The 57,671-nt window shown below is 69.5% G+C and carries 48 protein-coding genes and 1 pseudogene (1 of these 49 running past the window's edge); 28 read left to right on the top strand and 21 right to left on the bottom strand.

Going from position 1 to position 57,671, the window contains the following annotated elements; all coding sequences use genetic code 11:
• The 9 genes from ccrA to ACSSVZ_RS23335 form a co-directional block, all read left to right on the top strand.
• Positions 1–1,095 carry the 3' portion of a crotonyl-CoA carboxylase/reductase gene (ccrA, locus tag ACSSVZ_RS23375; protein ID WP_453973232.1) on the top strand. Its footprint begins 180 nt before the window's first position, so only the last 1,095 of its 1,275 coding nucleotides appear in the window; the start codon falls outside the window, past its left edge; it ends in the stop codon at positions 1,093–1,095.
• Between the two features lie 203 nt (positions 1,096–1,298).
• Positions 1,299–2,324: an ABC transporter substrate-binding protein gene (locus tag ACSSVZ_RS23370; RefSeq protein ID WP_453973231.1), complete on the top strand. Its 1,026-nt coding sequence runs from the start codon at positions 1,299–1,301 to the stop codon at positions 2,322–2,324.
• Between the two features lie 266 nt (positions 2,325–2,590).
• Positions 2,591–3,634, top strand: coding sequence for an ABC transporter substrate-binding protein (locus ACSSVZ_RS23365; RefSeq protein ID WP_453973230.1), 1,044 nt, complete (start codon positions 2,591–2,593; stop codon positions 3,632–3,634).
• A 69-nt stretch (positions 3,635–3,703) separates the two neighbouring features.
• The gene (locus tag ACSSVZ_RS23360) at positions 3,704–4,585 is read left to right on the top strand and encodes an ABC transporter permease (RefSeq protein ID WP_453973229.1); all 882 of its coding nucleotides are present in this window, start codon (positions 3,704–3,706) and stop codon (positions 4,583–4,585) included.
• A gap of 37 nt (positions 4,586–4,622) precedes the next feature.
• On the top strand, positions 4,623–5,840 hold the full coding sequence (locus ACSSVZ_RS23355; RefSeq protein WP_453973228.1) for a quaternary amine ABC transporter ATP-binding protein: 1,218 nt from the start codon (positions 4,623–4,625) through the stop codon (positions 5,838–5,840).
• Positions 5,841–5,994: 154 nt separating this feature from the next.
• Entirely contained in the window at positions 5,995–8,565 is a 2,571-nt protein-coding gene (locus ACSSVZ_RS23350) for a DUF3772 domain-containing protein (protein WP_453973227.1), read from the top strand.
• A 25-nt stretch (positions 8,566–8,590) separates the two neighbouring features.
• On the top strand, positions 8,591–9,103 hold the full coding sequence (locus tag ACSSVZ_RS23345; RefSeq protein WP_453973225.1) for a CAP domain-containing protein: 513 nt from the start codon (positions 8,591–8,593) through the stop codon (positions 9,101–9,103).
• 85 nt (positions 9,104–9,188) lie between these two features.
• Positions 9,189–10,847 carry an AMP-binding protein gene (locus tag ACSSVZ_RS23340; protein ID WP_453973224.1) on the top strand — a complete coding sequence of 553 codons (1,659 nt, stop codon included), beginning with the start codon at positions 9,189–9,191 and terminating at the stop codon, positions 10,845–10,847.
• Complete coding sequence (locus ACSSVZ_RS23335) at positions 10,844–11,824, top strand: endonuclease/exonuclease/phosphatase family protein (RefSeq protein ID WP_453973223.1); 981 nt, start codon at positions 10,844–10,846, stop codon at positions 11,822–11,824. The genes ACSSVZ_RS23340 and ACSSVZ_RS23335 overlap by 4 nt, the downstream gene beginning before the upstream one ends.
• A gap of 11 nt (positions 11,825–11,835) precedes the next feature.
• Here ACSSVZ_RS23335 and ACSSVZ_RS23330 read toward each other — a convergent pair whose 3' ends face one another.
• Together ACSSVZ_RS23330 and phaZ are read right to left on the bottom strand one after the other, a co-directional pair.
• The gene (locus ACSSVZ_RS23330; protein ID WP_453973222.1) at positions 11,836–12,153 is read right to left on the bottom strand and encodes a c-type cytochrome; all 318 of its coding nucleotides are present in this window, start codon (positions 12,151–12,153) and stop codon (positions 11,836–11,838) included.
• A gap of 183 nt (positions 12,154–12,336) precedes the next feature.
• The gene (phaZ, locus tag ACSSVZ_RS23325) at positions 12,337–14,238 is read right to left on the bottom strand and encodes a polyhydroxyalkanoate depolymerase (protein ID WP_453973221.1); all 1,902 of its coding nucleotides are present in this window, start codon (positions 14,236–14,238) and stop codon (positions 12,337–12,339) included.
• A 403-nt stretch (positions 14,239–14,641) separates the two neighbouring features.
• On the opposite strand from phaZ, the gene ACSSVZ_RS23320 reads away from it, so the two are divergent.
• The 5 genes from ACSSVZ_RS23320 (at position 14,642) to ACSSVZ_RS23300 (ending at position 22,821) form a co-directional block, all read left to right on the top strand.
• Complete coding sequence (locus ACSSVZ_RS23320; RefSeq protein WP_453973220.1) at positions 14,642–16,021, top strand: ActS/PrrB/RegB family redox-sensitive histidine kinase; 1,380 nt, start codon at positions 14,642–14,644, stop codon at positions 16,019–16,021.
• A gap of 85 nt (positions 16,022–16,106) precedes the next feature.
• Complete coding sequence (locus ACSSVZ_RS23315; protein WP_453973219.1) at positions 16,107–16,655, top strand: ActR/PrrA/RegA family redox response regulator transcription factor; 549 nt, start codon at positions 16,107–16,109, stop codon at positions 16,653–16,655.
• Positions 16,656–16,960: 305 nt separating this feature from the next.
• Entirely contained in the window at positions 16,961–20,515 is a 3,555-nt protein-coding gene (locus ACSSVZ_RS23310; protein WP_453973217.1) for an AsmA family protein, read from the top strand.
• Positions 20,516–20,844: 329 nt separating this feature from the next.
• Positions 20,845–22,059 carry a chromate efflux transporter gene (chrA, locus tag ACSSVZ_RS23305; protein WP_453973215.1) on the top strand — a complete coding sequence of 405 codons (1,215 nt, stop codon included), beginning with the start codon at positions 20,845–20,847 and terminating at the stop codon, positions 22,057–22,059.
• Positions 22,060–22,320: 261 nt separating this feature from the next.
• Positions 22,321–22,821, top strand: coding sequence for an MmcB family DNA repair protein (locus ACSSVZ_RS23300; RefSeq protein ID WP_453973213.1), 501 nt, complete (start codon positions 22,321–22,323; stop codon positions 22,819–22,821).
• A 146-nt stretch (positions 22,822–22,967) separates the two neighbouring features.
• Here ACSSVZ_RS23300 and ACSSVZ_RS23295 read toward each other — a convergent pair whose 3' ends face one another.
• The 6 genes from ACSSVZ_RS23295 to ACSSVZ_RS23270 all read right to left on the bottom strand — a co-directional run bounded on the left by ACSSVZ_RS23295 (position 22,968) and on the right by ACSSVZ_RS23270 (position 29,511).
• The gene (locus ACSSVZ_RS23295; RefSeq protein WP_453973211.1) at positions 22,968–23,954 is read right to left on the bottom strand and encodes an FUSC family protein; all 987 of its coding nucleotides are present in this window, start codon (positions 23,952–23,954) and stop codon (positions 22,968–22,970) included.
• A 109-nt stretch (positions 23,955–24,063) separates the two neighbouring features.
• On the bottom strand, positions 24,064–24,690 hold the full coding sequence (locus ACSSVZ_RS23290; protein WP_453973209.1) for a trimeric intracellular cation channel family protein: 627 nt from the start codon (positions 24,688–24,690) through the stop codon (positions 24,064–24,066).
• Positions 24,691–25,900: 1,210 nt separating this feature from the next.
• Positions 25,901–26,818: an oxygen-dependent coproporphyrinogen oxidase gene (hemF, locus tag ACSSVZ_RS23285; RefSeq protein ID WP_453973206.1), complete on the bottom strand. Its 918-nt coding sequence runs from the start codon at positions 26,816–26,818 to the stop codon at positions 25,901–25,903.
• Positions 26,819–27,006: 188 nt separating this feature from the next.
• Entirely contained in the window at positions 27,007–27,792 is a 786-nt protein-coding gene (locus ACSSVZ_RS23280) for a Crp/Fnr family transcriptional regulator (RefSeq protein ID WP_453973204.1), read from the bottom strand.
• A gap of 328 nt (positions 27,793–28,120) precedes the next feature.
• A complete protein-coding gene (locus tag ACSSVZ_RS23275) occupies positions 28,121–28,474 on the bottom strand; it encodes a VOC family protein (RefSeq protein WP_453973202.1) in 354 nt (117 codons plus the stop codon).
• Positions 28,471–29,511 (bottom strand): sensor domain-containing diguanylate cyclase, encoded by a 1,041-nt coding sequence (locus tag ACSSVZ_RS23270; RefSeq protein ID WP_453973200.1) that lies wholly within the window; start codon positions 29,509–29,511, stop codon positions 28,471–28,473. Before ACSSVZ_RS23270 ends, ACSSVZ_RS23275 begins: the two co-directional genes overlap by 4 nt.
• A 469-nt stretch (positions 29,512–29,980) precedes the next feature.
• Between ACSSVZ_RS23270 and ACSSVZ_RS23265 the strand changes: the two genes are divergently transcribed.
• Positions 29,981–31,825 carry an ABC transporter ATP-binding protein gene (locus ACSSVZ_RS23265; RefSeq protein ID WP_453973198.1) on the top strand — a complete coding sequence of 615 codons (1,845 nt, stop codon included), beginning with the start codon at positions 29,981–29,983 and terminating at the stop codon, positions 31,823–31,825.
• Between the two features lie 57 nt (positions 31,826–31,882).
• On the opposite strand, the gene ACSSVZ_RS23260 is transcribed toward ACSSVZ_RS23265, so the two are convergent.
• Positions 31,883–32,344 (bottom strand): tRNA (cytidine(34)-2'-O)-methyltransferase, encoded by a 462-nt coding sequence (locus ACSSVZ_RS23260; protein ID WP_453973196.1) that lies wholly within the window; start codon positions 32,342–32,344, stop codon positions 31,883–31,885.
• A 295-nt stretch (positions 32,345–32,639) separates the two neighbouring features.
• Between ACSSVZ_RS23260 and petA the strand changes: the two genes are divergently transcribed.
• The 6 genes from petA to ACSSVZ_RS23230 all read left to right on the top strand — a co-directional run bounded on the left by petA (position 32,640) and on the right by ACSSVZ_RS23230 (position 38,387).
• Positions 32,640–33,191 (top strand): ubiquinol-cytochrome c reductase iron-sulfur subunit, encoded by a 552-nt coding sequence (petA, locus tag ACSSVZ_RS23255; protein WP_453973194.1) that lies wholly within the window; start codon positions 32,640–32,642, stop codon positions 33,189–33,191.
• Positions 33,192–33,213: 22 nt separating this feature from the next.
• Positions 33,214–34,491, top strand: coding sequence for a cytochrome b (locus ACSSVZ_RS23250; protein WP_453973193.1), 1,278 nt, complete (start codon positions 33,214–33,216; stop codon positions 34,489–34,491).
• Between the two features lie 31 nt (positions 34,492–34,522).
• The gene (locus ACSSVZ_RS23245; RefSeq protein ID WP_453973192.1) at positions 34,523–35,371 is read left to right on the top strand and encodes a cytochrome c1; all 849 of its coding nucleotides are present in this window, start codon (positions 34,523–34,525) and stop codon (positions 35,369–35,371) included.
• A 228-nt stretch (positions 35,372–35,599) separates the two neighbouring features.
• Entirely contained in the window at positions 35,600–36,556 is a 957-nt protein-coding gene (gene dctP / locus ACSSVZ_RS23240) for a TRAP transporter substrate-binding protein DctP (RefSeq protein WP_453973191.1), read from the top strand.
• A gap of 7 nt (positions 36,557–36,563) precedes the next feature.
• Positions 36,564–37,067: a TRAP transporter small permease gene (locus ACSSVZ_RS23235; protein ID WP_453973190.1), complete on the top strand. Its 504-nt coding sequence runs from the start codon at positions 36,564–36,566 to the stop codon at positions 37,065–37,067.
• A 3-nt stretch (positions 37,068–37,070) separates the two neighbouring features.
• Positions 37,071–38,387, top strand: a complete 1,317-nt coding sequence (locus tag ACSSVZ_RS23230) for a TRAP transporter large permease (RefSeq protein ID WP_453973189.1) — start codon at positions 37,071–37,073, stop codon at positions 38,385–38,387.
• A gap of 75 nt (positions 38,388–38,462) precedes the next feature.
• Here the strand turns inward: ACSSVZ_RS23230 and ACSSVZ_RS23225 are convergent, their stop codons facing one another.
• The 11 genes from ACSSVZ_RS23225 to rpmH all read right to left on the bottom strand — a co-directional run bounded on the left by ACSSVZ_RS23225 (position 38,463) and on the right by rpmH (position 47,414).
• Positions 38,463–39,053: a hypothetical protein gene (locus ACSSVZ_RS23225; protein ID WP_453973188.1), complete on the bottom strand. Its 591-nt coding sequence runs from the start codon at positions 39,051–39,053 to the stop codon at positions 38,463–38,465.
• Positions 39,053–40,261, bottom strand: coding sequence for a succinyl-diaminopimelate desuccinylase (gene dapE, locus ACSSVZ_RS23220; protein WP_453973187.1), 1,209 nt, complete (start codon positions 40,259–40,261; stop codon positions 39,053–39,055). The genes ACSSVZ_RS23225 and dapE overlap by 1 nt, the downstream gene beginning before the upstream one ends.
• 9 nt (positions 40,262–40,270) lie before the next feature.
• Positions 40,271–40,657: a DUF805 domain-containing protein gene (locus tag ACSSVZ_RS23215; protein WP_453973186.1), complete on the bottom strand. Its 387-nt coding sequence runs from the start codon at positions 40,655–40,657 to the stop codon at positions 40,271–40,273.
• Positions 40,658–40,923: 266 nt separating this feature from the next.
• On the bottom strand, positions 40,924–41,412 hold the full coding sequence (locus tag ACSSVZ_RS23210; RefSeq protein WP_453973185.1) for a DUF805 domain-containing protein: 489 nt from the start codon (positions 41,410–41,412) through the stop codon (positions 40,924–40,926).
• A 30-nt stretch (positions 41,413–41,442) separates the two neighbouring features.
• Complete coding sequence (gene dapD, locus ACSSVZ_RS23205) at positions 41,443–42,297, bottom strand: 2,3,4,5-tetrahydropyridine-2,6-dicarboxylate N-succinyltransferase (protein ID WP_453973183.1); 855 nt, start codon at positions 42,295–42,297, stop codon at positions 41,443–41,445.
• A 208-nt stretch (positions 42,298–42,505) separates the two neighbouring features.
• Positions 42,506–43,258, bottom strand: a complete 753-nt coding sequence (locus tag ACSSVZ_RS23200; RefSeq protein ID WP_453973182.1) for a pyrimidine 5'-nucleotidase — start codon at positions 43,256–43,258, stop codon at positions 42,506–42,508.
• A 91-nt stretch (positions 43,259–43,349) separates the two neighbouring features.
• Positions 43,350–44,249 (bottom strand): acetylglutamate kinase, encoded by a 900-nt coding sequence (gene argB / locus ACSSVZ_RS23195; RefSeq protein WP_453973246.1) that lies wholly within the window; start codon positions 44,247–44,249, stop codon positions 43,350–43,352.
• Between the two features lie 90 nt (positions 44,250–44,339).
• Entirely contained in the window at positions 44,340–44,960 is a 621-nt protein-coding gene (gene yihA / locus ACSSVZ_RS23190) for a ribosome biogenesis GTP-binding protein YihA/YsxC (protein WP_453973245.1), read from the bottom strand.
• A gap of 34 nt (positions 44,961–44,994) precedes the next feature.
• The gene (gene yidC / locus ACSSVZ_RS23185; protein ID WP_453973181.1) at positions 44,995–46,857 is read right to left on the bottom strand and encodes a membrane protein insertase YidC; all 1,863 of its coding nucleotides are present in this window, start codon (positions 46,855–46,857) and stop codon (positions 44,995–44,997) included.
• Positions 46,858–46,869: 12 nt separating this feature from the next.
• The gene (rnpA, locus tag ACSSVZ_RS23180) at positions 46,870–47,235 is read right to left on the bottom strand and encodes a ribonuclease P protein component (protein WP_453973180.1); all 366 of its coding nucleotides are present in this window, start codon (positions 47,233–47,235) and stop codon (positions 46,870–46,872) included.
• Between the two features lie 44 nt (positions 47,236–47,279).
• On the bottom strand, positions 47,280–47,414 hold the full coding sequence (gene rpmH / locus ACSSVZ_RS23175) for a 50S ribosomal protein L34 (protein ID WP_453973179.1): 135 nt from the start codon (positions 47,412–47,414) through the stop codon (positions 47,280–47,282).
• Between the two features lie 500 nt (positions 47,415–47,914).
• On the opposite strand from rpmH, the gene ACSSVZ_RS23170 reads away from it, so the two are divergent.
• From ACSSVZ_RS23170 to pth, 5 genes are all read left to right on the top strand, one after another.
• Complete coding sequence (locus tag ACSSVZ_RS23170) at positions 47,915–48,712, top strand: TVP38/TMEM64 family protein (protein WP_453973178.1); 798 nt, start codon at positions 47,915–47,917, stop codon at positions 48,710–48,712.
• Entirely contained in the window at positions 48,709–50,139 is a 1,431-nt protein-coding gene (locus ACSSVZ_RS23165) for a dihydrolipoyl dehydrogenase family protein (protein WP_453973177.1), read from the top strand. The genes ACSSVZ_RS23170 and ACSSVZ_RS23165 overlap by 4 nt, the downstream gene beginning before the upstream one ends.
• Positions 50,140–50,230: 91 nt before the next feature.
• A complete protein-coding gene (locus ACSSVZ_RS23160) occupies positions 50,231–51,769 on the top strand; it encodes a sensor histidine kinase (protein WP_453973176.1) in 1,539 nt (512 codons plus the stop codon).
• Between the two features lie 181 nt (positions 51,770–51,950).
• Complete coding sequence (locus tag ACSSVZ_RS23155) at positions 51,951–52,643, top strand: 50S ribosomal protein L25/general stress protein Ctc (RefSeq protein WP_453973175.1); 693 nt, start codon at positions 51,951–51,953, stop codon at positions 52,641–52,643.
• Between the two features lie 179 nt (positions 52,644–52,822).
• Positions 52,823–53,566, top strand: a complete 744-nt coding sequence (gene pth / locus ACSSVZ_RS23150; RefSeq protein WP_453973174.1) for an aminoacyl-tRNA hydrolase — start codon at positions 52,823–52,825, stop codon at positions 53,564–53,566.
• A gap of 226 nt (positions 53,567–53,792) precedes the next feature.
• Here pth and ACSSVZ_RS23145 read toward each other — a convergent pair whose 3' ends face one another.
• Positions 53,793–54,587 (bottom strand): PRC-barrel domain-containing protein, encoded by a 795-nt coding sequence (locus ACSSVZ_RS23145; RefSeq protein WP_453973173.1) that lies wholly within the window; start codon positions 54,585–54,587, stop codon positions 53,793–53,795.
• Positions 54,588–54,850: 263 nt separating this feature from the next.
• Between ACSSVZ_RS23145 and ychF the strand changes: the two genes are divergently transcribed.
• Entirely contained in the window at positions 54,851–55,951 is a 1,101-nt protein-coding gene (gene ychF, locus ACSSVZ_RS23140) for a redox-regulated ATPase YchF (RefSeq protein ID WP_453973172.1), read from the top strand.
• Between the two features lie 718 nt (positions 55,952–56,669).
• A pseudogene (locus ACSSVZ_RS23135) lies at positions 56,670–57,549 on the top strand (IS481 family transposase); the annotation flags it as partial.
• Positions 57,550–57,671 lie beyond the last annotated feature (122 nt).

Below are 57,671 nucleotides of genomic sequence, written 5' to 3'. Positions count from 1 at the left end.
CTGATCCTGGTGATGGCCGCGGGGGTCAACTACAACGGGATCTGGGCCGCGCTGGGCGAGCCGATCTCACCCTTCGACGGCCACAAGCAGCCCTACCACATCGCCGGATCCGACGCGGTGGGCATCGTCTGGGCCGTCGGCTCGAAGGTGAACCGCTGGAAGGTGGGCGACGAGGTCGTGGTCCACTGCAACCAGGACGACGGCGACGACGAGGAGTGCAACGGCGGCGACCCGATGTTCTCGCCGTCCCAGCGGATCTGGGGCTACGAGACGCCGGACGGCGGTTTCGCCCAGTTCGCCCGCGTCCAGGCGCGCCAGCTGATGGAGCGGCCGAAGCACCTCACCTGGGAGGAATCGGCCTGCTACACGCTGACGCTGGCCACCGCCTACCGGATGCTCTACGGCCACGCGCCGCACACCCTGAAGCCGGGCGACAACGTGCTCGTCTGGGGCGCGTCGGGCGGGCTCGGGGTGTTCGGCATCCAGCTCTGCGCGGCATCAGGCGCCAACGCCATCGGCGTCATCTCCGACGAGACCAAGCGCGACTTCGTGCTGTCGCTCGGCGCCCGCGGCGTCATCAACCGCAAGGAATTCGACTGCTGGGGCCAGCTGCCCAAGGTGAACAGCCCCGAATACGACACGTGGGCCAAGGAGGCGCGGCGCTTCGGCAAGGCGATCTGGGACATCACCGGCAAGGGCAAGAACGTCGACATCGTCTTCGAGCATCCCGGCGAGGCGACCTTTCCGGTCTCCACCTTCGTTGCCCGGCGCGGCGGCATGATCGTCTTCTGCGCCGGCACCACCGGGTTCAACCTCACCATGGACGCCCGCTACGTCTGGATGCACCAGAAGCGCGTGCAGGGATCGCACTTCGCCCATCTGAAACAGGCGACCGAGGCGAACCGCTTCGTGCTGAACCAGCGCGTCGACCCGTGCATGAGCGAAGTCTTCCCGTGGACGCAGATCCCGCGCGCCCACAGCAAGATGTGGAAAAACGAGCACGCCCCCGGCAACATGGCGGTGCTGGTCTCCGCTCCCACCACCGGGCTGCGCACCCTCGACGACGTGATCGAAGCCGGCCGCAGCGGCAGCTGAGGCGCTGCGGCCGCATCGACACCGGCCCGGCGCTCGCGGTTTGCGCCGGGTCACTCCGCGCCACGTCCCGCAATGCACCAAATCGCCTGCTTGCGTCGCCGACCGGCTTGGCTAGGCTTGCAGCCGAGATCCATCGGACGCCGCGCGGCGCCGGTGCACCGGACCCGACCGTCCATCGCCCACGCCCGACAGGACCCTGGACCATGCCCTCCTCCGCTTCCTCTCGCCTGCTCGCCCTTGCCGCCGCCGCGCTCGTCACCGGCGCCCTCGCGTCCGCACCCGCGCGGGCCGCCGACGACACCTGCGACGTCGACCGCCCGGTGATGTTCGCCGGCTTCGACTACGAATCGGGGGCGTTCCACACCGCGGTGGCCAAGTTCATCGCCAAGAACGGCTACGGCTGCGCCGTCGACGACCTGCCCGGCTCGACGATCCCGCTGATCAACGGCGTGGCGCGGGGCGACCTCGACGTGATCATGGAGATCTGGACCGCCAACCCGGCCCAGGCCTGGGTCGACGCGGAGAAGGCCGGACAGGTCGTCGCGCTCGGCACCACCTTTCCCGACGCGATCGAGGGCTGGTTCGTGCCGAAATATCTGGTCGACGGCGACAGCGCCGCGGCACCCAGCCTGAAGCAGGTGTCCGACCTGCCGGAATACGCGGAGATGTTCACCGATCCGGAGGAGCCCAGCAAAGGGCGCTTCTACAACTGCCCGGCCGGCTGGCAGTGCGAGATCGTCAACTCCAAGAAGCTCGTCGCCTACGGGCTCGCGGACTCCTACACCAACTTCCGCCCGGGCACGGGGGCGGCGCTCGCCGCCGCCGTCAATTCGGCCTATCTGCGCGAGAAGCCGATCCTGTTCTACTACTGGGCGCCGACCGCGCTGATGGGCCAGCACGACTTCGTGCAGCTGCAGGAGCCGGCCTTCAACCGCGAGATCTGGGACCAGATGATGGCGAGCGACGATCCGCAGTCGGCGACCGCCTATCCGGTCAGCAAGGTCATCATCGGCGCCAACAAGACGTTCTCCGAAAGCGCCCCCAACCTCACCGCCTTCCTGACCGCCTACACCACCACCAGCGACCTCACCAGCAAGGCGCTGGCCGACATGGAAGCCAACGGCGGCGACGCCGACATGGCCGCCAAGACCTTCCTGAAGGCGCACGAGGACGTGTGGACCAAATGGGTGCCGGCATCGGTGGCGGAGAAGGTGAAGGCCGCGCTCTGAGGCGCGGGCGCGTCATCGGAAGCGCTGGCGGTCGCTGCACGGCAGCCCTGCGCTGACCCGGCAGACGGAGCCAGGGCAGAGGGCGCTGGGCCGGAGGCGCGCGATATCGTGACGTCCGGGGCGGCGCGCGGCGTTTTGCCATCTGCGACTTTTGAGGCAGGATGGCAGCGGTGACCCGCGCGCAAGCGACGGCCGAGAACAAGACAGGGATGTCGATGCCACCCGGATTGCCGTCCGATGACCGAGTTCGGCGCACGCGGCCTGCGGTGCTGACACTCGCCCTTTCGATTGCCGTTCTGAGCCTGACGGCGGCGACGCGCCCTGCCGCAGCCGCCGATGAGGTATCTGCCGTCCCCGTCTGCGAAGTCGACCGGCCGATCGTTCTTGCCGCCCTCGAGTGGGACTCCAGCGCGTTCCACAACGCGGTCACCAGCTTCATCCTCGAGCATGGCTACGGCTGCCGGACCACGCTGGAGGCCGGCTCGACGATCCCGCTGCTGAGCCGCATGGCGCGGGGCCAGATCGACGTCACGATGGAGATGTGGAGCTCCAACGTCGAGGAGGCCTGGAAGCAGGCGGTGGCCAGGGGCGCCGTCCGATCGCTCGGCGTCAACTTTCCGGACGCCACCCAGGCCTGGTTCGTGCCGAAATACCTGGTGGAGGGCGACGACGCCCCGGCCAGGGGCCTGAAGTCGGTCTTCGACCTGCCGAAGTACAAGGACCTGTTCGCCGACCCCGAGGCGCCCGGCAAGGGCCGCTTCACCAACTGCATCCTCGGCTGGGGCTGCGAGGTCATCAACACCAAGAAGCTGCACGCCTACGACCTCACCGACAGCTACACCAACTTCCGCCCCGGCACCGGCGCGGCGCTGTCGTCGGACATCGAGAGCGCCATCCAGGCCCGCAAGCCGATCGTCTTCTACTACTGGGGGCCGACCTGGCTGCTCGGCAAGGTCGGCGACCAGATCGTCGAGCTGGAGGAGCCGCCGTACGACGAGGCGATCTGGACGAAGCTCACCCAGGCCTCCAATCCGGGTGACGTGACGCAAGCGACCGCCTATCCGCCCGTCGCCGTCTACAAGGCGGTCAACACCGGCTTCGCCGAGACGGCCCCGGGCATCGTGGAATTCCTGTCCCGGTACGAGACGACCAACGCCATGGTCTCGAAGGCGCTCGCCTACATGCAGGACAACAACGCGACCGCCGACGAGGCCGCCGTGCATTTCCTGCGGGAAAACCCCGACATCTGGTCGACCTGGGTTCCGGCGGAAGTGGCCGAAACCGTCAAGTCTGCGCTCGCCGGGAGCTGAGCCGGCACCGTCCGGTCCAACCAACACAGGCGTGCGGCAAGCCGTCGGATCAGCCAGCCAGAGGCAGGAATGAACCAGGAAGCCTTCTTTCTCGGCGGGACGGTCGGGCGCTCCATCCGCGACGCCACCAACGAGGCCGTCACCTACCTGGTGGTCAACTACGGCAACGTCTTCGAAGGCGTCTCGCACGGGCTGCTGACCGTCCTCGTGGCGCTGGAGCAGGTGCTGCGCGGCGCGCCGGCCTGGCTGGTCATCGCCGTGGTCGGGATGATCGCCTACGCGGCCAGCCGCCGCGTCGGGCTGACCGTCGCGATGATGGTCGCCATGTGGTTCCTCGGCACGCTCGGGCTGTGGGAACAGGCGATGCAGACGGTGGCCATCATGCTCGTCTCGGTCGGCCTGTCCATCGTCATCGGCGTGCCGCTGGGCGTGCTGTCGGCCCGGTCCAACCTGACCCGAACCGTCATCAACCCGATCCTCGACCTGATGCAGACGATCCCGAGCTTCGTCTACCTGATCCCGGCGGCGATGCTGTTCGGCCTCGGCAAGGTTCCGGCGATCCTGGCGACCGTGATCTACGCCACGCCGCCGCTCATCCGCCTGACCGACCTCGGCATCCGGCTGGTCGACACCGAGGTGATCGAGGCGAGCCGCGCGTTCGGCGCCACCCGCTGGCAGATGCTGAAGGGGGTCCAGATCCCGCTCGCCCTGCCCTCCATCATGCAGGGCATCAACCAGACCACGATGATGGCGCTGGCCATGGTGGTGATCGCCTCGATGATCGGCGCGCGCGGCGTCGGCGAGACCGTGCTTCTCGGGCTGCAGCGCAACGATTCCGGCCAGGGCCTCGTCGGCGGCATCGCCATCGTCATCCTCGCCGTCGTCTTCGACCGCATCAGCCAGTCCATCGGCGCGCGCGCCCAGGCCTACCGCAACGTGGCCAACTCCTGACCGCGGCGGACGCGTCAGACGAACAGCAGGAAACGAGATGGCGCTGATCGAAGTCCAGCACATCACCAAGATCTTCGGCCCGAACCCGAAAGCGGCGCTCGCCCGGGTGAAGGAAGGCATGAGCAAGGAGGACCTCCTTGCCCAGACCGGCCATACCCTCGGCCTCGACGACATCTCGCTGTCGATCGAAAAGGGCGAGATCTTCGTGGTGATGGGCCTGTCCGGCTCCGGCAAGTCGACGCTGATCCGCCATTTCAACCGGCTGATCGACCCGACCGACGGCCACCTCCTCGTCGACGGCACCGACATCCTCGGCCTCTCCATGCGCGAGCTCGGCGCGTTCCGCCGCCAGCGGATGAGCATGGTGTTCCAGCGCTTCGGCCTGATGCCCCACCGCACGGTGGTCGAGAACGTCGCCTACGGGCTCGAGGTGCGCGGCCTCGGCCGCAGGGACCAGGACGCCCGCGCCCGCCGGTGGATCGACACCGTCGGTCTCTCCGGCTTCGAGCACCAGTACCCGAGCCAGCTGTCGGGCGGCATGCAGCAGCGGGTCGGGCTCGCCCGGGCGCTGGCGACCGATGCCGACATCCTGCTGATGGACGAGGCGTTCTCGGCCCTCGACCCGCTGATCCGCAGCCAGATGCAGGACCAGCTGATCGCCCTGCAGGCCGAGCTCAACAAGACCATCGTCTTCATCACCCACGACCTCGACGAGGCGCTCCGGCTCGGCGACCGCATCGCCATCCTGAAGGACGGCCGGCTGTCGCAGGTCGGACGGCCGCCGGAAATCCTGCTCAACCCCGCCGACGACTATGTCCGCGCCTTCGTGCGCGACGTGAATCGGGCGCGGGTGCTGACGGTGGACGTCATCATGAAGCCGCCCCAGCACCGGATCACCCAGGAGAATCTCGAGCGCGCCCTGGCCGACATGCGCCGGAAGGGCGCCGCCTACGGGTATGCCGTGGACGGCGAGAGCTACCGTGGCGTCGTCACTCAGGATGCCGTCCAGGCCGCCATCGAGCACCCGAACGGTGCCAGGACCACCTGGGACCTGGCCGAGGAATACCCGGTCGTGCATCAGACCGATGCGCTCGAGATCGCCCTTCCCACGACGCTCGCCTCCGACTATCCCGTCGCCGTCGTCGACCGGGAAGGCCGGCTGCAGGGCGTCATCACCCCCGAACGGATGTCCGACGCGCTGACGCCGCCGAGCCAGGAGGACCGGGCCGGCGACCCCGCCCGGACGCAACGCTGACAATGCGGCCCGGCGCCGGGGGCCAATCGTCGGCGCGCCTTATCCGCGCCGCCTTCTGCTGCACGGGTGCGCCGGCAACCGCCCCGGCACGACGGGTACCATTCGTGACCATGCCCCGACCCGCCCACCGCGCCTTGGTTGAACGGTACGCCCGATGCTCCGTCCGCTCCTGATCAGTCTGCTCCTGTCCGCGGCTTTCCTGGCTGCGGCGCCGCACGGCCGCGCCGAGGCGCAGGGCATCCGGCAGATGCTGGAACAGGCGGTTTCGCCCGATCAGCCCGCCCCGGCGGAGCCCCCCGAGACCGCGCCCGACACCGACCCGCCGGCACGCCCCGTCTCCATCGCGCCGGCCACCGTGGACCCGGCGGATCAGGCCCTGCTCGACGGCTGGAAGATCAAGCTCGACCAGATCGCGAGCACCCTGGAGCACGAAGACCTTCCGGACACCCGCCTGGTCGAGCTGCGCCGGACGGCCATCGAGATCCGCGACCAGATCAAGCCGCTGATCGACCGGCTGAAGCCGCGCGCCGACACGCTCAAGGCGCGCCTCGACGAATTGAGCCTGCCGGAGGAGCAGAGCGCGCTGGAGCCCGCGACGCTGAAGCTGGAACGCGAGTCCCAGACCCGCAGCCTGGTGGCGCTCGAGGCCGTCCTGAAGCAGGCCCAGTCGATCCGCCTGCGCGCCGACGAACTGATCTCGACGATCGAGGAACGGCGCCGGCAGCTGTTCGCCGCCGAGATTGGCGAGCGCCGCAGCAGCATCCTCGATCCGTCCCTCTGGCGCGACATCGTCTCCGAACTGCCGCGCGCCGTCCGCAGCCTCAACCTGCTGGTGGAGGACTGGACCGCGCTGCTGCGCCAGCGGGCGGGCGGCGCCTCGGCGGCCGGCGGCCTGCTGGTGTTCCTGCTCGTCATCATCATCGTGGGCCCGGTGCGGCGCTATCTCGACCGGCGAACCAACCGCGACCCGACCGCGACCAACGTCGCCCCCCTGCCCAAGGTGACGCATGCGGTGGCGATCGCCTCGGTCAACGTGGGCATCGTCCTGGTCCTGCTGGGCGGCCTGATCATCCTGCTCGACGCCTTCGACCTGTCGCCGCCGCGGATCGACGAGACGCTGTCGGCGCTCCTCCAGTCGCTCGGCCTGTTTGCCCTGGTCCGCGGCCTGAGCCAGGCGATCATCGCGCCTGTCCGGCCAACCTGGCGCTACCTCACGGTCGCCGACGGAGCCGCGGTCTCCATCAACAAGTGGGTCGTCCTCTACGCAGGAGTCTTCTGCGCAGGCCTCTTCATCGTGCGCATGTCGGACGTGCTCGCCCTGCCGCTGCCGGTGATCGAGGGCCTGCAGGGCATCTTCGCGCTCGCCACCGCGGCGGCGTCGATGGGAACGCTGCATGCGATCGCCCGCGGCCTCAACGAGGATTCCGACAGCCCCGGCGGCGGCACCATCGCGATCTGGCGCTGGCTGCTGCCGCCCGCCTGGCTGACCGCGATCGTCGCGGCGCTCGCTCCGCTGGCCGGCTATCTCACGCTGGGCTGGTTCCTCGTCGGCCAGTCCGCCTGGGTCGGCGTCGTGCTCAGCATCCTGTTCGTCGCGCTGATCCTGGCCGACGAGCTTATTTCGGCCGCGTTCCGGGCCGGCACCCCGGTCGGCGACCTGCTCTTGCGCAACCTGCGCCTGCGGCCGGCGACGATCGAACAGCTCGGCGCGATCCTGTCCGGCGTCGGCCGGATCTTCCTGGTGATCATCGCCGGAAGTCTCGTCCTCGCACCATTCGGGCTGAACAAGGACGACCTCTCCGGAGCCATCACCCGCACCGTCAGCGGGCTCAGCATCGGCTCGGTGACGATCTCCCCGGGGGCGATCGTCGCGGCGCTCATCGTCTTCGCGGTCGGCATGCTCGCCACCCGCACCTTCCAGCGCTGGCTCGACACCCGGTTCCTGCCGCACACCCGCATGGACGTGGGCCTGAAGACCTCGGTGCGGACGGGGCTCGGCTATCTCGGCGTGATCGTCGCCGGCATGCTCGCGTTCTCCGTCGCCGGCTTCAACCTGCAGAACGTCGCCATCATCGCCGGCGCGCTCTCGGTCGGTGTCGGTTTCGGCCTGCAGTCGATCGTCAACAACTTCGTCTCGGGGCTGATCCTGCTGGCCGAACGCCCGATCAAGGCGGGCGACTGGATCGTCGTCGGCGCCGACCAGGGCTACGTCAAGCGCATCAACGTGCGCTCGACCGAGATCGAGACCTTCGACCGCTCCACGGTGATCGTGCCGAACTCCGACCTCATCTCCGGCGTCGTGAAGAACTGGATGCACAACGACAACTCCGGCCGCATCATCGTCGACGTGCGGGTGCCGTTCCAGTCGGATCCGGACCAGGTGCACGACCTGCTGCTGGAGGTGGCCCAGTCGCATCCGAACGTTCTCGCCTATCCGGAGGCGAAGGTGTATCTGTCGAACTTCGGCGAATCGGCGCTCGAGTTTCAGCTGTTCTGCTATCTCGGCAACGTCGACTACATGCTGAGCGCGAAATCGGAGCTGCGCTTCGCCGTGTTCCGGGCGCTGCGCGAGAACGGCATCGAGATCCCGTACACCCGCCGCGACGTCCACCTTGCCGACAGGGCCGCCGACCGGCCCGGCCCCGCGGGCGCGCCGCACCAACCCGACCCGCCTTCCCCTGAAGCCATCTCGGATGCCCCGGACGGGGATGGCGCCGAGATCTGATCCCATCCCCGCAAGGACACATCGCATGACCTTTGGACGCGCTTGCCGCCTCCTGGCCCTGGTGGCGCTCGCCGGCGTTGCCGCCTGCGCCAAACCGCCCGAGAAGCCGAGTTTCTACCAGGACCTCGCCTCGCCCAGTGCGACGATCGACACGGCGGCTGCCGTCAACCTGATCAACAACTATCGCCAGAACAACGGCCTGCCGCCGCTCACCGTCGATCCCGCCCTCAACCGGATCGCCCAGGAGCAGGCCGACGTACTCGCCGCCCGCGACAGCATCCAGGTGTCGCTCGGGGGCGAGCGCGCCATCGAGGCGCGCCTCAAGGCGGCCGGCTATCCGGCTTCCTCGGCCGTGGAAAACGTCAGCGCCGGCTACCGCACGATGGCCGAGACCTTCTCCGGCTGGCGCGAGCTGAAGACCCACAACGCCCACATGCTCGACCCGAAGGCAACCCGCTTCGGCATCGCCACGTCCTATGCGCCGGGGTCGAAATACAAGGTCTTCTGGGCCGGCATCTTCGCCGCCCCGGCGGAGTAGCGACCCCGCCATTTGCGATCGGGGCCGTCGGTTTCCATAGTGCGCCCGACGGTCCCACCGACCGAACGAGAAGAAGGGCGGCCCCGTGACGAACCTTTCCAAGGCGCCGGATTACGACAGCCTCGTTACCGGCTTCCGCTGGCAGGTGCCGGACCGCTACAACATCGCGGCCGACGCCAACGACCGCTGGGCGGCGGCCGAACCCGACCGGACGGCGATCATCGAGATCGACGAGGACGGCGGCCAGCGCACCATCAGCCATGGCGCCCTCCACCGCCAGGTGGCCCGCCTCGCCAACGTGCTCGCCGCCCATGGCCTCGCCCGCGGCGACCGCATCGCGGTGTTCCTGCCGCAGGTCACCGAGACCGCCGTCGCCCACCTCGCCATCTACCGGATGGGCGCCGTGGCGCTGCCGCTGGCGGCCGTGTTCGGCCCCGACGCGCTGCGCTTCCGGCTCGCCGATGCGGGGGTGCGCGCCATCGTCACCAACCGGATCGGCGCCGGCAAGCTCGCCGGCATCCGCACCGAGCTCCCCGGCCTCTCGCTCGTGCTCTCCATCGACGGGGCCGAGGAGGGTGCCGCCGACTACGCCGCCCTCCTCGACAGGGCATCGGACCGGTTCGAGACCGCCGATACCGGCGCCGACGAGCCGTCGATGATGATCTACACCTCCGGCACCACCGGCCCGCCGAAGGGCGCGCTGCACGGCCACAGGGTGCTGCTCGGCCACGTCCCCGGCGTGCAGATGCACCACGATTTCCTGCCGCAGCCGGGCGACCGGATCTGGACGCCCGCCGACTGGGCCTGGGCCGGCGGGCTCCTCAACGTGCTGCTGCCGGCGCTGAAGCTGGGCGTGCCCGTCGTCGCCCGCCGTTTCGACCGCTTCGATCCCGAGGAGGCCTGGCGGCTGATGGTCGATGCGGGCGTGCGCAACGCGTTCATCCCGCCGACGGCGCTCAGGATGCTGAAGGCCGCGCCGCCCCCCGCCGGGCTCACCCTCCGGTCGGTCGGCTCGGGCGGCGAGAGCCTGGGACGCGGTACCTTCGACTGGGGCCATTCCGCCCTCGGGCTGACCATCAACGAATTCTACGGCCAGACCGAATGCAACCTGGTGCTGTCGTCGTGCGCCGCCATCGGGGTCAACAAGGGCGGCGCCATCGGCAAGGCCGTCCCCGGCCACACCGTCGCCGTCGTCGACGACGGGGGCCGCGAGGTCCCGCGCGGCACCCAGGGCACCATCGCCGTCAGGGCGCCGGACCCGGTGATGTTCCTCGCCTACTGGAACAACCCCGCCGCCACCCGCGACAAGTTCCGCGGCGACTGGCTGATGACCGGCGACCAGGGCACCATGGACGACGACGGCTACGTCACCTTCGTCGGCCGCGACGACGACGTCATCACTTCGTCGGGCTACCGGATCGGCCCCACCGAGATCGAGGACTGCCTGGTGGCCCATCCGGCGGTGCAGCTGGCCGCGGTCGTCGGCAAGCCGGACGCCATGCGCACGGAGATCGTCAAGGCGTTCGTCCAGCTCAGGCCGGAGATCGCGCCGAGCGAAGCGCTGGCCGGCGACATCCAGGCCCATGTGCGCGAACGGCTGTCGGCGCACGAATATCCGCGCGAGATCACCTTCGTGGAGGAGATGCCGCTGACCACCACCGGCAAGGTCATCCGCCGGGTGTTCCGCGACCGGGTGCGCGACGAGGCCGCGACGGACGGGGCCGACACCGACGGACACGCATGATGGAGACGGCAGGCCGGCTGCGGCTCGCCACCTTCAACGTGGAGTCCTTCGGCGGCGACCGGGCGGGCAGCGCCGCGACGGCGGCGCGCCTCGACGCGCTGCGCGCCGTCATCGTTCCGCTCGCGGCCGACGTCCTCTGCCTGCAGGAGGTGAACGGCCAGCGGCCCCAGGGCGGTGGCGACCGGACGCTCGCCGATCTCGACCAGCTTCTGGACGGCACCGCGTTCGCGGGCTGCCAGCGCGTCTCGGCCGGGCTGGCCGGGCCGGTCGGCGACCGCCACAACCTGGTCGTGGTGTCGCGCCTGCCGATCGTCGCGCACCGGCGGCTGTGGCACGATCTCGTGCCACCGGCCTCGCTGCGGCTGCCGACGGCCGCCGATGATCCGATCGACGTGGCCTTCGACCGGCCGGTTCTCCAGGCAACGATCGCGCTCGCGCCCGGTCGGCACCTCGACGTCTTCAACGCCCATCTGCGCGCACCGCTCGCCGCCCCCGTGCCGGGCGAAAAGCTCGACGCCCACACGTGGCGCAGCGCCAGCGGCTGGGCGGAAGGCTACTATCTGGCGGCGATGAAGCGGATGGGGCAGGCGCTGGAGATCCGGCGGGCGATCGATCTGCTGCTGGACGGCGATCCCGACCGGTTGATCGCGGTGGCGGGCGACCTCAACGCCGATCTCCTGGAGACGCCGCTGCGCCTGCTGCTGGCCGCCCCCGGCGACACCGGCACCCCGGCGCTGGCGCACCACGCGCTGATCGCGGCGGAGGCCCGGGTGGCGGCGGCGCTGCGCTTCACCACGCTGCACGACGGGCGGCCGCAGCTTCTCGACCACATCCTGATGAGCCGGGCGCTGGCCGAGCACCTCACCGACGTGCGCATCGACAACGCGCACGTGATCGACGACACGGCGGTTCCGGAGGACTTTCCCGGATCGCTGCACGCGCCGCTGTCGGCGGATTTCGCGTTCGGCGCGCCCTGACCGGAGCAGGCTCAGTCGCGCTTCAGCGCCTCGATGTAGGCGACGATGTCGGCGATCTCGGCGCGCGAGAGCGACAGGTTCGGCATCACGGGGTGCGGATTGGCGAGGAACGCCGCGAGCCCGTCCGCCGTCAGGCTCTCCGACCTCGCGATCGCCGCGAACGGCGGCACGTCGGCGCTCCCCGTCGTCTGCTCCTCGTCGACGATGTGGCATGCGGAGCACCACTGCCGGGCGAGCGCGTGGCCTTCGTCGGCGTCTCCGGCGGCGAAGGCCGGGACGACCTGTCCGGCGACGAGGGCGAGAATGCTGAGGTAGCGGAGTCCAGTCACGGGAACGATCGCTCCGGAAGCAGTCTCCGGCCGGACAGGAACGGGCCCGGCGGCGACGGTGACGTGGGTGGCGACGGCCACCAGATCACGACCGGCCGGCGGGCTCCGTGATTTCGATCAATTCCGGAAAGAAGTGGCCGGACGGCGCCAAGCGCCGTCCGGCTGCACGGAAACGCGGCGGGGTCAGCTGCCGGCGGTCTCGGCCGGAGCCAGCGCCTTCGCCTGGCCGATCCAGTCGTCGCGGCGGATGCGGCCGGGGAACGACAGCGCGCCGTCGATCTCGTCGATGGCCGAGGCGCTCAGCCGGGCGACCTGCTCGAAATGGAAGATACCCATATCGTTCAGGCGCTTGGCGAGACCGGGTCCGATGCCGCGGATGCGGGTCAGGTCATCGGCGGTGCCGTTCGGCGCGGCGAGCGCGACATCGGCCAGCGACCCGCGCTTCGGCTTCGCCTTACGGGCCGACCTGGGAGTCGCGGCCTTCGCGGGAGCCTTGGCGGCGGTCTTTGCGGGCGCGGTCCGTGATGCGGGCGTGGCCTTCGCCTTGGGAGCAGCAGCGGCCTTCGGCGCCGCTTTCGCCTTGGGGGCGGCCGCCTTGGGGGTCGGCGTGGCCTTCGGAGCCGTCGCGGCCTTGGCGGGCGCCCTGGTCTCGGGCTTCGCGGCGGCCGGGGCTTTCGCCTGGGCGTCCGGCGCCTTCGCCTCGACCGGCTTCGGAGCCGCCGCCTTCGCCTCGGCGGGCGTCGCATCGGCGGCGGCCTTCGGCGCAGGCGCCTTGGTCTCAGCCGGCTTCGCGTCCACGGCCTTCGGCTCGGCCGCCTTGGCCGCGGCCGGAGCCGGGCTCGCCTTCGGCGCGGCGCGCGGCTCGTGGGTGAGGATGAAATCGGCGATGCGCGGGCAGATTTCCGAGCGATAGCGCGAACCGTTGAAGACGCCGTAGTGGCCGACGCCCGGCTGCATGTAGTGGGAGCGCTTGTCGTCCGGCAGGTTGACCGCCAGCCCGTGCGCCGCCTTCGTCTGGCCGAGCCCGGAGATGTCGTCCTTCTCGCCCTCGATCGTCAGCAGCGCCGTGCGCCGGATCGCGCTCGGATCGACGCGGCGGCCACGGTGCAGGAAGGTCCCCTTCGGCAGGTCGTGGTTCATGAACACCCGCTCGAGCGTCTGCAGGTAGAACTCGGCCGTCAGGTCCATCACCGCCAGATATTCGTCGTAGAACTCGCGGTGCTTCTCGGCGGAATCGCCGTCGCCCTCGATCAGGTGGTGGAAGAAGTCGTGGTGCGCCGTCATGTGGCGGTCGAGGTTCATGCTCATGAACCCGGTCAGCTGCAGGAAGCCCGGATAGACGTCGCGCAGGAAGCCCGGATGCGGAAACGGCACCCGCATGATGACGTTGCGCTGGAACCAGTCGATCGAATGCCGCTTGGCCAGGTCGTCGACCGCCGTCGGATTGACCCGGGTGTCGATCGGCCCGCCCATCAGCGTCATGGAGAGCGGCGCGTAGGGGTCTTCGTCCTCTTCCATGAGCGAGACCGCCGCGAACACCGGCACGGCCGGCTGGCAGACGGCCATCACGTGGGTGTTGCCGCCGAGAAAGCGCAGCATGGAGATGACGTAATCGATGTAGTCGTCGAGATCGAAGGGCCCGTCGGTCTCCGGGACCATCCGGGCGTCGATCCAGTCGGTGATGTAGACGTCGTGGTTGGGCAGCAGGGCCTCGACCGTCCCGCGCAGCAGCGTCGCGTAGTGGCCGGACATCGGCGCCACCACCAGCACCTTCGGATCCCGGCGCCGGCCTTCCGGCAGCGCGCGGGTGAAATGCACCAGCCGGCAGAACGGCCGCTCCCAGACCACGTCCTCTCGGACCGCAACCCGGGTGCCGCTTACCGTCGTCGAGCCGAACCCGAACTCGGGCTTGCCATACCGCCGCGTCACCCGTTCGAACAGCTCGCTGCCGGCCGCCAGGCTCTTGCCGAACGTGGTGTGGGCGAGCGGGTTGAGCGGATTCTTGAAGTAGAGGCGCGCCGCGTCCGCCGCCGCCCGCCACGGGCTGAGGACGGCGTGGTTCAGTTCATAGAGTTCATAGTACACGACGAAATGTCCCAAGTTCGATGTGCGATGCCGCCCACGGATGCGGTGCTTTTGCGCCGCACAAACAATAGCGGCGCAAAACTGCGCTCTGCAAGTCGACGCACTGTGGATTGCTTGGCTTGCAGGAAGCTGAGCACGATCAACGTGATGGGGCGGGAGAGATCCGGCCGTCGCTTCCGGTTGCGGGCAATGCGCGCCCGCAAGTTCACCGAATCACATGGGGTCTGCGCGCCGATCGACAAGAGCGCGGCCGAAGTGCGCGTCTCTCCCGCCGCGGAAAACGGGGAGACCGCCGTGCACATCCAGGCCGCGTTGACCCGCGAAGCTCTTGCGCGACGACGGCCCGACCGACAGAGATCACTGAGGACACCACTCGTCCTGCCGGACCACGGAAACGCACGCCATGACCGCACCAGCCCTTCTTGACGGGACACCCGCCTTCGGCCAGCGCAACGTGCGGCTGGACACGCTGATCCGGTTGCGATGGCTCGCCGTCTTCGGCCAGACCGTCACCGTCCTGTCGGTCGGGCTTCTGCTCGGCTTTCCGCTGCCGATGACCGCCTGCCTGACGCTGATCGCCGCGTCGGCCGTTCTCAACGTCGTGCTGCGGCTGCGGTTCTCGTCCAGCCGGCGCCTGTCGGAGCCGAACACGACGATCCTGCTGGGCTTCGACATCCTGCAGCTCGCCGGGCTGCTGTACCTGACCGGCGGCCTGTTCAACCCCTTCGCGTTCCTGATGATCGCGCCGGTGATGATCTCGGCCACCGCGCTGCCGCCGCAGAAGACCGTGTTCCTGGCCAGCCTCGTCCTCGTCATGGCGACGTTCCTGGCGATCCACCATCATCCGCTCCCCTGGTACGACGGCGAGACCCTGGCGCTGCCGCTCCTGTATGTCGGCGGCGTCTGGCTGGCGCTGACCTGCAGCCTGGCGCTGATGGGCATGTTCACCTTCCGGGTTGCTGAGGAGGCCCGCCAGCTTGCCGACGCGCTGGCCGCCACCGAACTCATCCTCGCCCGCGAGCAGCACCTGAGCGCCCTCGACGGCCTTGCCGCCGCCGCCGCCCATGAGCTGGGCACGCCGCTCGCGACCATCGCCCTGGTCTCCAGCGAACTGGAGCGCGAACTGGAACCCACCTCGCCGCACGCGGAGGACATCCATCTGCTGCGCACCCAGACCGACCGCTGCCGCGAGATCCTGCGCAAGCTGACGACGCTGGCCGACGAACCGGACGGTCATTTCGACCGGATGAGTCTCGCCCAGCTGATCGAGGAGGTCGTCGCGCCCACCCGGGACTTCGGAATCGAGGTCGACGTGGCGCGTGGAAAGACGACCCCGGTGGAGCCAATCGTCGCACGCAGCCCGGCCATCCTGTACGGGCTCGGCAACCTCCTGGAGAACGCCGTCGACTTTGCGGAGGCGCGCGTGACGATCACCGCCGAGTGGAGCGATCGCGAGGTTTCCATCACCATCGCAGACGATGGACGCGGCTTTGCCGAGACGGTCCTCGACCGGCTCGGCGACCCGTACGTCACCAGCAGAGCCAGCCGTTCCGCCGGTGGCGGGCTCGGCCTCGGCTTCTTCATCGCCAAGACGCTGCTGGAGCGCACCGGGGCACACCTGTCGTTCAGCAACCGCCGCCCGCCCGAGCGCGGCGCTGTCGTGAAGGTGCACTGGGACCGCGACGCCATCGATCTGGGGCGCGTCGTTCCGGTCGGCGAAGACCGTCAGGACCGCCGTGCCGCGCAGGCGGCGGCTTTGCCGAACCGGTCCGCAACCCTATAATCAGGACAAAGCAACGAAAGAGACGGTCGAACGCCCGCTTCACTGGCTAAGGCGGCCTGACCGCGATGATCCAGCGTGTGGCGTGATGACAGACAACACAGACCTCGGCCCTGACCCCACTCTCCTCATCGTCGACGACGACCACGCCTTCGTGCAGCGGCTGGCGCGCGCGATGGAGAAGCGCGGCTTCGAAACCGATACGGCCGAGACCATCGAGGAAGCGATCGGCAAGGTCGACCGGAGCCCGCCGGCCTATGCGGTGGTGGACATGCGGCTCGGCGACGGCAACGGCCTCGACGTGGTCGAACGCCTGCGCCAGGCGCGGCCGGAGGCACGCAGCGTGGTGCTGACCGGCTACGGCAACATCGCCACCGCGGTGACCGCCGTGAAGCTCGGCGCCGTCGACTATCTCGCCAAGCCGGCCGACGCCGACGAGGTGTACATCGCCCTCACCCGCAACCCGGAGGACCGGGCGCTGCCGCCGGACAATCCGATGTCGGCCGACCGGGTCCGCTGGGAGCACATCCAGCGCATCTACGAGCTGTGCGACCGCAACGTCTCGGAGACGGCCCGCCGCCTCAACATGCACCGGCGCACGCTGCAGCGGATCCTGGCGAAGCGCGCGCCCCGCTAGATCCGGATGGGTTCAGGGCTGATCGATCCGGAACCGTAAAATAATTTCGATTTCAATGGCTTGGAGAGGATGCAGGTGGAAGCCCGGCATCCGCCTTGCCCCGTCGCGCTCCTCGGCACGTCCCGTTCGGATCGCAGCGATCCGGCCGGGCGATGGCATCCGACGTTCCCCTGCGCACGGGCCAGCCACGCATCTGCTGCGGCGCGCTCACGGCATCGGCAACGGGCCGGATCCCACCGGCGCCCCCCGATCGGGTAGACTGCGATGCTGATTCGTTTCCGTTGTCGCGCGTGCCGGAGTGAGCGATGAAACGCGCCCTGATAGTCCTTGGTGTCCTCTGCCTGCTGGTCGTCGCGACGCTGGCGGCGCTGCCGATGTTCATCTCCACCCAGTGGGTGCGGCAGACGGTGGTGAACCAGATCAGCCAGGCGACCGGACTGGTCATCTCGATCGACGGCGCGGTCAGCCTGCGCGCGTTCCCGACGCTGTCGCTGTCGGCCGATGCGGTGCGGGTGCGCGCCCCCGACGGCGCCGACGTGATGTCGCTGGGGACGCTGCGCGCCGACCTGTCGCTGATCCCGCTGCTATCCGGCACCGTCAACGTCAATGAGATCGTCCTCGACGGGCTGCACATCGCGCTGCAACGCCTCGAAGACGGATCGATCACGCTTCCCGGCCTGTCCCGCCAGGCGGGCCCGGCCGATGCCGCCGCCGGCGCGCCGGACGACGATCCGCTGGCCATCCTGGAACGTCTCTCCGTCGCCCATTTCAACGTGCGCAACGGCGTCGTGGTCATGGAGGACGTCGCCTCCGGCGTCCAGGAGACCGCCGACAAGGTGTTCGTCGAACTGCGCCTCCCCGGCATCGACGAGCCCGCCCACGCCGAAGGCAGCCTGGTCTTCCGGGGCGCCCCGCTCGCCTTCTCGGCCGACATCGAGACGCCGCAGACCCTGACCTCCACGGCGCCCACCGCCGTCTCGATCGCCGTCAGCAAAGGCCCCGCCACCGGCAAGGTCGCCGGCACCGCCATCCTCGGCTCGACCCTCAGCTTCGACGGCTCCGTCGAGCTTGCCAGCGACGACCTGTCGGAAGCGATCGCCTGGGCCAGCGGCACGGCGCCCGGTGCCGCGCTGGGCTCCATGTCGCTGAAGGCGACCGCGGTGATGAACCCGCTGGCGCTGGCCCTCACCGACATCGCCGGACAGGTGAACGGCACCGCCTTCACCGGCGAGCTGACGCTCCCCACCGCCACCGAAATCCCGCAGATACGCGGCCGGATCGCAGCCGACACCATCGATCTCGCCGCCTTCAGGGCGGACAGCGAGCAGGCCAACGATACGACCGAGGCGGCGGCCGATACGCCGATCGATCTCGCCCCGCTCAGCTCCGTCGACGCGGAGCTGACGCTCTCGGTCGGGGAACTGCGGGCGCCGAACCTGACGCTCCAGGGCCTCACCGCCCAGGTGAGCCTTCAGAAGGGCGTGCTCAACGTCGAGGTGCCGCAGGTGGGCTTCGGCGGCGGGTCGATCGGTTTCATCGCCCGCGCCTGGGACGACAACGGCATAGCAGTGGCCGACGGGCGCGCCACCGTGGCCCAGCTGCCACTCGCCACCGTGCTGGCCTTCGCGCCATCGCCTTACGAGGCGAGCGGCATGCTGTTCGCCGACGTCGGATTCACCACCCGCGGCACCAGCACCGACACGCTGATGCGCAACGCGACGGCCGAGGGCTCGCTGGGGCTGCGCGGCGGCCGCGTCACCGGCCTTCCGCTGGCCCAGGCCGTGCCCGGCGACCCCTCGGCCGGCACCCTCGACGCCGTCAATGTGGACGCGCGGTTCGCCGGGACCGACAGCCCGGTGTCGCTGAGCGGCAGCTTCAACTGGCGCGGCGAGGCGTTCGCGCTCACGGGCACCTCCGGCCCGCCGGGCGTGCTGCTCTCCGGCGCGCCGAGCAACCTCAACGCCGACCTGCGCTCGAACCGGGTGGCCACCAGCTATGCCGGCACGGTCACGCTGGGCGGCGCCGCCAATGGCCGCGTCGGCCTGTCGACCCCGTCGCTGCGCGGCCTGCTCGCGTGGCTCGACAATCCGATCGGCGAGGGCGACGGCCTGCAGGCGACGTCGGTCGAAGGGGTGCTGTCGGCGACGGCAAACGGCGTCGCGCTGAGCGATGCGGTCATCACCATCGACCAGAGTTCGGCGCGCGGCGCCGGCTCGGCGGCGCTCGACGGCAAGCGGCCGTCGGTGAAGGCGGACCTGGCCTTCGACACGCTGAACCTGACGCCCTATCTCGCCGGCGGCTCGACGGGTCAGCCGTCCGGCGACGGCATCGGCTGGAGCCGCGATCCGCTCGACCTCACCGTGCTGAGCGCCCTCGACGCGTCGGTGTCGCTGACGGCCAATTCCATCGTCGTGGACGACCTGAAGACCGGCGCCGCGACCCTCGGCGTCACGTTGGCCGACGGCCGGCTCGAGGCGCTGCTGTCGCGCTTCGAGCTCTATTCCGGCTCCGGCACCGGCCGCGTCACCCTGGCCGACAACCGCGGCGCGGCCAGCACCGCCGAGTTCACCCTGGACGGTGTCGACGTGCACCGGCTGTTCAAGGATGCCGCCGGGTTCGGCGCGCTGGCCGGCACCGGCAAGGTGGCGCTGAACGTCACCGGGGCGGGCGAAAGCATCTACGGCCTGATCGATTCGCTGGACGGAAGTGCCGCGCTGGAGATCCGCGACGGCGCCATCCTCGGCATCAACATTCCGCAGATGATGCGCAGCCTGACCTCGTCGATCCTGAGCGGCTGGCAGACCGATGCGAACGACAAGACCGACTTCACCGCGTTCGGGGCGTCCTTCCAGATCGCCGACGGGGTGGCCACGACCAGCGACCTCAGCCTGGTCGGCCCGCTGGTGCGAATGACCGGCACGGGCAACGCCGACCTTGCCGAGAAGACGCTGTCGTTCCGGGTCGATCCGCGCCTCGTCGCGAGCCTGGAAGGCCAGGGCAGCGAGGCGGATGCCAAGGGGCTGGGCGTTCCGATCGTCATCGAGGGGGCGTGGTCGAACCCGCGCATCTATCCGGACATCAAGGGCATCCTGCAGAACCCGCAGGCGGCGCTGGAGCAGTTGAAATCGCTCGGCAATCTCGGCGACCTCGCCAACTCGGGGCAGCTTGGCAGCGCCGCCGGCGTCGTCGGACAGCTCGCCTCCGGCGATACCCAGGGCGCCATCGGCTCGCTCATCGACCAGCAGATCGGCCAGCTCGGCGGCGGCACCGCCGGGACCGGCGGCGGCGGGCTCCAGCAGGCGCTGACCAGCGCGGTCCAGCAGCAGCTCGGCGGCGGCTCGACGGCAGCGCCGGCCGGCTCGGGCAACGCCACCCAGGACCTGATCGGCTCGGCCATCGGCCAGATCGCCGGCGGGCTCGTCGGCGGCCAGTCCCAGCCGGCGCCGCAGCCGGTGCCGACCACCGAGGTGCCGCCGGCCGAGGCCCCGCCGGCGGCCGCAACCCTGCCCGCGCCCCCGCCGGCCCCGGCCCCGGCACCCGACGCCAACCAGATCGTCACCGGCATGATCGGCAGCCTGCTCGGCCAGCAGAGCACCGCCTCCGCGCCCGTCCAGGCCCAGCCGCAACCCCAGCAGCCCCAGCAGCAGCAGGCGCCGACGACCAACCAGGTCATCGGCGGGCTGGTGGGCGGGCTGCTTGGCCAGGCCGCCGGGCAGAACGGCCAGGGCGGCAACGCCGGCGCGATCCTCGGCGCCTTCGGGGTGCCCCAGCAGCAGGCCGCCCCCCAGGCGGCGCCGCAACAGGCCGCGCCGGCCGTCGGCTCCACCACGGTGATGCCGCGCCCGAACCCGAGGCGCTGACGCGCGCGCACCGCCTGCGCGCGCACCGGGTCGCTGCGCCCTGCGCACGGGCTGCGGCTCAATCCTAAATTCCTGACTTTACTTGCGTTTTCCGAGTGCGCAGGCGCGTGCGCGACAACCGCCGCGTTTTGTCGAAAAGCGGGACCAATCTGCGCTTTTCTGCGCTTTTCTGCGCATTTGCGTCGCTGTGCGCACCAGCGTGCCGCCGGCTCCGTGCGCAGGTGCGCACTGTCGCAAAATTGTGCCCGAGCGGGTGTAATCTGGAGGAGCATATGCGGGTCCCACCGCGGCACCGTTCCCCCTCCTCCTCTCGTGCGTGATCAGCCCCGATGCAGGACCGCCCCCCTTCGGACGTCGACACCGGCCGTGGCACGCCCGGCGAGGTGTTCCGCGTGTTCCTGGTACTGGGCCTGACCTCGTTCGGCGGACCCGTCGCCCATCTCGGCTATTTCCGCACCGCCTTCGTGGACCGGCGGCGCTGGATGTCCGAGAGCGCCTTCGCCGACCTGATCGCGCTCTGCCAGTTCCTGCCCGGCCCGGCCTCCAGTCAGGTGGGCATGGGGATCGGCCTCTCCCGTGCCGGCTATCTCGGCATGCTGGCCGCCTTCACCGCCTTCACCCTCCCGTCGGCCATTGCCCTCGTCGCTTTCGCCTATGGCCTGGGCGCGCTCGGCGACACCGAGGGGGCGGGCTGGATCGCCGGGCTGAAGGCCGCCGCCGTCGCCGTGGTGGCGCACGCGCTGCTGGGCATGGCCCGCACGCTGGCGCCCGACGCCAAGCGCGCCACCATCGCCGCCGGCGCGATGATCCTGCTGCTGGTGGCCCCCACCGCCTGGACCCAGGTGCTGGTGATCGTGCTGGGGGCGGGCGCCGCGCTGCTGGTGCTGCCGAAGCCGGACATGGCCGCCGACCCGGGCGGCCTGCACGTGCCGGTCGGGCGCGGCGTCGCCATCGCGGCGCTCGCGGCCTTTGTCGTGCTGCTGGTCGGGCTGCCGATCCTCGCGGCGCTGACCGACGGCTTCGGCATCGCCATCGTCGACCGCTTCTACCGGGCCGGCAGCCTGGTGTTCGGCGGCGGCCACGTGGTGCTGCCGCTGCTGGAGCAGTCGGTGGTTGCGCCGGGGCTGGTCTCCGAATCCGACTTCCTCGCCGGCTACGGCGCCGCCCAGGCGGTGCCGGGCCCGCTGTTCACCTTCGCCGCCTTCCTGGGCGCCGTGCTCGACGGGCCGCTGACCGGGGTGGCCGGCGCGGCCGTGGCGCTGCTGGCGATCTTTCTCCCTTCGGCGCTGCTGGTGCTCGGCGCCCTGCCGTTCTGGTCGGCGCTGCGGCACCGGCCGGATGCCCGCCGGGCGCTCACCGGCGTCAACGCCGCGGTGGTGGGGCTGCTGGCCGCCGCGCTCTACGATCCCGTCTTCACCAAGGGCATCACCTCGCCGGTGGCCCTCGCCATTGCGGTCGCCGCCTTCGTGGCGCTCGCCCAGTGGAAGGCGCCGCCGTGGGCGGTGGTCGTGGCGGCCGGCGTGCTCGGTGGTTTGGTGCTCTGACGCTCGATCCGGTTGGGGTTTCTTTTCGCTCACGCCGACGAACTGACGCTCGCGCTCACGCGGGCCCGGCCTGAGTCTTCCATATCGCAATCGCGGCGGAAAACCGGTTCCCACTTTTCCTGCGATTGCTCCCCCGGCGCGCGGTCGCGCGCTGATGGGGCACGTCGGGGAGACCGCGACGGCATCAAATGCCGCGTGCGGGGTTGCGCTTCGGGAACAAAAACGGAACTATCGGATCCTCAACTCCTGCCGAAGGCCGCCATGTCGCTCGATCCCTCCCCCGTGCCGTACCCGGCCCCGCCGGTCGACGGCCGCCAGTCGCAGAACGCCCTGAAGGTGCGCCGGGGCACCTGCCGGCTGCTGCGCCTGCACGGCTTCTCGACGCTGCCGGAGGTGGGGCTCGCCTCGGGACGGCGGGCCGACCTGGTGGCGATCGGCAAGGGCGGCGAGATCTGGATCGTCGAGATCAAGTCGTCGCTGGAGGACCTGCGCGCCGACGCCAAGTGGCCATTCTACCGGCTGCACTGCGACCGGCTGTTCTTCGCCACCCTGCCCGAGGTGCCGCAAGCGGCGTTCCCGGAGGAGGCCGGCCTGATCCTCACCGACGGCTTCCAGGCGGAGATCCTGCGCGAGGCGCCGACCCACCGGCTGGCGGCCGCCACCCGCAAGGCGATGCTGCTGAAGGTCGCCCAGCTCGCCTCCAGCCGGCTGCACCTGCTGGAGGACCCGGAAGCCGCCCATCTCGACCTGCCGGTATGGTGAGGCGGGGCCTTTCTCTTGCGCTCACGCCAGCGCGCTGAAGCGCGCGGCTGCGCGGGCGCGGCCTCCGGCCGGCGCGCGGTCGCGCGCTGGGGGAGTCTGATCGACAGGACATTCCTGGGGCGAGTTGTCGTTTTTGCGCGTTCCGCTCAGCCGTGCCAGAGGCCCGGGGCGGCCTGCAGGAGGCGGGGGAGCCGCTGCAGCTCCTCGTCGAGCACGTGCACCAGCGACAGCCGGTCGGCGGCGGTGGCGGCAGCGGCCTCCGCCGCGAAGGCGGGCATGGCGCCGAGCGCCCCCGTCCGCAGGGCGACGGCGAGCTCGTGGAGCATCCGGCACTGGGCGGCCACGTCGGCCGCGGCGACCTGCGAGGCGGTCAGGAGCTCCACCGAGCTGACCACCATGCGGACGGTCCGCTGGATCTCCTCCATCTGCGCCATCGGCACGCCGCCCTCCTTCGCCGCCGACGGCATCAGCGCGCGGAGGCTCTGCAGGGTGCCGCCGATGCCGGCGAGCCCGCGCTTCGCGGCCGGCTCTCCATCGGCCGCCGACGGGACGCCGACCGCCGCCCCCGACAGCGCCTCCTCGCAGTGGAGCAGCGCGTTGGCCAGCACGTCGCGCCAGAACCAGGTGGCGTAAAGCGGCTGGACGAAGGAGAGCGCCAGCGCCACGGCGACACCGATCAGCACGTTGAGCGCCCGCCACAGCCCGATGTCCAGCGGATCGGTCCCCTGCCCGGTGACGATGATCAGGGTGAGCCCCGCCAGGAGCGCCATGTAGCCGGCGCGGCCGACCGCGTGATAGGCGCAGACGCCGCAGAACAGCGCGAGCAGCGCCCAGGTGAGCTGGATCTGCTGCAGCCACTCCTGCTGCAGCAGCACGAGCAGGCCGGTTGCCGCGCCGACCAGGGTGCCGACGACGCGCTCCAGCGCCTTGCGGCGGATGTTGCCGTGGTGCTGCAGGCCGGTGATGACCACCAGGAAGGAGATCGTCGTCCACAGGCCGTGGGGCACGTGGAGAACCGTCGTCAGGGCGATGCAGATGAGCACGCCGACGCCGGTGCGCACGGCGTGGAAGGCGCGGGAATGGCGGTACTTGAGGGGCGTGGCGTCCGGCCCGCGCTGCATTCTGTCGATCATTCCGTCGTCTTCTCCGCGATCGGCCGCGCCGTCATTTCCTGTCGATCAGGCGAAGCCACCTGACCGGAAAAGGCCCTGGTGTCGTTCCGCCACCCCCGGGGCGGAGCCGTCAATGCAGGTCCTTCGTGTACACGAACTGCGGCATGTGGAGATTGTAGCGCAGCGCCAGCAGCCGCAGCGCCAGGCCGACGCCCATCGCCGCGCCCATCACCACGTCGTGCTGCAGGCCGGCGGCGAGCCCGCCCACGTAGAGCCCGGCCGTGACGATCGACACGCTGGCATAGAGCTCGCGGCGGAACAGCAGCGGGACCTCGTTGCACAGGATGTCGCGCAGCACGCCGCCGGCGGTGCCGGTGATCATGCCGACGACCACGACGATGGCCAGCGGCTGGTTCATGCCGAGCGCGACGTTGCAGCCGATGACGGTAAAGACGACCAGGCCGACGGCATCGAGGAACAGGAAGATACCGCGCAGCCGCTCCATGAAGCGGGCGAAGACGATCGCCGCGCAGGCCGCCGTCACCGCGATGGCGAGATAGGAGGGATGGGCCACCCAGGCGAGCGGGTAGTGGCCGAGCAGCATGTCGCGGATCGAGCCGCCGCCGAGCGCGGTGATGCAGCCGAGCATCGCGACGCCGAACCAGTCCATGCTGCGCCGCCCGGCGGCCAGCGCCGCCGTCATCGCCTCGGCGCTGACGGCGACCAGATAGAGCACATGCAGCACGACGTCGCTCATGGCGGCCCGCCTCCCCCACCTTCCAGCCGGCCCACTTTGGCCGATCCCGGGCGGCGGCGCGAGGGGCAGCGGGCCGGCGTCCCGGCTTCCCGTCGGTGGGGGCGCGGTCGGGGATGCCGCCTGCCGGCCCTCGCCCGGCGAAAGCCGGGGCCAGGCCGGTCGAACGCCCGGGCTGCGGCCCGTGGCCCTGGATCCCCGCCTTCGCGGGGATGAGCGGAGTTTGGGGCGGGCTCGGCGGATCCCGTCATTCCCCCGGGTGTCCGCCGACGAGCCCTATGGATCCCCGCTTTCGCGGGGATGAGCGGAGGGTGGGGCTGGGCCGGGAGACGACACACCTGCTCATTCCAGCGAAGGCTGGAATCCAGGTGCCGAGCTTGCCGCAGGGGGAAAGGCGGGAGGAGGAGCGGCCGGTTGCGTGGCTGCGCGTATCCTCTCGCGTCCGGGACCGGATCACCGGCCCCAACTGGATTCCAGCCTTCGCTGGAATGAGCGGAAGATGGGGCGGGTGCCGGAGACACAACCCGAGCCTCGCAGGACAGCACCCACCAGCGCGCGACCGCGCGCCGCCCGGTCAGGGCGCCCTCCCGGAGCCGGTGCGCGCCAGCGCACTCGGCGTGAGGGAAGCAGCGATCCCGTCATTCCGCCGGGTGTCCGCCGACGGGCCCTATGGATCCCCGCTTTCGCGGGGATGAGCGGAGTTTGGGGGCATGGCCGGGAGACGACACACCCGCTCATTCCAGCGAAGGCTGGAATCCAGGTGCCGAGGTTGCCGCAGGGGGAAAGGCGGGAGGAGGAGCGGCCGGTTGCGTGGCGGCGCGCATCCTCTCGCGTCCTGGACCGGATCACCGGCCCCAACTGGATTCCAGCCTTCGCTGGAATGAGCGGAGTTTTTGGCCGGCTCGGCGGATCCCGTCATTCCGCCGGGCGCCATTCGACAGGCCCTATGGATCCCCGCTTTAGGCTGCGGTGTGCGGCCCTGGATTCCCGCTTTCGCGGGAATGAGCGGAGTTTGGGGTGGGGTCCGAGTGCCACGCGCGGGGCCTGTCAGGACATCTCCCACCAGCGCGCGACCGCGCGCCGGCCGGTCAGGCCGCCCTCCCGGAGCCGATGCGCGTCAGCGCATTCGGCGTGAGGGGAATAGATCAGGCCGCCCTCCCGGAGCCGGTGCGCGCCAGCGCACTCGGCGTGAGGGGAAAACAAACCAGACCGTTTACGGCCACTTCACCAGCGGCGGCATCGACGACAGGATCGAGGTGACGTTGCCGCCGGTCTTCAGGCCGAAGATGGTGCCGCGGTCGTAGAGGAGGTTGAACTCGACGTAGCGGCCGCGCCGGACGAGCTGCTCGTCGCGGTCGGCCTCGGTGAACGGGGTCTGCACGTTGGCGCGCACCAGGACGGGATAGATGTCGGCGAAGGCCTCGCCCACCGCGCGGGTGAAGGCGAAGTCGGCGTCCCAGTCGCCGGTGCTCAGATAGTCGTAGAAGATGCCGCCGATGCCGCGCATTTCATTGCGGTGCTTCAGGAAGAAATACTCGTCGCACCAGCCCTTGTAGCGGGGATAGTCGGCCACCGCGTGGGGGGCGCAGGCGGCCTCCATCGACTTGTGGAAGGCGACCGTGTCCGGGTCGTCCTGGGTGCGCCGGCGCTCCAGCACCGGCGTCAGGTCGGCGCCGCCGCCGAACCACTGGCGCGTCGTCACCACCATGCGGGTGTTCATGTGCACGGCCGGCACGTTGGGGTTCCACGGGTGGGCGATCAGCGAGATGCCCGAGGCCCAGAAGCGCGGGTCCTCGTCGCCGCCGGGGATCTGCTTGCGGAACTCCTCCGAGAAGGTGCCGTGGACGGTGGAGGTGTGGACGCCGACCTTCTCGAAGACCCGGCCGCCCATCATGCTCATGACACCGCCGCCGCCGTGGGTGCCGTCGGCGTCGGTGCGGTCCCAGGGCGCCTTCTCGAAGCGCCCGGCGGGGCAGCCGCCGGTGCCCGGCGCGCCGTCGGCCTCAACCTCCAGCGCCTCGAAGTCGGCGCAGATCCGGTCGCGCAGCGTCTCGAACCAGTCCTTCGCCCGGCCCTTCTTCCCCTCCAGATCGTCGGGAAGCGGCCGGTCCGGCACCTTCGAATTCACCATGGTCTCAGACCTTCAGCAGATGACGCGGCCGGTGTGGCCGAAAGGGCGGAGGAGCGCAAGGGCGGGCGCCGCGTCGGGAAGGGAGACCAGCGCCGGCCGGCCGTGTTCCCGCCCGGCCGGTTCGGACGGACCCTGCCGGCGAACGTCGACGGTTCGCCCGGCCGGATCCGGCCGGCTCATCCCGGTCCTCACCGATCCCGGTCGGCGTAGATGCCGGTGGGGGTCTTGCCGCCGGTGGCCGGGGCGGCGTCGTCCAGCAGGCCGGCCTGCAGATAGTGGCCCTCGAACTGGCCGGCGTGCGCCAGCCCCTCCCAGTCGTGGATGGTCAGCAGGCCGCCGGCGAGCGTGATCAGCCCCTCCGACCGCAGCGCCTGGATCGAGCGGTTGACGTGCACCACCGACAGGCCGGTCGCGTCGGCGACCTCCGACTGGGTCATCGGCCAGACGACGGTGTCGCCATCGACCAGGCCTACCTGGCGATGGCGGGCGTACATCTCGCACATCACGTGGGCGATGCGCTGGAAGGCGGTGCGCCGGCCGACGTTGACGATCCACTGGCGGAACACCGCCGCCTCGAACAGCGATTCCTTCCAGACGGCGCGGCTGACCCGCGGCGACTCCTTGGTGATGGCGATCAGCGACTCATGGGGGATCATCACCACCGTCGACGGCGCGATCGAGGCGACCGAGTGGTCCATCACCTCCAGGAGGAAGCTCTGGATGTCGAAGATGTCGCCGGGAACGATGAAGGCGGTGATCTGGCGCTTTCCGTCGGGCGTCATCGCGTAGCGGCAGGCGAGCCCCGACAGCAGCATGCAGCATTCCCGCGCCCGGTCGCCCTCCCGGACGATGTCCTGGCGCGGCCCCACGGTGACGGTGCGGGTGAAGAGGGAGTTCAGAAGGCGTTGTTCCGCCTCGGAGAACGGCTCGAGCGCGCGCAGCTTGCGCAGCATCGGGTTCTCGTTCGCCAGCATATCGCATGCCCCCTGGTGTCGGTTGCGTTCGACGTTTCGGTTCCATTCGGCCGGACGGGCCGGTGCCCTGCCGTACCCTGACGGCCCGCGGCTGCGGCGCGTCGTCGCGGGGGCCGGCGCCGCGTCGGCAAGCGGCGGCAGACGGCGGCTTGGAGGGGGCCGACGGTCGCGTCTGCCCCGGTGCCGGCTGGCCGCGTCGCCCGCCAGCGCCCGTCGCGCCTGCCCGCCGGCGCCCCACCCGGCAGCAAAACGCACCGTAGCGGCCGGCCGGCCATACCACATTAGCTTTTATTAGGGTGCCGACCGCAAGCCCGTTCGCGGCCCCGCGTCAGCCGCGATGGACGAGGATGTTGACGAGACGGCCCAGCGGATCGCGGACGAACACCCGGCGCACGCCCCAGGGCTCGTCGGCCGGACCGTAGGCGAGGCCGATCCCGGCCGCCTCCAGACGGGCGAGCACCTCGTCGAGATCGTCGACCTCGATCGACAGGTCCGGCACCGGCGTGCCGGATCCGCCCTCGGACATGACGCTCATCTGGATCCGCATGGGGGCGTCGCTGCCGTAGGTGACGATCCAACCGAGGTCCATCAGGACGTCGAGGCCGAGCACGTCCCGGTAGAAGCGGGCCGCCTCGGACGGGTCGGCGGCGGCGACGTTGGCGACGATGCGGCGGACGATCATGGCGTCGGCCTCCTCGGTTCGGAGCCGGAAGGATGGGCATTCTGCGCCATGACGAGCGCGGCGGCGACCCGGTTGCGCCCCTCGCTCTTGGCCTTGTAGAGCGCCCCGTCGACGGCGAGCAGCAGGCTCTCCGCCGTCGAGACGGTGCCGCCGTCGCGGGCCAGCGCCGAGGCGACGCCCAGGCTCAGGCTGACCACATGCAGGCCCCCTTCGTTGCGGCCATGGGGGACCTTCTGGGCCTCCACCGCCGCCCGCGCCGCCTCGGCGATCGCCATCGCCGCCTCCAGCGGGACCGCCGGCAGCACCAGAGCGAGCTCCTCGCCGCCATAGCGCGCGGCGAGCGCGCCCGGCACGTCGGCCACCGCCGCCTTCAGGGTCTGGCCGACGATGCGCAGGCAGTCGTCGCCGGCCTGATGGCCGAAGCTGTCGTTGAAGCTCTTGAAGAAATCGATGTCGGCGAGCACCAGCGAGATCTCGCCGCCCACCTCCAGCGCCGCCGTCCAGCCGGCCGACAGCGCCTGGTCGAAGGCGCGCCGGTTGGCGAGCCCGGTGAGCCCGTCGGTCATCGCCTGGCGGGCGAGCTCCTCCTCGAAGCGGATCCGCTCGGAGATGTCGCGCATGGCGATGACGACGCCTTCCAGCACGTCGCCGGAGGCGGGATCGCGGATGCCCCGGGTGCGGCATTCCACCCACACGTAGGCGCCGTCGGCGCGGCGGATGCGGCAGGTGAGCTCGCGCGGCCCGACGACGCCCGCCATCGCCCGCTGCATGGCCTCGCCGATCCGCGGCATGTCGTCCGGGTGGACCACGTCCACCGGCGTCTTGCCGATCAGGTCGCCGTCGCTCCAGCCGAGCACCGGCGTCACCGAGGCGGAGACGAAGCGGGCCGTGTAGGTGCCGTCGAGCAGCCAGAGGACGTCGGTGGTGTGCTCGACCAGGATGCGGAAGAGATCGGGACCGACCCACCTGTCCGCTCCGGCCGGCGAGAGCCCCGCCGCGCCGCCGCCCTGGTCCGTGCCGCCTGCTTTGCCCGCCATCGGTGCCGTCTCCCCTGTGGTGCCGTCTTGTCCGAGAGCCGTGTCCGGCCAGCCGCTCTTAACATAGGATGGGCCCGACATCCTCCGGGCGTCCACCCGTGTCCGGAAGGCCACAGCCGGCGAAATCCGGAGCGCCGGGGGGTGCATTCGGCCCGCGACTGGCGTAGATCGGGGGCCGCGCCAGCGCACCGTTCCCACGGTGCGCTGGCGCCCCACATGGAGAACGACATGCAGATTCGCGTCACGCCCTCGCACTGACGCGCCCATGCCTGCTCCGCGGCCGCGCCCAGAGCCCGGCGCGGAAAGACCGATACCGTCTTTCCGCCCGCTTCCCGCTCTAGGCCATTCGACCCGGTCACGTGTCCCGATGCCAGGCCGCCCCCGGCCCGGCATCGTCGTGATCGAGCGGCCGCCGGGCTCCGCATCCGGCGCGGTTTCCCGTTCGCTGCCGTTTGCCTGGAGCCTTCCGATGCTGTCCTTCTTCGAATCCCTCGTCGATCCGCTCGTCGACCGGCCGCAGGTGCGCCCGCCGGACCGGCTGCTGCCGTTCATCTGGCACTTCGTCCGCCAGGCCTGGAAGGTGATCGCCGTCCTGCTCGTCGTCGCCGGCTGCGTGGCGCTGATCGAGGTGAGCCTGTTCGACTTCATCGGCCGCATCGTCGACATGCTCGCCGACACGCCGCCGGCCGAGCTGTTCTCCCGCCACGGCGGCACGCTGCTGATGATGGGGTTCGTGGCGCTGATCCTGCGGCCGCTGGCGGCCACGCTGCACCTGCTGATGGTCCACCAGGCGGTGGAGCCGGGGATGACCAACCTGATCCGCTGGCAGACCCATCGCTACGTGCTGCGCCAGAGCCTGTCGTTCTTCCAGAACGACTTCGCCGGGCGGCTCGCCAACAAGATCATCCAGACCGGCCCGTCGCTGCGCGAGGCGGTGGTCTCGATGATCGACGCCATCTGGTACGTGACCATCTACACCGGCAGCGCGCTGATCCTGTTCGCCCAGGCCGACGTCTGGCTGGCCGTGCCGCTGGTCATCTGGATCGCCGCCTACGTCTGCGTGCTCGCCTACTTCGTGCCGCAGGTGAAGGAGCAGGCGACGGTGATGTCTGAGGCCCGCTCGATGCTGACCGGGCGGATCGTCGACAGCTACACCAACATCGCGACGGTGAAGCTGTTCGCCCACGCCGAGCGCGAGGACGACTACGCCCGCGAGGCGATCGTCGACCACACAGCGAAGTTCCGCTTCATGACCCGGCGGATCACCGGCATGAACGTCGCGCTGGTCTCGATCAACGGCTTCCTGATCGTCGCCACGCTCGGCACCGGGCTGTGGCTGTGGCAGGCCGGCACGATCAGCATCGGCTCGATCGCGCTGGCGGCCGGCCTGGTCATGCGCATCAACGCCATGTCGGGCTGGATCATGTGGGTGGTCACCGGGATCTTCGAGAACCTCGGCACGGTGGCGGAAGGGATGGAGGCGATCTCGCGGCCCTATTCGGTGATCGACAAGCCGGACGCCAAGCCGCTGGCGGTGGCGCGCGGCGAGATCCGCTTCGACGACGTGTCGTTCCACTACGGGCAGACGCGCGGCGTCATCGACCACCTGAGCCTGACCATCGCGCCGGGCGAGCGGGTCGGGCTGGTCGGGCGCTCCGGGGCCGGCAAGTCGACCATGGTCAACCTCCTGCTGCGCTTCCACGACGTGGAGGGCGGCCGCATCCTGATCGACGGCCAGGACATCTCCGAGGTGAGCCAGGCGAGCCTGCGGGCGGCGATCGGCATGGTGACCCAGGACACCTCGCTGCTGCACCGCTCGGTGCGCGACAACGTCCGCTACGGCCTGCCGGCGGCCGGCGACCCGGCGATCCAGACGGCGCTGGAGCGGGCGCACGCCGACGGCTTCGTGCCGGACCTCGTCGACCTCAACGGCCGGCGCGGCCTGGACGCCCACGTGGGCGAGCGCGGCGTCAAGCTGTCGGGCGGCCAGCGCCAGCGCATCGCCATCGCCCGCGTCCTCCTCAAGGACGCGCCGATCCTGGTTCTCGACGAGGCCACCTCGGCACTCGATTCGGAGATCGAGGCGGCGATCCAGGAGGATCTGGAGGCGCTGATGGGCGACAAGACGGTGATCGCCATCGCCCACCGCCTGTCGACCATCGCCCGCATGGACCGGCTGGTGGTGCTGGACGCGGGCCGCATCGTCGAGACCGGCCGCCATGCGGAGCTGATCGCCGCCGGCGGCATCTACGCGCGGCTGTGGGCGCGCCAGTCCGGCGGCTTCCTCGGCGAGATCGAGCCGGAGACCGTGTAGCGCGGGATCAGGGAAAGCGGGCAGCGTTTCTCTGCCGGCGCGCCTGTCCTGGACGCGTCAGGCCGGCGGGAAACCGCCGGTCTGGCGGAGCCCCTCGCCCAGCGCGATCGCCACGGAGACGGCGAGGTTCAGCGAGCGCGCGCCGTCGACCATCGGGATCTGGAGCCGGAGGTCGGCCGCCGCGTGCACCTCGGCCGGCACCCCGGCGGATTCGCGCCCGAACAGCAGCACGTCGTCGGCACGGAAGGCGGCGGCGGTGTGGGCGGCGTCGGCCGCCGTGGTGAACAGCACGAGGCGGCCGCCGGCCTCCCGGTGCGCTGCCAGGAAGGCGGCCCACGACCGGTGCCGCATCAGCGCGGCCTTCTCCAGATAGTCGAGTCCCGCCCGCCGGAGGGCCCCGTCGGTCAGCGAGAAGCCGGCCGGTTCGATGAGGTCCACCGTCACCGCGAAGCAGGCGGCCATCCTGAGAATGGTTCCGGTGTTCTGCGGGATGTCCGGCTGGTAGAGCGCGATGCGCATGACGGGCCAATTCAACCAAACGGCGAGAAACAGGGGATAGTTACGGCCCGGAAATCCAGCACCGCAGCCAATGCAGCGGCATTTTGCGACAAACCGTCCAAAGCCAACCTTGGCTACTGGACAACCGCATGAAGGGGTGCAAAAACGCAAGCGGTTCTAAAAGAGCCGATCGCGCGCGGTGAGCAGCGGTGTCCCTCAAGGCCGTCGAGGGGATGCTGCATGGCCACTCTGAGCCTGCCCCGCACGCGGCACACAAGATCATCATCGGCATCGAGAGGAGCCGACATTGGCGAGCATGGATTCGTCGGAACCGACCCGCCGCGACTTTATGTATTTGGCAACCGGTGCGTTCGGCGCAGTGGGCGTCGCGGCAGTCGCGTGGCCGTTCATCGACCAGATGAACCCGGACGCCGCCGCCCTGGCGATGGCGACCACTGAAGTTGACGTGGCGAGCATGGAACCGGGCCAGTCGATCACCGTGAGCTGGCGCGGCAAGCCCGTGTTCATCCGGTATCGGACGGAACAGGAAATCGAGGAAGCGAAGAGCGTTCCCCTCGAGGACCTGAAGGATCCGATCGCGCGCAACGAGAACCTGAAGGCCGATGCGCCTGCGATCGACAGCAATCGGGCCGCCCCGGACAAGGAGCCGTGGCTCGTGATGGTCGGCATCTGCACCCATCTGGGCTGCGTTCCGATCGGCGAGTCCGGCGAGTATGGCGGCTGGTTCTGCCCCTGCCACGGTTCGGCCTACGACACCGCCGGCCGCATCCGCAAAGGCCCCGCTCCGGAGAACCTGCTGGTGCCGACTTACGCATTCACCGCCGACACCGTCATTCGGGTCGGCTGACGGGCGAGAAGGAACGGTAACGATGTCCGGACACTCGACCTATCAGCCGCAGGGCAAGCTCGCGAAGTGGATCGATTCGCGCCTGCCCATCCTGACCCTCATGAACGCGCAGGCGATCGATTTCCCGACGCCGCGCAACCTGAACTACTTCTGGACCTTCGGCGCCATCCTGATGATGATGCTGGTCGTCCAGATCGTGACCGGCGTCGTGCTGGCCATGCACTACACGGCCAACACCGAGTTGGCGTTCGCATCGGTCGAGAAGATCATGCGCGACGTGAACTACGGCTGGCTGCTGCGGTACATGCACGCCAACGGCGCCTCGATGTTCTTCATCGCCGTCTACATCCACATCTTCCGCGGCCTGTTCTACGGCTCCTACAAGGCGCCCCGCGAGATCCTGTGGATGCTGGGCGTGGTGATCTTCCTGCTGATGATGGCGACCGCCTTCATGGGCTACGTGCTGCCGTGGGGACAGATGTCCTTCTGGGGCGCCACCGTGATCACCAACCTGTTCTCGGCGATCCCGCTGATCGGCGAATCCGTGGTGCAGTGGCTGTGGGGCGGCTTCTCCGTCGCCAACCCGACGCTGAACCGCTTCTTCGCCCTGCACTATCTCCTGCCGTTCATGATCCTCGGCGTGGTCGTCCTGCACATCTGGGCGCTGCACGTTCCGGGCAACAACAACCCGACCGGCGTGTCGGTGAAGTCGGGGCAGGACACCGTTCCGTTCCACCCCTACATCACCATCAAGGACATGTTCGCGATGGTGGTGTTCCTCGTGTTCTTCGGGTGGTTCCTCTTCTACATCCCGAACTACATGGGCCACGCGGACAACTACATCCCGGCCAACCCGCTGGTGACGCCGGCGCACATCGTTCCGGAATGGTACTTCCTGCCGTTCTACGCGATCCTGCGCGCCGTTCCGTCGAAGCTCGGCGGCGTGATCGCGATGTTCGGGGCGATCGCCGTGCTGTTCTTCCTGCCGTGGCTCGACACCTCGAAGGTCCGGTCCGGCGCCTTCCGGCCGCTGTTCCGGCAGTTCTTCTGGGTGTTCGCCATCGTCTGCGTGTTCCTCGGCTGGCTCGGTGCCCAGCCGGCGGAGGGGATCTACGTGATCCTGGCGCGGATCGCGATGGCCTACTACTTCGGCTTCTTCATCATCATCCTGCCCGTGCTCGGGCTGGTCGAGCGAACCAGGCCTCTCCCGGCGTCGATTTCCGAATCGGTGCTCGGCAAGAAGTCGGGCGGCAGCGCCCATCCGGCCGGATCCGCCGCCGCGCCTTCGGACAAGGGGTGAGCCAGGAATGCTTGTGAAACGGAAGACTCAGATGACCGTTCGCCTCGGCCTGGCCCTTGCGGCCGGTTTGACCGGCGCCCTCCTCCTGGGCGCCGTACCGTCGGCCCACGCCGCGGAAGGCGGAGCCCCGCACATCCCGAGGGAGCGCTGGAGCTTCTCAGGGCCGTTCGGCACCTACGATCCCGCCCAGCTGCAGCGCGGCTTCAAGATCTATCAGCAGTCCTGTTCGGCCTGCCACTCGATGGAATATGTCGCGATCCGAACCCTCGGGGCGCCGAGCGGACCCTACTTCCCGGAAGCTGCGGTGAAGGAGATCGCCGACGGCTACGAGGTCGAGGACGGCCCGAACGATTCCGGCGAGATGTACATGCGGCCGGCCCGGCCGTCCGACCATTTCCCCTCGCCGTTCCCGAACGAGCAGGCGGCGCGTGCGGCCAACGGCGGCGCCTATCCGCCGGACCTGTCGCTGATCGCCAAGGCGCGCGCCGCGCACGCGGGCTTCCCGACGTTCGTGTTCGATGCCTTCACCCAATACCAGGAGGCCGGACCGGACTACGTGCACGCGCTGCTCACCTCCTACCACGAGCCGCCCGAGGGCGTGACGGTGGCGCCGGGCATGTACTACAACACGGCCTTCCTGGCCGGTCACCAGATCGCTATGCCGCCGCCGCTCTCCGACGGTCAGATCGAGTACACCGACGGCACCCCGGAGACCCTCGACCAGTACGCCCGCGACGTCTCGGCGTTCCTGATGTGGGCGGCCGAGCCGAAGCTCGAGGCGCGCAAGCAGACCGGCTTCAAGGTGATGCTGTTCCTGCTGGTGTTCGCCGGGCTGCTGTACTTCACCAAGCGGAAGATCTGGAGCAACATCGCCCACTGAACCGGACCCGCACCCACCTCGGACTGCCGAACGCGCCCGGAGCGATCCGGGCGCGTTTTTTATTGGCCTCCGGCCGACGCCCGGACCGAAAACATGCACAAAACTGCAGGATCGGCCTTTCCGTCCGGTCCACATCAATTCTAATATGGAACTATAACGCCACCTGACGAAGCACTTCGGCGTCAAGGCCACACGAGAGGGCCCGCGGCGCGCGATGGGAGGAACCACATGAAACGGACGTCACTCTGCCTCGCCCTGCTGCTCGGAACCTGCATCGGCGCCAGCGCCGAGGAAGTCACGCTCCGCGGCGCCAGCGCGTTCGCCGCCGACACCACGTTCGACCGGCCCTTCAAGGCGTTCGTCGGCTGGATCAACGAGAACGGCAAGGGCGTGCTGCAGATCAACGTGGTCGGCGGGCCCGAAGCCGTGCCGCCGTTCGAGGTGGGCAACGCCGTGTCGTCGGGGGTGATCGACATCGCCAACGTGACGGCGGCGTTCTACACCAACCTTTTGCCGGAAGGCGACGCGCTGAAGCTCGCCACCAACACCATCCAGGAGCAGCGCCAGAACGGCTGCTACGAGCTGGTCGACCAGCTCCACCAGGAGAAGATGAACGTCAAGTATCTCGGCCGGACCGGCGACGGGATCCCGTTCCACCTGTACCTCACCAAGCCGATCGAGACCGCCGACCTGAGCGGGCTGACCATCCGCACCACGCCGGTCTATCAGGCGATGTTCGAATCGCTCGGCGGCAACCTGGTGCGCACCGCGCCGGGCGACGTCTACACGGCGCTCGAGCGCGGCACCATCGACGGCTACGGCTGGCCGGCCCAGGGCGTCCTCGACCTCGGCTGGGACGAGCAGACCAAGTACCGGGTCGACCCCGGCTTCTATCAGGTCGACGTCGACCTGATCATGAACCTGGACACCTGGAACGGCCTCGGCGACGCGCAGAAGGACCTGCTCCAGCGCGGCGTCGAGTGGGTGGAGGCGAAGAACGCCGAGAACACCAAGGCCAACGAGGAGGAGTTCGCCAAGCAGGCCGAGGCCGGCATCGAGACCATCACCCTGGACGGCGCCGCCCGCGAGAAGTGGGAGACCACAGCCCAGGACGCCGGCTGGGAGGCGATCAAGGCCATCGACGCCGACACCGCCGCGAAGCTCCGGGCCTGTCTGACCGACTAGCCGGCGGATGCGCCTTTTTTCCCAATCCCTGCAGCTCGTGCTGAACGCTCTCGCCATCCTGGCGGGAGCGATCTTCTCGCTGATCGCGGCGGCGATCGCCGTGAACGTGGCGCTGCGCGCGCTCGATGCGCCGCAGCTCCGCGGCATGGTCGACCTCATCGAGGCCGGCATGGTCGCCGCGACCTTCCTCGCCGCGCCCTGGGTGCTGTCGAAGAACGCCCACGTCACTGTCGACGTGGTCACCACGGCGCTGCCGATCGAGACGCGGCGGCGCCTGGCCCGGGCCGTCTGCCTGCTGGGCATGGTCGTCTCGGCGGTGCTGTTCTGGAGCGCCCTGCAGGCGGTGATGGTCAGCTACGGGCGCGGCTCGATGGTGCGCGGCATCCTGGTCTATCCCGAATGGTGGCCGCTGCTGGCGCCGACGATCTCCGGCGCGCTGCTGGCGCTCGAGTTCGCCCGCCGCACGATCACCGGCGTCGACGTCGTCGACCGGCAAGCGAGCGGCATCTAGGCGATGGACTGGTCCACCACCCTCCTCCTCATGCTGGGCGGCCTCGTCGCCCTCTTGGCGATCGGGCTGCCGGTCGCGTTCGCCTTCATCGCCGTCAACATCGCCGGGGCGTACTTCATCCTCGGCGGCGAGAACGGGCTGGTGCAGATGGCGCGCAACGCCACCCAGTCGATCGCGTCGTTCTCGCTGGCGCCGATCCCGCTGTTCATCCTGATGGGCGAGATCCTGTTCCAGACCAAGGTCGCCCACCGCGCCATCGACGCCATCGACCGCGTCGTCACCCGGATCCCCGGCCGGCTGTCGGTGGTGACCGTGTTCGGCGGCACCATCTTCGCCGCGCTGTCGGGCTCGACCATCGCCAACACGGCCATGCTCGGCTCGACGCTGCTGCCCTCGATGCTGAAGCGCGGCTACCACCCGACGCTGGCGATGGGGCCGATCATGGCGTCGGGGGCGATCGCCATGCTGATCCCGCCGTCGGCGCTGGCCGTGCTGCTGGGCTCGCTCGCCGGCATCTCCATCGCCGGGCTGCTGGTGGCGGGCATCTTCCCGGCCATCATCCTGTCGGTGCTGGCGGTGCTGTTCATCGCCGGCGCGGCCACCGTGCGGCCCGACCTGGCGCCGCGCGACGAGCAGCCGGCGATGACGCTCCGGGAACGCTGGACGCCGTTCGCGATCTACGTGCTGCCGCTCTCCGGCATCTTCGTGGTGGTGATCGGCAGCCTGCTCACCGGGCTGGCCACGCCGACCGAATCGGCGGCGCTGGGCTGCATGGCCGCGATCGCCGCCGGCTTCGCCTACCGGTCGATGTCGTTCGCGGCCCTCGGGACGGCGGTGATGGAGACCGTCAAGCTGTCGGTGATGATCCTGTTCATCATCGCCGCCAGCCAGACCTTCAGCCAGATCCTGTCGTTTTCCGGCGCCACCGGCGGGCTGATCCGGCTCATCGAGGGCTTCGACCTCTCCGCCCTGTGGATCCTGGTCGGGATGATCCTGATCCTGTTGTTCCTGGGCTGCTTCATCGACCAGATCAGCATGCTGATGGTGACCATCCCGGTGTTCATTCCGCTGGCGAAGTCGGCCGGGATCGACGAGCTGGTGCTCGGCGTCGTCTATCTGCTGACGATGGAGATCGCGCTTTTGACGCCGCCGTTCGGGCTGCTGCTGTTCGTCATGCAGGGGGTGGCGCCGCCATCGATCCGGATGCGCCAGATCTACGCCGCGGTGACGCCGTTCCTGATCATCAAGCTGGTCGTGCTGGCGCTGGTGGTGGCGATCCCGGCGCTGGGGACGTGGCTGCCGGGCCAGCTCGGCAGGTAGGGCGTTCCCAGCCCGATCGAAGCGATCCGGACGGCAAGCAATCGCTCAAGACAACGGGTCCGGCCGCGCCGCCCCTCAGAAGCCCGCCAGGCGGCTCATCAGCTCGGCCAGGAACAGGCTCAGCGTCAGGTCGAAGGCGACCACGGCGATCGACATGGCGATGGTGGTCTGCAGGGCGATCCGGACGACCTGGTACTGGAAGCGGATCACCCCCATCACCACGACGAGGAACAGGATCGCCGCCAGCTCCTGGCCGATCAGCCCGGCCGCGTAGAGCACCGAGGGCAGGATCGAGACGGCCATGGCGAGCGGGCTCGTCCAGTTGCGCGCCACGATGAACGGGACGTAGCGGGCGGCGAGCCCCAGCGGCCGGGCGAGGACGGCGAGCACGATCGGCAGGGCCACCCAGTCGACGCCGAGGCCGGCGAACTTCCACAGGTAGAACCAGACGTAGGGAAACCCGTCCAGCGGGGCGCCGTCGACCTGCAGCAGGCGGACCTCGGCCAGCGCGGCGACGGCGTAGAGCGGGGCGAGCAGGAACACCGCGCCGAACGACCGGTAGAAGCCGTCGATGGAGAGGTCGAACGCCTGCATGCCCTCCTTGCGGTTGAGGAGCAGCGCCCACGCCCCCTGCAACGAACGCTGGATCTCCGCGGCACTGGGCATCACGCGTCCGCCGGCTCCCCGGCACCGTCCAGCGTGGCGGCGATGAAGGCGCGGTAGATCTCGGTGAGCGCCTCCAGGTCGGCGACCGGCACGCGCTCGTCGATCTGGTGCATGGTATCGCCGACCAGGCCGAACTCGATCACCGGGCAATAGGCCTGGATGTAGCGCGCATCCGAGGTGCCGCCGGCGGTGGAGAGCTCCGGCTCGCGCCCGGTGACGGCGCGCACGGCGTCGGTGAGGCGGCGGGCGAGGCCCTCGTCGCGGGTGAGGAAGGATTCCGACGCCTTTTCCCAGACGACGCCGGTGACGATCCCCTCCGGACAGGCCGCCTCGACGCGGCGCAGCAGCTCCTCCTTGAGGGTGGCCGAGGTCCAGCGGTCGGAGAAGCGGACGTTGAAGCGGATCTCGGCGGCGGCCGGGATGACGTTGAAGGCGGGGTTGCCGGTGTCGATGGCGACCACCTGCAGGCTGGTCGGCTGGAACGCCGCGCTGCCCGCGTCCAGCGGTGTGCCCTGCAGGGCGTCGGCGATGGCGGTCACCGCCGGCATCGGATTGAGGGCGCGGTGGGGGTAGGCCGCGTGGCCCTGGCGTCCCTCGACCCGGAGCGTGCCCGACAGCGAGCCGCGCCGGCCGATCTTGGCCATGTCGCCGAGCACGGCGACGTTGGTCGGCTCGCCCACCAGCGCCGCGTCGAAGCGCATGCCGCGCTCGGCGCACCAGGCGAGCAGCTTCTCGGTGCCGTTGATGGAAGGTCCCTCCTCGTCGCCGGTGAGCAGCAGCGTCACCGTTCCGGCGTCGGGCCAGCCCCGGGCCTTCAGACGCGCCAGCGCCGCCACGAAGGCGGCGACGCCGCCCTTCATGTCGACGGCGCCGCGCCCGTAGACGTAGCCGCCGTCGAGGTCGCCGGAAAACGGCGGCCGCGTCCACAGCGCGCCGGCGCCGGGCGGCACCACGTCGGTGTGGCCGGCGAGCATCAGATGCGGTCCGCCGGAGCCGATGGTGGCGACCAGGTTGTCGACGTCCGGGGTGCCCTCGGCGCTGAAGCGGACGCGGTGGGTGGCGAAGCCGATCGGCCGCAGCACGGCCTCCAGCAGCGTCAGCGCGCCGCCCTCGGCGGGGGTGACGCTGGGGCAGGCGATCAGCTCCTGCGCAAGCACGACCGGATCGACCGGGGCCGGCAGGTTCGTCGGAGAGGCGGCGTCATTCACGGCGGTCGCTCACGGCTTTCGGGTGTTCGGGGCGGGTCCGTAGGCGTTCGGTCCCCTGTCGCCCGGGAACAGGCCGATCACCAGGAAGAGGACCAGGTTCAGGACCGGGACGAAGAGAAGGAGGGCGATCCAGCCGGACAGGCCGCGGTCGTGCAGGCGCTTCACCGCCAGCGCCAGCTCGCTCCACAGCGCGACGATCAGGATCAGCGCGAAGCCCATGTCGACCATCACCGGCTCGTCGCCTTCGGGACGATAGGGCGTCAGCAGAACGCTGGCCAGCAGGGTGACGAAGACGAACCCGAGCCAGAACGGCTCGCGGGAGATCCGGCCGTCGAAGCCGAACGCCACCCACAGCACCGAGGGCACCTTGCGCGCCGGTCGTTGTGTCTGGGTCATCACCTTGCCTTCTGCGCCGGACGGGCGCGATCCAGTCGATGCCGGCGCCCGGGTCGATGGGCACCCCGGGAGCGTGTCCCGGCGGATCGCAAGACCCGCGCAGGAATGCTCGAGAGAGTGGAAGCGGAACCGCTTCCGATCGACCGGGGCCCGCCCGATCGGAGCAGGCTCCGGCGGAGCCCCTGCCTGAACGCCGCGAAAATGTCAGAACGGCAATGGCTTGGATAGATCCTTTCGGCCCCCGGGCCCGCCCCGGCGGGGCATCGCTAGAGACCGACCATGCGCGTCGGGTCGTCGGCGTCCTGCGGTACCGCCGGTTTCGGCCGCCGGCCGGGCCAGACAAGCCCGACAACGAGGAGCAGGACAAGCAGTCCCGCGGCGCCTGCGACAATCGGCAGCCGCTGCGCGGTCATCGCGCCGCACGGCCCGAGCGCCTCCAGCCGCAACGCCAGCAGGCCCGCGAGGACGCCGAGCGCGACCAGCGCCGCCAGCCATTCCGGCCAGCCCATGTCGGCCAGGCGCTTGGCGCCGAGCGCCATCAGCATCACCGCGCCGACCAGCCCCATCAACGCCAGCGCGGCGAAATAGATCCGCCCCATGAGCGCCTGGGCGTCGACCTCGCAGAAGGCCCCTTCCGGCACGCGGAACACCATCACCGAGAGGGCGGCGTAGACCGCGAGCGCGATGATCCCCACCAGGAAGCGGCCGCGGCCGATCCGGCCCGAACCCGACAGCAGAAGATATTCCAGATCCACCGTCTCGGTCCTCGCAGGATCCCGCCCGCTCTAGGCGCGCAGCAGATCGTTGATCGATGTCTTGGCGCGGGTGCGCTCGTCGACGCGCTTGACGATGACCGCGCAGGCCAGCGACGGACCCGGCTGGCCGTCGGCGAGCGGCCGGCCGGGCAGCGCGCCGGGCACCACCACCGAATAGGGCGGCACGTGGCCGACGAAGGTCTCGCCGGTCTCCCGGTCGACCACCTTGGTCGAGGCGCCGATGAAGACGCCCATGGACAGCACGGCGCCCTCGCCGACGAAGGCGCCCTCGGCGACCTCCGAGCGGGCGCCGACGAAGCAGTTGTCCTCGATGATCACCGGCCCGGCCTGCAGCGGCTCGAGCACGCCGCCGATGCCGACGCCGCCGGAGATGTGGCAGTTCTCGCCGATCTGGGCGCAGCTGCCGACGGTGGCCCAGGTGTCGATCATCGTGCCGGCGCCGACGAAGGCGCCGAGGTTGACGAACGACGGCATCAGCACGACGCCGGGGGCGATGTGGGCGGAGCGGCGGACGATGCAGCCCGGCACGGCGCGGAAGCCGGCCTGCTCGAAGTCGATGGCGCCCCAGCCCTGGAACTTGGACGGCACCTTGTCCCACCACGTGCCGCCGCCCGGCCCGCCGGGAATCGCCCCCATCGGGTTGAGGCGGAAGGACAGCAGCACCGCCTTCTTCAGCCACTGATTGACGACCCAGGCATCGCCGCGCTTCTCGGCGACGCGCGCCTCGCCCCGGTCGAGCAGCCCCAGCGCCGCCTCCACCGCCTCGCGCACGGAACCGCCCGTGTCGGTGCCGATGGTGGCCCGGTTCTCGAAGGCCTCATCGATGATCGAGGCGAGGGTTTCGGGCGTGGCGGCAAGCGTCATCGAGATCTCCAATCGGTCGGGGTCCGGTGGCTGCGAAGGGCGCGCGGGCGCGGTCCCCGCAGCTCGGTCGGACAGTCGCGGCGGACGATAGCCACCGGGGCGGGCGAGTCAACGGTCGTGCGGGGGCCGGGCCATTGCTGGTCCGGGTCGGACCGACCGGCCCGCACGGACCGGCCCAGCCGGGTGCTCCCGAGGCGTTTCCGGCCGATCAGCCGGCGCCGCCCGCAGCCGCCGGCAGCAGGCGCTCCAGGAAGCCGCTGAGGTCGTCCGTGACGAAATCGATGTGCGGCGCCGTCTGGCCCTCGAGCTCCCAGTCTTCGCGGAAGACCTCGCGCGTGCCCTCCGGCACCACCAGCACCGTGCGCATGCCGAGGCGGCTGGGGACCGTCAGGTTGCGCGACAGGTCCTCGAACATCGCCGCGGCCGCCGGCTCCAGGCCGTGCATCTTGAGGAAGCGCGCGTAGGTCGCCTCTTCCGGCTTGGGCACCAGATCGGCGGCGACGATGTCGAAGATGTCCTCGAAATGGTCGGTGATGCCGAGCCGGGCGGCCACCTTCTCGGCGTGGCGGCGCGAACCGTTGGTCATGATGAAGCGGCGGCCGGGCAGCGCGGCGATCGCCTCGCCGAGGCGCGCGTCGGCCTGCAGCGGCGAATGGTCGATGTCGTGGACGTATTCCAGGAAGGCGTCCGGCGAGATGGCGTGCTCGATCATCAGCCCGCGCAGCGTCGTCCCGTAGCGCTGGTAGTAGTCCTTCTGCAGGTCGTGGGCGGCCTGTGCCTCCAGACCCAAGAGTGTCTGCACGTACTCGCGGATGCGGTCGTTGACCTGGGAAAACAGGCTCGAATGCGCCGGATAGAGCGTGTTGTCGAGATCGAACACCCAGGTGTCGACGTGATGGAACGCGTCCGCCAGCGGCACGGCCGGGCGGCCTTCCGAGCCGGGTTCACCTTCGATACGCACGATTGACCGTCCTATTGGCTCGTTGGCTGTGCCGGGCCCGGGCCTCTTCCGATCGATCGCGGGACTCCGCCCGACCGGAAGGGGCTCCGGCCTACGGCGTCATCAGGGTGCCGGCGCCGCGTTCGGTGAACAGCTCGAGCAGCACCGCGTGCGGGAGCTTGCCGTTGAGGATCACCACGCCCTTCACACCGCGCTCGAGCGCCTCGATGCAGGTCTCGACCTTGGGGATCATGCCGCCGCTGATCGTCCCCTCGATGATCATCCGGCGCGCATCGGCGACCGTCAGCTCCTTGATGAGCCTGCCATTGTGATCGAGGACGCCGGCGACGTCGGTGAGGAACAGCAGCCGGGAGGCGTTGAGCGCGCCGGCGATGGCGCCGGCAAACGTGTCGGCGTTGATGTTGTAGGTCTCGCCGTCGTCGCCCGGGGCGACCGGCGCGATGACCGGAATGATCTCGCTCTGGGCGAGCATGTCGAGCACCTCGCGGTGAACCTCCTTGGGTTCGCCCACGAAGCCGAGGTCGACGATCTTCTCGATGTTGGAGTCCGGATCGATGACGGTCCGCGTCAGGCGCTGGGCGGTAACCATGCGGCCGTCCTTGCCGCACAGCCCGACGGCGCGGCCGCCGGCGGAGTTGATGGCCCGCACGATTTCCTTGTTGATGGACCCGGCCAGGACCATCTCGACGATCTCGACGGTGGCCCTGTCGGTGACCCGGAGCCCGCCGCGGAATTCCGAGCGGATGCCGAGCCGTTCGAGCATCGCGCCGATCTGCGGCCCGCCTCCGTGCACCACCACCGGGTTGATGCCGGCCAGCTTCATCAGCGTGATGTCTTCGGCGAACGCCCGGGCGAGCGCCGGATCGCCCATGGCGTGGCCGCCGTACTTCACGACGATCGTCCGCTCGTCGTAGCGCAGCATGAAGGGAAGCGCTTCGGCGATGATCCGCGCCCGCGACAGGTCGGCTTCCTCGATCTCCGCGTCAGACATCGTCATGGCCGCATTCCCTGATCTGTTGTCCGGTTGGCCTCTATAGCCTCCGCCGGGGACCGGCTCAATCGCCGGTGTGGCGAGCGCCGCCTATTCGCGGGCGAGCGTGGCCATCTCGGCGCGCAGTTCCTCCATCCCGTCCTTGGTGACCGAGGAGGTGGCGATGATGGACGGATGCGCCGCCGGCCGCTTGCGGATCTTCTCCGCCGTCTCGGCGAGCAACGTCTGCAGCGCGCCGGGCGCGATCTTGTCGGCCTTGGTGAGGACGATGAGGTAGGAGACCGCGGCCTTGTCGAGGGAGGTCATGACCTCCTCGTCGATCGCCTTCAGGCCGTGACGGGCGTCGATGAGCAGATAGACCCGGCGCAGGCTCTGACGGCCGCGCAGGAACGAGAACACCAGCTCGGTCCACGCCTCGACGGTCTTCTTCGGCGCCGAGGCGTAGCCGTATCCCGGCATGTCGACGATGGTGATCGGCGCGTCTTCGGCGAAGAAGAAGTTCAGCTCCTGGGTGCGGCCCGGGGTGTTCGACGTCCGGGCCAGCCCCTTCTGGGCGAGCAGCGCGTTGATCAGGCTGGACTTGCCGACGTTGGAGCGGCCGGCGAACGCCACCTCGACGGTGCCGGTCTGCGGCAGGTCGTCCATGGACCGCGCGCCCCGGAGAAACTCCCAGGGACGCGCGAAGAGATGGTCTGACGGTCCGGTCACGATCTGCGCTTTCCGCCTGGCGCCGGCTGCCCCGTGGTCACGAGGAGCCGGCGTCCTTTTCCGGTTTCTTGCGCTTCACGACGCCGCTGACGTTGTCCCAGAGTTCGATCTTCACCCCCTGGCGGCGCATGATCAGCGACTGCTGCAGCACCGACAGCGAGTTGTTCCACGCCCAGTAGATCACCAGGCCGGCCGGGAAGCTGGCGAGCATGAAGGTGAAGATCACCGGCATCCAGTTGAAGATCATCGCCTGGGTGGGATCCGGCGGGGTCGGGTTCATCTTCATCTGCAGCCACATGGTGACACCCATGATCAGCGGCCAGACGCCGATCATCAGCAGATGCGGCGGATCCCAGGGGATCAGCCCGAACAGGTTGAAGATCGTCGTCGGATCGGGCGCCGACAGATCCTGGATCCAGCCGAAGAACGGCGCGTGCCGCATCTCGATGGTCACCAGAATGACCTTGTAGAGGGCGAAGAACACCGGAATCTGGATGACGATGGGAATACAGCCGGAGACCGGATTGATCTTCTCCTTCTTGTATATCTCCATCATCGCCTGCTGCTGCTTGACGCGATCGTCCTTGTAGCGCTCGCGCAGCTTGACCATTTCCGGCTGCAGCTTCTTCATCTTGCTCATCGACACGTACGCCTTGTTGGCGAGCGGGAAGAAGATCGCCTTGACGAGCACGGTCACGATGAGGATGGCAACGCCGAAGTTGCCGACCAGCTTGAAGAAGAAGTCGATGGCGAAAAACATCGGCTTGGTCAGGAAGTAGAACCAGCCCCAGTCGATCAGCAGGTCGAACTTCTCGATGCCGAGGGCCGACTTGTAGCCGTTGATGACGTTGACTTCCTTGGCGCCGGCAAACAGCAGGTTGCGCGCCTCGCCGGTCTGGCCCGGCTGGACCACCACGGCGTCCTCCAGGAAGTCGGTCTGGTAGATGGGCTTGCCGCCGCGCTCGGTGGCCGACAGCCGCGCCTGGAACGACGATCCCGGGCTCGGGATCAGCGTCGAGGCCCAGTACTTGTCGGTGAAGCCGAGCCAGCCGTTGTCGGTGCGCTCGGGCGAGATCGGGCCATCCTCGACCAGGTCCTTGTACTTGTACTCTTCCAGGCCCTCGGTGCCGAACACGCCGATCGGGCCCTCGTGCAGCACGAAGAAGCCGGAGACCGGCGGCGTGCCGTGGCGCGAGATCAGCCCGTACGGATAGAGCGTGATCGCGTCCTTGGTCTCGTTGCGGACGCCCTGGGTGACCGTGAACATGTAGTTCTCGTCGACCGCGAAGGTGCGGGTGAAGACGACGCCCGCGTCGTTGGTCCAGGTCAGCGTGACCGGGGTGTCCTGGGTCAGTTCGCCGGCGCCGTCGACGGTCCAGACGGTGTCCGCACTCGGCACCTGGACCTTCTCCGCGCCCTGGTCGCCGCCGCCGACCCAGCCGAACTCGGCATAATAGGGGTCGGGCGCGCCGGAGGGCGAGAACAGGATGATGGTCGGGCTCTTCGGGTCGACGGTCTCGCGGTAGTCCTTCAGCCGCAGGTCGTCGAGGCGACCGCCGGCGAGGTTGATCGAGCCGGAGACGCGCCCGGTGTTGATCGGAACGCGGGGGGTGGAGGCGAGCGCCGAGGGACGGTCGGCGGCGGCGGCGGCGCCCGGCTGGCCCGGCGCGGCGTTCGGCGCGGTTCCGGCCGTGCCGCCGGCGGTGCCGGGAGCACCCGAGGGCTGCGGCACCGAGGTGCCGGTGGCCGAGCCGCCCGGCGCCATCGCCGCGTTGTCGGCCTGCTGCTGGGCGACAGACTGCTGCTCGGCCTGCTGACGCGGCTCGATGAAGAAGTACTGCCAGCCGATCAGAACGGCGAGCGACAGCGCGATCGCAATGATGAAGTTCTTGTTGTCCATGACCGCACCGGTTCAGGAGTCTCGGGCGCGCCGGCTTCGGGGCCGACGGTCGACGGCGTTGTGAACCCGCTCGAACGCGACTTCAAGGTCGGATAGGAGCTCCGGGTAGGGTCGCGTGAGCGCGGACCGCCGTCCGACGAGCACGTAGCAGCACCCGGGGCGCGCCCCCGCAAGGCGCTCGGAGACCGCCGCCTTCAGCCGTCTTCTGATGCGATTGCGCTCGACGGAGTTGCCCGTGCGCTTGGTCACGGTGAAGCCGAACCGCGGCGGATTGTCTCCCGCCGCCTCGCACAGCGCCTGCAGCACGAAACCGGACCGTTCGGTGCGCTGACCGCGCCCCACGGCCTTGAATTCGGCACGTTTCTTAAGTCGCTGCATCACGGATCCGGATCAGGGCGCCGGGCGCCCCTCGGGTCGGTCGACTACGCGGACAGCTTCTTCCGGCCGCGGGCCCGCCGGCGCGCGATGACCAGGCGGCCGCCCTTGGTGGCCATGCGGGCGCGGAAACCATGGCGCCGCTTACGGACGAGATTGCTCGGCTGATAGGTACGTTTCATCGGACAAAAAACCTGCTCTCAGGGGCCCGCGGCTGGCGCGTCGACGCCCATCGGATAGACTGCAAAAACGGATCAACACCCGCCCGCCTGGGTAAACGGCGCCCATAGTCCCGAGCGTTCGGCGAGGAGATGAGCCACGGCTTATAAAAACACGGCCGGGTCAAGTCAACGTGGCGCCGCCGCCAGACTGCGCATTGATTGCGGCATCGTCCGCCGCCAGGGCGGGCGCCGCAAGCCGAGGGATGCAGCTTCGCACGTCGACGGGCCGCTGCGCCACCCAATTCGCAGCGCGGCGCCGGCGCGCCGCGCCCGCCGCCCGGGCGCCGGCGCGCACGCACTTCTCCGCTTCTGTCAACTTCGAGTGAGAGACCGGAGAAGGCGGGTGCGTCGGCCGCAGATCGCAGGCATCTGTAGAACGTCGGAGGCGGTGTTGCGTTGTCCGCGGCGTGTGCGAGCACGGACCAGTGATGTCGGATCTTCGGGCAATGGACGGCGCCCCCATGGCGATTGAAGACAAACGAGCCGAAGCGGCGGCGCCGCCGGCCGAGCGCCGCGGGCCCTCGCCGCTCGCCTGGCTGCCGCTCGCCGCGCTCTTCGCGCTGATGATCGTGGCGTGGCTGTCGGGCTGGTTCGACGCCTTCACGCTCTCCAACCTGATCCAGCGCCGCGGCGAGCTCTCCGCCTTCGTCGCCGACGACCTGGTGCTGGCGCTGTTGCTCTATGCCGGCCTCTACGTCGTGCTGGTGGCGCTCTCCTTCCCCGGGGCGAGCCTGCTCACCATCGCCGGCGGCTTCCTGTTCGGCGTCGCCCTCGCCGGCACGGTCACGACGCTGGCCGCCACGATCGGCGCCACCATCGTCTTCCTGGCGGCGCGGTCCTCGCTCGGGTCCGCGCTCCGGGCCCGGGCCGGGCCGTTCGTCGAGCGCCTGTCCAAGGGCTTTCGCGACGACGCGTGGAATTACCTGCTGTTCCTGCGGCTGGTGCCGGTGTTCCCGTTCTGGCTGGTCAACCTCGCCCCGGCGCTGTTCCAGGTGCCGCTCGGCGCCTATGTGGGCGCGACGTTTCTCGGCATCCTGCCCGGCACGTTCGCCTATGCCTTCCTGGGCGCCGGCCTCGACAGCCTGATCGCCGCCCAGGAAGCCGCCCACCCCGGCTGCGTCGCCGCCGGCACCTGCACCATCGATCCGCGCGCGCTGCTGACGCCGACGTTCCTGGGGGCGCTCGCAGCCCTCGGCCTGGTGGCGCTGGTGCCGCCGCTGCTGCGCCACTGGCGCGCCAGACGGGACCGCGGCCGGTGAGCGCGCAGGTGCTGACGCCCGACATCTGCGTGATCGGCGCCGGCTCGGCCGGCCTGACGGTGGCCGCCGCCGCCGCCCAGTTCGGCGCCCCGGTGGTGCTGGTGGAGAAGGGCCGCATGGGCGGCGACTGCCTCAACACCGGCTGCGTGCCCTCCAAGGCGCTGATCGCCGCCGCAGCCGTCCGCCACGCCGGCCGCCGCGGCCCCGCCTTCGGCATCGCCGCGACCGCCCCCGAGGTCGACTTCGCCGGCGTGCACCGGCACATCCACGAGGTGATCGGGACCATCGCCCCGCACGATTCCGTCGAGCGCTTCGAGGGCCTGGGCGTCACCGTCCTCCAGTCGAGCGCCCGCTTCGTCGACGCCCGCACGCTGGTCGCCGGCGACACCACCATCCGCGCCCGCCGCGTCGTGCTGGCGACGGGATCCACGCCCGCCATCCCGCCGATCGAAGGGCTCGACGGCGTTCCGTTCCTCACCAACGAGACGGTGTTCGAGCTGACCGCCCTTCCCCGCCACCTGATCGTCATCGGCGGCGGGCCGATCGGCGTCGAGCTGGCCCAGGCCTACCGCCGCCTCGGCGCCGCGGTGACGCTGGTGGAACGCGGCACCATCCTGCCCCACGACGATCCGGAGCTGGTGGCCGTGGTCCGCGACGCCCTCGTCGCCGACGGCGTCGTCCTGCACGAGAACGCCACCACCGAACGGGTTTCAAGCGAAGACGGCAGCCCGGTCCTGGACATCACCGGCCCGCACGGCCGCGGCCGCATCGCCGGCAGCCACCTCCTCGTCGCCACCGGCCGCACGCCGACGGTCGACGGGCTCGACCTCGACAAGGCCGGCATCGCCTTCACCGCGAAAGGCATCACCGTCGACCGCGGCCTGCGCACCACCAACCGGCGCGTCTATGCCATCGGCGACTGCGCCGGCGGGCTGCAGTTCACCCACGTGGCCGGCTACCACGGCAGCCTCGCGGTGCGGTCGATCGTCTTCCGGCTGCCGGTGAAGGAGGACCGCTCCCGCATTCCCAAGGTGACCTACTCCGATCCCGAAATCGGCCAGATCGGCCTCGGCGAGGCCGAGGCGCGGGCGCGCTACGGCGACGCCGTGAAGGTGCTGACCGCGCCGTTTTCGGGCAACGACCGCGCCCGGGCCGAGCGCCGCACCGAGGGGCGCATCAAGATCGTCACGGGACGGCGGGGGAAGATCCTCGGCGTCGGCATCGTCGGCGCCGGCGCGGGGGAGCTCGTCGGCACCTGGGCGCTGGCGATGGCGGCGAAGGTGTCCCTCGGCACGCTCGCCAGCTACGTGCCGCCGTATCCGACGTTCGGAGAGATCAACAAGGCGGCCGCGGTGTCCTATTATGCCGGGAGTTTGACCAATCCCTGGCTGCGGCGCATCCTCGGATGGTTGCGTCGTTTGGGATGACACCTGCCATGCGGGCCCGGCTGCCTGCCCACGTTCCTGCCGCCGTTGCGTCCTTCGCCCGATCGCCCGGGCGGAGGGCCGTCGACGGCGGGTGCCCGCCCGCCTGCTGCACCCGGGGCCGCTGATGCCCGACGGCCGCGACACCACGATCCCCCCGGCCGGCCAGCCCGACGGCGATGCCGGCGCCGGCGACGCACGCCCCGAACCGCCGCGGCCGTGGCGCGCCGGCCTCAGCGGCAAGCTGCTGTTTCTCACCATCGTCTTCGTGATGATCAGCGAAATCCTCATCTACGTGCCGTCGATCGCCAACTTCCGGCTCACGTGGCTGCGCGACGCCCATGCGACGGCGAGCGTCGCGGCGGTGGTGCTGGCGGAGGGTACCGAAGTGCCGAAGGCGCTGCAGGCCCGGCTGCTGAGCTCCACCGACACCATCGCCATCGCGCTCATCGCCGGGGACCGCCGCCGGCTTCTGGCCGTCGACATGCCGCCGGAGACCGTCGACGTCCACGTCGACCTGTCCGAGATGAACGCCATGCGGGCGATCATGGAGGCGTTCGCGGTGCTCCTGGAACGCCAGCCGCAGACCATCCGCGTGACCGGCGAGGCGCCGGGCAGCGACGAGCGGGTGGAGATCGTCATCAGCGACACCCGCCTGCGCGCCGCCATGCTCGCCTACTCGCGCAACATCATGCTTCTGTCGCTGGTCATCTCCATCATCTCGGCGGTGCTCGTCTACATGAGCCTGCGCTGGCTGCTGGTCCGCCCGATGCAGCGGCTGTCGCTGGCCATCGGCTACTTCGCCGAGAACCCGGAGGATGCGAGCCGCATCATCGTGCCCTCGGACCGGGCCGACGAGATCGGCGACGCCGAGCGCCAGCTCGCCACCATGCAGCACCAGCTGTCGGAGACGATCCACCAGAAGCGGCGGCTGGCCGATCTCGGCCTGGCGGTCTCCAAGATCAACCACGACCTGCGCAATCTGCTCGCCTCGGCGCAGCTGTTCTCCGACCGGCTGGCGACCAGCCCGGACCCGACGGTGCAGCGGATCGTGCCGAAGATCATCGGTGCCCTCGACCGGGCCGTCGACTACACCCGGTCGGTGATGTCCTACGGCCGCGCCCGGGAGGCGCCGCCGGCGCGCCGTCTCCTGCATCTGAGGCACCTCGCCGACGACGTCGGCGAGGTTCTCGGCCTCGCCCAGCATCGCGAGATCGTCTTCGACAACCTGGTGGAGCCGTCGCTGGAGATCGACGCCGACCCGGACCAGCTGTTCCGGGTGCTCGTCAACCTGGCGCGCAACGCCGTCCAGGTGATGGAGAGCGATGCCAAGGGGCCGCTGGTCAAGCGGCTGGAAATCTCGGCCTACCGGGAGGGATCGGTCGTGACGATCCGCGTGGCGGACACCGGCCCGGGCATTCCCGCGCGGGTGCGCGAGCACCTGTTCCAGCCGTTCCAGGCCTCGACGCGCAAGGGCGGCACCGGGCTGGGGCTGGCGATCGCGGCGGAACTCGTGCGCGCTCACGGCGGCACCATCCGCCTTGCGGAGGCCTCGCCCGGGACCGTCTTCGAGATCACGCTGCCCGACCGGCCGGTCGACCTGGCGGCGATCCGGCGGGCCGCCGGGCGGTAGATCGTCTTGACGGGCAAGGTCTCGTCGGCGCAGAAGCTGCGAAACCTGCACCAATTGCGGTTGAAACTGGCCGGGTATCCCCGTATATAGGCGCCCTGCCCGCACCCCTGGAGGCGGGAGACCGGAGACAGGCCGCTGTTTTGGCGGCCTTGTTTCGTTTCATGCCATGAAGGAGATACCGATGGCTCAAGAGTACGTGCTCGAAGCCACGGTGCGCGATCGGGTGGGCAAGGGGGCCGCTCGTGCGCTGCGCCGCGAAAATCTGATTCCTGCCGTTATCTACGGCGACAAGCAGCAGCCGCTGCCGATCGCCCTCCCCTACAAGGAAGTGTTCCGGAAGCTCCACGACGGCGGCTTCCTGACGCACGTCTTCACGATCAAGGTCGGCGGCAAGTCGATCCGGGTCCTGCCGCGCGACTACCAGCTGGAGCCGGTGCGCGACTTCCTCGTCCACGTCGACTTCCTGCGCGTTGGCCGCAACAGCCGCGTCGCGGTCGAAGTGCCGGTGCACTTCATCAACGAAGAGGCCTCCCCTGGCCTGAAGCGCGGCGGCGTGCTGAACATCGTCCGCCACACGGTCGAGCTCGAGTGCCCGGCCGACGAGATCCCGGAATCGATCACCTTCGATCTCAAGGGACTGGTCATCGGCGACTCGATCCACATTTCGGCGGTCAAGCTGCCGAAGGACGTGACCCCGACGATCACCGATCGCGATTTCACCGTCGCGACGATCGCCTCCCCGGCCGTGCTGACGGCAGCGGAGGAGGCCGGAGAGGTCGAGGAGACCGAAGCCGAGGTGGAAGACACCGACGCCGAGGAGACCGAAGCCGAGGACGAGGGTTCGGAAGGCGACGAGGACGACAGCAAGAGCTGATCGGTCCCGTCCGGCGGGCTGTCACCGCCGTTCCGCTGCCCGGCCCCGCGCCGACCCCACGCAATCGACCGCGCCGAAGCCCACCGTTCGGCGCGGTTCTGCATCCGACGCCCTGAACTCCCGCGGCCTCGTTGCGCCGCAGCGCCGTATCAGGCGGCCCTCGATGGAGGCGACACCCGATGCTGCTTCTGGTCGGTCTCGGCAATCCCGGCCCCCGCTATGCCGGCAACCGCCACAACGTCGGCTTCATGGCCGTCGACCGCATCCACGACCGGCATCGTTTCGCGCCCTGGCGCCTGCGCGGCAACGCCGAGACCGCCGATGCGACGTTCGCCGACGACAAGGCGCAGCTGCTGAAGCCCCAGACCTACATGAACGAATCCGGCCAGGCGGTGGGCGAGGCGATGCGCTTCTACAAGCTCACGCCCGCCGACGTGCTGGTCATCTACGACGATCTCGACCTGCCGCCGGGCAAGTTCCGGATGAAGACGGGCGGCGGTCACGGCGGCCACAACGGCCTGCGCTCGATCAACGCCCACATCGGCGAAAGCTACCGCCGGCTGCGCATCGGCATCAGCCATCCGGGCCACCGCGACCGCGTCGCCCCCTACGTGCTGCACGACTTCGCCAAGGCGGACGACGCCTGGCTGGAGCCGCTGCTCGACGCGATCGCCGACAACGTGCCGCTGCTGGTCGCCGGCAAGGATTCGAGCTTCGCCAACAAGGTGCACCTGGCAACCGCCGGCGAGCCCGAGACGAAGCCCGGCAAGAAGGCCGTGGGCAAGAAGCCGGCCAGGCCCGCCGCCGATGCCGCGCCCGACGCCGCCCCTGCCCCGGCGCGCGACGCGCCGGCCCCGAGCCCCGACGGCGGCAAGCCGCAGGGTCCGTTCGCCGCCCTCGGCAAGCTGATCAAGCGCTCCTAGAGCGTTTTCCGGTCAGGCGGGACCACCTGGTCGACACGCCATGGCTGCTGAACCAGCCCCCTGAGCAAGCCCTCTTCGGTCGGATCGCGCGCGATCTGGACGGAAAGAAGCCTCCAACCGCCGCCGCCTACGACCGGCCGGTCCCGCCCACAAGAAAAGGGCCGCGCTTGCGCACGGCCCTCGTCTTGCTCGTTGCGGGCGCCCGAAGGCGTCCGCACGATCGGCTTTACTGGGTGGCGGTACCGGTGCCGGTACCCGTGGTGCCCATGCCGGTGCCGGTCCCGGTTGCGGCCGGCGCAGCGGCATCGCTTTCGTCACGCACGTCTTCCTGGGTCTTGAACTCCGGAAGCGCCTCGATCTCTTCCTTGGTCATGGAGAGCATCGCGACATGATCGTCCGGATCGTCCGGATCCGTGCTGAGCTGGATCTGGTCCCAGGGCAGCATGACCTGCTTGTCGCCGAGGCCCAGGAAACCGCCGAACGAGACGACCACGTGGCTGATCTGGCCACCCTCGTCGATGACGAAGTCGTCGATGTTGGCGAGGTCTTCGCCGTCACCATTCTGCACGGGCTCGCCGGTCAGCTCGCTGGCCATGTAGGTGCCTTCGGGCTGGGCGACCTCCATCTCATCGCCGTCGCCGGTGACCGCCGGTGCATTGGCGGAGTCGGCGGGCGCCGTGGAGTCCATCTTCTCCGCCGGGGCATCGGCCGGGGCGGCGGAATCCATCGACGTACCGGCCGACGGCTCCGTCGAGTCGGACGGCATCGTGCCGCCGGAACCCGAGGTTCCGTCACTCGGCGCCGGAGTCGCCTGGGTTTCGGACTGCGTCGGCTGAGACGTATCAGAATTCGACTGGGCAAACGTCGGCGAAACCATGCCAGCCGAAATCAAAGCGGCCGCAGAAACTGCGGTGAGCAAGCTCTTACGCATATTGTCCTCCTGTTTATTACTCAGTTCAATCGATTTCGTACTGGATAACACCGGAGACGCCGTCAGGTTCCCCACGAAAGACTGGGCCACCGTAAATTCTTGGAATGGTCCGCTTTTGGGCACATTTGGGCGTGGAAAGTCGCACTCGGTGCGCCGTGCGAATGCCGGCCGGGGTGGCTCGGCCGAAGTCTATCGGCCGGGGATGCGGTTTCAGGCCCGGCGCCGCGGGCGGGGCCCCGGCGCCTGGGCCGGATTTCGGATTGTGGTTCCCGGCGAAAGTGTCCTATCACCCGGCCTTGCTCATCCGGGCGCAGACGGCCCGGCCGTCACGCCCCACGACCCCGAGGACTGCAATGGGTTTCAAATGCGGCATCGTCGGCCTGCCGAACGTCGGCAAATCGACGCTCTTCAACGCGCTCACGCGCACGGCCGCCGCCCAGGCGGCGAACTACCCGTTCTGCACCATCGAGCCGAACACCGGCGACGTGGCCGTGCCCGACCCGCGGCTGCAGAAGATTCGTGACGCCGCGCGGTCCGCGCAGATCGTGCCCACCCGGCTGACTTTCGTCGATATCGCCGGGCTGGTGCGCGGCGCCTCCAAGGGCGAGGGCCTGGGCAACCAGTTCCTGGCGAACATCCGCGAAGTCGACGCCATCGCCCACGTGCTGCGCTGCTTCGAGGACGACGACGTCACCCACGTCGAGGGCAAGATCGACCCGATCGCCGATGCCGACACCGTCGAGACCGAGCTGATGCTGGCCGACCTCGACAGCCTGGAGCGGCGCGTCACGCCGCTCCGCAAGAAGGCGACCGGCGGCGACCGGGATGCCAAGCACATCGTGCCGATCATGGACGCCGCGCTGGAGCTTTTGCGCGAAGGCCGGCCGGTGCGGGTGCTGGTGGCGCAGAGCCCGGAGATGGCCGCCGACATCGACGGCCTCAACCTGCTCACCGCCAAGCCGGTGCTCTACGTCTGCAACGTCGACGAGGCGTCGGCGGCCACCGGCAACGCCCAGTCCGAGCGCGTCGCCGCCAAGGCCGCCGCGGAAGGCGCCGCCAGCGTCGTCATCTCGGCAGCCATCGAGGCCGAGATCGCCCAGCTCACCGACGACGAGGAGATCGAGTACCTGGAGACGCTCGGGCTGGAGGAGCCCGGCCTCGACCGGCTGATCCGCACCGGCTACGGCCTGCTCGGCCTGATCACCTACTTCACCGCCGGCCCCAAGGAGACCCGCGCCTGGACGATCCCGGCGGGCACCAAGGCGCCGCAGGCGGCGGGCGTCATCCACTCCGACTTCGAGCGCGGCTTCATCCGCGCCCAGACCATCGCCTACGACGACTTCATCGCCCACGGCGGCGAGCAGGGCGCCAAGGAAGCGGGCCGGGCCCGCGACGAAGGGAAGGAATATGTCGTTGCCGACGGTGACGTCATCCTCTTCAAGTTCGCGACCTGAAGAATTCCCATTGCAACCTCACTCCTCTATGAAAAATTATTATAACTTTCAGATAATTAGGAGGGCGCACACCCAGCAGCCAGGGCGCTTTCGCAAAATAGGGACACAATAGGGACAGCTTCGACGGCTGGAACCAAACCATTCCAATAACGGATCGGACTACAATCGGCTCTGGACACCCTGCATCGGCATAATGCGGCTTCGCGTAAGATGTGCAGCCGCTAGAGATCGCGTCGGAAAAGCGCCCATGCCGGCCGTACCCTAAGACCTCAGAGCCGCTCGAAAGCGGACATCCGACAACCGCAACACGCCGACCGCCGTATGTTAAATGGCTGAGACGCAGCAAACGAGTCAGTCGGATTTTGAGTTCGGATCTCGTTGTTAAATCCCGACGGTGCTGCCTACCCGCCGCGCCGATGAGTAACTCCAATCCCGAACTTCGCCAACTGCTCCAGGAACAGAGCGAGACCCCCTTCGTGCGCGACGCGACGATCGCCGGGGCAGACCTTCCCACCAGAGCATTTCCCGTTCAGATCGAAGCGATCTGAACGAGGAGGAATTGCTCAAGATATTGATTCTGGAGCCATTTCTTATCGGTCAGGTGATTCCACCTGACCAGAAAAGGCTCTAGCTGTGGAGTTTCGATAGGTTGTCCATTCGGGCCTGACCGAGGAGATTGGAGTTGCAACGCTTCAACCGCGCTCGGATAAAGGCCCGAATAAACATCCATCACAATGCCCGTCTGACGCCGTACGGTCGAGAGCGGATGGTGCAGGCAATGCTTAGTGGGCAAACGCCTGAGGCCGCCGCACGTGACGCAGGCGTTTGCCCGCGCACGGCGCGCAAATGGCTGGCGCGCTACCGGGCGGAAGGCCTTGCCGGCCTCAAGGACCGCTCGTCGCGGCCCAGGCGTTTGCGGGCGGCCACGGCACCTGAGGTGAAGGCCACAATCGTCCGCCTCCGGCGACAGCGCTTCACCGGCAAGCACATCGACCGGCATCATGGCCTCTCCCGCGCGACCGTCAGCCGAGTGCTACGGGCCCGTGCGGCTATCGAAGGCGGCGGATATCGAGCCGCGCCAGCCCGTGCAACGCTATGGGCATGCCCGCCCCGGCGATATGATCCATCTCGACATCAAGAAGCTCGGGCGCTTCGAGCGCCCCGGCCACCCGGTGGCTGGGGATCGCACCGGTCAGTCCACGCCGCGTAGTCGCGGAAAGCCGGGCTATGGCTGGGAGTACATCCACATTGCATCGACGATCATTCCCGGCTGAGCTTCACTGAGGTCCATCCGGACGAAAGAGCCGTCAGCGCAATGGCCCATCTGAAGGCGAGCGTCGCCTGGTACACCGGTCTCGGCGTCAAGGTCCGTCGCGTCATGACCGACAACGGCGCCTGCTACTCATCCAGGGCGTTCGACAAACCCTACGGGGGACTTTGGCCTCAGGCACAGCCACACCAAGCCTTGCACTCCGCGGACCAACGGCAAGGCCGAACGCTTCATCCAGACCGCTCTGCGCGAATGGGCCTACGGCAGGACCTATCGCACCTCAGACGAGCGCACCGAGGCTTTGCCGATCTGGACACATCTCTACAATTGACACCGACTGGTCTGCCCCCCTGAAGTTCTCTAATCGCATTGGTCAAGCTGGTTGATCGGGCTTTGCGCCCACGCCGGGTTCATGGTTCTCTCCGCGGTCGGTCTCGGTGGACCGCCGCA

It is taken from the genome of Amorphus sp. MBR-141 (genome assembly GCF_053628695.1).
This window is presented reverse-complemented; position numbering and strand designations above follow the sequence as displayed.

Bases quoted from the DNA above. Each gene is read 5' to 3' on its own strand.
- ACSSVZ_RS23250 (WP_453973193.1), top strand. From the start codon at position 33,214: ATGTCCGGACACTCGACCTATCAGCCGCAGGGCAAGCTCGCGAAGTGG.
- ACSSVZ_RS23320 (WP_453973220.1), top strand. From the start codon at position 14,642: ATGACCGCACCAGCCCTTCTTGACGGGACACCCGCCTTCGGCCAGCGC.
- ychF (WP_453973172.1), top strand. From the start codon at position 54,851: ATGGGTTTCAAATGCGGCATCGTCGGCCTGCCGAACGTCGGCAAATCG.
- ACSSVZ_RS23290 (WP_453973209.1), bottom strand. From the start codon at position 24,690: ATGAGCGACGTCGTGCTGCATGTGCTCTATCTGGTCGCCGTCAGCGCC.
- ACSSVZ_RS23275 (WP_453973202.1), bottom strand. From the start codon at position 28,474: ATGATCGTCCGCCGCATCGTCGCCAACGTCGCCGCCGCCGACCCGTCC.
- ACSSVZ_RS23280 (WP_453973204.1), bottom strand. From the start codon at position 27,792: ATGCTGGCGAACGAGAACCCGATGCTGCGCAAGCTGCGCGCGCTCGAG.
- ACSSVZ_RS23170 (WP_453973178.1), top strand. From the start codon at position 47,915: ATGGCGATTGAAGACAAACGAGCCGAAGCGGCGGCGCCGCCGGCCGAG.
- yidC (WP_453973181.1), bottom strand. From the start codon at position 46,857: ATGGACAACAAGAACTTCATCATTGCGATCGCGCTGTCGCTCGCCGTT.
- dctP (WP_453973191.1), top strand. From the start codon at position 35,600: ATGAAACGGACGTCACTCTGCCTCGCCCTGCTGCTCGGAACCTGCATC.
- rpmH (WP_453973179.1), bottom strand. From the start codon at position 47,414: ATGAAACGTACCTATCAGCCGAGCAATCTCGTCCGTAAGCGGCGCCAT.
- ACSSVZ_RS23230 (WP_453973189.1), top strand. From the start codon at position 37,071: ATGGACTGGTCCACCACCCTCCTCCTCATGCTGGGCGGCCTCGTCGCC.
- ACSSVZ_RS23260 (WP_453973196.1), bottom strand. From the start codon at position 32,344: ATGCGCATCGCGCTCTACCAGCCGGACATCCCGCAGAACACCGGAACC.
- ACSSVZ_RS23345 (WP_453973225.1), top strand. From the start codon at position 8,591: ATGACCTTTGGACGCGCTTGCCGCCTCCTGGCCCTGGTGGCGCTCGCC.
- ACSSVZ_RS23360 (WP_453973229.1), top strand. From the start codon at position 3,704: ATGAACCAGGAAGCCTTCTTTCTCGGCGGGACGGTCGGGCGCTCCATC.
- ACSSVZ_RS23315 (WP_453973219.1), top strand. From the start codon at position 16,107: ATGACAGACAACACAGACCTCGGCCCTGACCCCACTCTCCTCATCGTC.
- ACSSVZ_RS23265 (WP_453973198.1), top strand. From the start codon at position 29,981: ATGCTGTCCTTCTTCGAATCCCTCGTCGATCCGCTCGTCGACCGGCCG.
- ACSSVZ_RS23155 (WP_453973175.1), top strand. From the start codon at position 51,951: ATGGCTCAAGAGTACGTGCTCGAAGCCACGGTGCGCGATCGGGTGGGC.
- ACSSVZ_RS23370 (WP_453973231.1), top strand. From the start codon at position 1,299: ATGCCCTCCTCCGCTTCCTCTCGCCTGCTCGCCCTTGCCGCCGCCGCG.
- petA (WP_453973194.1), top strand. From the start codon at position 32,640: ATGGATTCGTCGGAACCGACCCGCCGCGACTTTATGTATTTGGCAACC.
- ACSSVZ_RS23235 (WP_453973190.1), top strand. From the start codon at position 36,564: ATGCGCCTTTTTTCCCAATCCCTGCAGCTCGTGCTGAACGCTCTCGCC.
- ACSSVZ_RS23300 (WP_453973213.1), top strand. From the start codon at position 22,321: ATGTCGCTCGATCCCTCCCCCGTGCCGTACCCGGCCCCGCCGGTCGAC.
- rnpA (WP_453973180.1), bottom strand. From the start codon at position 47,235: ATGCAGCGACTTAAGAAACGTGCCGAATTCAAGGCCGTGGGGCGCGGT.
- argB (WP_453973246.1), bottom strand. From the start codon at position 44,249: ATGTCTGACGCGGAGATCGAGGAAGCCGACCTGTCGCGGGCGCGGATC.
- chrA (WP_453973215.1), top strand. From the start codon at position 20,845: ATGCAGGACCGCCCCCCTTCGGACGTCGACACCGGCCGTGGCACGCCC.
- pth (WP_453973174.1), top strand. From the start codon at position 52,823: ATGCTGCTTCTGGTCGGTCTCGGCAATCCCGGCCCCCGCTATGCCGGC.
- ACSSVZ_RS23270 (WP_453973200.1), bottom strand. From the start codon at position 29,511: ATGGCGGGCAAAGCAGGCGGCACGGACCAGGGCGGCGGCGCGGCGGGG.
- dapD (WP_453973183.1), bottom strand. From the start codon at position 42,297: ATGACGCTTGCCGCCACGCCCGAAACCCTCGCCTCGATCATCGATGAG.
- ACSSVZ_RS23245 (WP_453973192.1), top strand. From the start codon at position 34,523: ATGACCGTTCGCCTCGGCCTGGCCCTTGCGGCCGGTTTGACCGGCGCC.
- ACSSVZ_RS23215 (WP_453973186.1), bottom strand. From the start codon at position 40,657: ATGACCCAGACACAACGACCGGCGCGCAAGGTGCCCTCGGTGCTGTGG.
- ACSSVZ_RS23225 (WP_453973188.1), bottom strand. From the start codon at position 39,053: ATGCCCAGTGCCGCGGAGATCCAGCGTTCGTTGCAGGGGGCGTGGGCG.
- ACSSVZ_RS23295 (WP_453973211.1), bottom strand. From the start codon at position 23,954: ATGATCGACAGAATGCAGCGCGGGCCGGACGCCACGCCCCTCAAGTAC.
- ACSSVZ_RS23335 (WP_453973223.1), top strand. From the start codon at position 10,844: ATGATGGAGACGGCAGGCCGGCTGCGGCTCGCCACCTTCAACGTGGAG.
- ACSSVZ_RS23310 (WP_453973217.1), top strand. From the start codon at position 16,961: ATGAAACGCGCCCTGATAGTCCTTGGTGTCCTCTGCCTGCTGGTCGTC.
- hemF (WP_453973206.1), bottom strand. From the start codon at position 26,818: ATGGTGAATTCGAAGGTGCCGGACCGGCCGCTTCCCGACGATCTGGAG.
- ACSSVZ_RS23355 (WP_453973228.1), top strand. From the start codon at position 4,623: ATGGCGCTGATCGAAGTCCAGCACATCACCAAGATCTTCGGCCCGAAC.
- ACSSVZ_RS23350 (WP_453973227.1), top strand. From the start codon at position 5,995: ATGCTCCGTCCGCTCCTGATCAGTCTGCTCCTGTCCGCGGCTTTCCTG.